The sequence below is a fragment of the Sporosarcina sp. 179-K 3D1 HS genome, assembly GCF_047228905.1.
GTDB lineage: Bacteria > Bacillota > Bacilli > Bacillales_A > Planococcaceae > Sporosarcina.
The window spans coordinates 57,672-115,342 of the sequence record NZ_JBFEGI010000006.1; the positions used below are offsets into that span (position 1 = coordinate 57,672).

Here is a 57,671-nt window from a genome sequence, read left to right on the forward strand (position 1 = left end):
AGGCTTTTGATTTCATTCGTAATATGCGGAATGACTTGGACGGTCGCGCCCATATATTCACCGCTCCGCTCTTTTTTCAATACGGAGGAATAGACTTTACCCATGGTGACGTTCGAGTATTTGTTCAGCTCAATGTCTATGAAGCGCTCATAGTGGCCGAGGTCGAGATCCGTCTCCGCCCCGTCCTGCGTGACAAATACTTCTCCATGTTGGTACGGACTCATCATTCGCGGGTCTACGTTTATATAAGGATCAAATTTTTGCATTGTCACTTCTAAACCTCGACTTTTTAACAGTCTTCCAAGGGATGCTGCATTAATTCCCTTTCCGAGTGATGAAACGACACCGCCAGTTACGAAAATATACTTTGTCATGCCAAACTCCTCCGTTCGCTACATTTATAATGAAAAATTAAAAAACGCTCCGTCTGAATTCCAGAGGAGCGCATATGCATTAGTTCAAGTGTCCTTTTTTTAGGAGCCCTGTAAAATCTTATAGCGTTCTACTTGCGAAGTCAAGAGATTATTCTTCAATCTCCTCATCTTCTTCAAATTCATCTTCTTCCTCTTCGTCCTCAAGGTCCAGATCCTCATCATCCGGTATGATTTCCAAGTCGTCATCCGGTTCTAGGAGATCTTCCTCCAATTCGATGATCTCTTCGTCTTCTTCATCTTCGAGGTCATCGTCGTCTTCTATCTCATCATCTTCTTCGATCAGTTCATCATACTCTTCTTCATCTTCATCGTATAGTTCTTCCTCTTCTTCATCATCCAGCACTTTTTTCTTCTTCTTTTTACGCACTTTGACGACCGGTGCAGTCTCTTCTTCGATCTGCTCAACCGGATACCATTCGCGCAAGCCCCAGCGGTTATCATGGATGGCGATGAATCTGCCGTCAATGTTCAGGTCTGTATAAAACTGTTGCAATTTAGCCTTCATTTCGCTTTCGCTTATTCCCGTAAGTTCGCGGATTTCATCCATCAGCTGTTGGAATGTAAGCGACTCATGTCTTTCTGTCAAAATGGCATAGACGATATCGATCATCGACTCTTCTGCCAGTTGCTCCTTTGTCAGTTCACGGATATTCAACAAACGCACGTCCTTTCTAAATCAATTCCATCTAGGCGGTTTTAATATAAAATGATATAAAGGATATCAACCTCTGTCGTAGATGCTGTTATTCAGGTTACCCAAATAACTCTCATTAAAATTTATGACATCCGCCGATGAAAGCATACTACTCATTATATACAATAATTCCGGAATTTAGCTACAATCTTTTGCTCCTTCTAAAAAGAAGAAATTCTTTAATGCAAATAAAAATCAGATATATGCCCGCAAGGAAGAAAGGGATGGCTCCTAATCCATTGCCATATAACAAGAAGATAAGAATGACTAGGATTGTGATAATCAATAGATGAATAGTAAATTTCAAGCCAACACCCCATTTCCATCGTCCCTCCCATTATACATGGAGGAAGCAACCCAACGCCATGAATTCGAACCAATTTTAGCAATTTTCAAAGTAAAAATCCGTGCCGAACTAAAAGTTCACACGGATTTTCACCCAAGCCGATCGAATTACATATTGCGGCGGTATTGGCCTCCCACTTCGTAAAGGGCATTTGTAATTTGGCCAAGGCTCGCGACTTTGACAGTTTCCATCAGTTGCGCGAAAATATTGCCGCCGGTCACTGCTGTCTCTTTCAGTTTTTGTAATGCTTTCTCAGTTTCTCCTGTATGACGTTTTTGGAATTCACGCAAGTTGATGATTTGCGACTCCTTTTCTTCCTTCGTCGCCCGTGCGATTTCCATATTGTCGATATCTTCCTCGGATGGAGGATTCGGATTCAAATATGTGTTCACCCCGATGATCGGCAGTTCGCCTGAATGTTTCAGATGCTCGTAGTACATGGATTCCTCTTGGATCTTCCCACGTTGATACTGGGTTTCCATTGATCCGAGAACGCCTCCACGGTCGTTCAAGCGGTCGAATTCCGTCAAGACCGCTTCTTCCACAAGGTCTGTCAGTTCTTCAATAATAAAGGATCCTTGCAACGGGTTTTCGTTTTTGGAAAGCCCATGCTCTTTTGTAATGATCATCTGGATCGCCATCGCCCGGCGGACCGATTCTTCCGTCGGTGTCGTGATTGCTTCATCATACGCATTCGTGTGGAGGGAATTACAGTTATCCTGCAATGCCATGAGCGCCTGCAATGTTGTCCGGATATCGTTGAAGTCGATTTCCTGAGCGTGCAAGCTGCGTCCTGACGTCTGCACATGATATTTCAACTTCTGACTGCGTTCATTCGCCCCGTATTTTTCCCGCATGGCAACTGCCCAAATCCGGCGTGCCACTCGGCCGATCACCGTATATTCCGGATCGAGCCCGTTCGAGAAGAAGAAGGATAGGTTCGGTGCAAAGTCATCAATATGCATGCCGCGGCTCAAGTAATACTCGACATACGTAAAGCCGTTGGATAACGTGAACGCCAATTGTGAAATCGGGTTTGCACCCGCTTCAGCGATATGGTAGCCCGAAATGGACACTGAGTAGTAATTGCGCACTTTTTTGTCAATGAAATACTGCTGGATATCCCCCATCATGCGAAGCGCGAATTCTGTCGAGAAGATACACGTATTTTGTCCTTGGTCTTCTTTCAGGATATCAGCTTGCACCGTTCCTCGGACGACTTGCAGCGTAGCGTCGCGCACTTCTGTGAATTCTTCGACAGTCAGTGTGCGTCCCAGTTCCTCTTCTTTCAAGCGGATTTGCTGGTCAACTGCCGTGTTCATGAACATGGCCAAGATAATCGGTGCAGGTCCATTGATTGTCATCGAGACGGATGTCGATGGAGCGCATAAGTCAAAGCCATCATATAATTTTTTCATATCATCCAGCGTACAGACACTCACACCGGACTCACCGACTTTACCGAAAATATCCGGGCGCTCATTCGGGTCTTCTCCGTATAGTGTAACCGAGTCGAAAGCAGTCGATAGACGTTTCGCGTCATCGTCCTTGGACAGGTAGTGGAAGCGGCGGTTCGTCCGCTCCGGCGTACCTTCTCCGGCGAATTGGCGCTTCGGATCTTCCCCTTCCCGTTTGAATGGGAAAACGCCTGCTGTGTAAGGATAGGAACCCGGTACGTTTTCTTTATACACCCAGCGTAAAATCTCGCCATAGTCTTCAAATTTCGGTAGAACGACTTTCGGTATTTTCAAGCCGGCCAAGCTCGTTGTCGTAAGTGCTGTCCGAAGTTCTTTGTCTCGGATTTTCGTAACAAATTCATCACCCGAATACGATTCCTTCAGTGCGTTCCAATTTTGGATGATACGCTTGGATTCGGCGGTCAGTTCATCTTTCACACCGTCCGCAAGCGATTGTAAAGAAGCGACCAGCTTATCATCGGGCGCCTTTTCTTTCACCGCTTCAATGGCGCCTTCCAGTTGGAATAAACGGCGCGCAAATTCCACCTGTTGCGCTGATCGTTTATGGTAATCTCGGACCGTACTCGCAATTTCCCGTAAGTAGTGCTGACGGTCGTTCGGAATGATGACATTCTGTTTCTGTGTCTTGATGAATTGAGCATATGATGTTTCCCAATCCAAGCCACATTTTTCATTCAGCACATTCACGATTGCCGCAAATAGCGAATTCGTCCCTTTGTCGTTGAACTGGCTTGCGATCGTTCCGTAAACCGGCATGGCATCAATCTCTTTATCCCAAAGGCCGCGGCTTCGCTGATATTGTTTCTGGACTTGGCGAAGTGCGTCTTCGGAACCTTTGCGCTCGAATTTATTAATGACAATCAAGTCGGCGAAATCGATCATGTCGATTTTCTCAAGTTGCGTCGGCGCCCCGAATTCACTCGTCATAACATACATTGAGACATCGGACACTTCCGTGATTTCCGCATCGCCTTGGCCGATACCGCTCGTTTCCACGACGATCAGGTCGTAACCTGCTGTTTTGACGACGTCGAGCACGTCTTTGATGGCACCCGACAGTTCGGTGCGGGATCCACGTGTCGCCAAGCTGCGCATGAATACCCGTTTGTTGAAGATCGCATTCATCCGGATCCGGTCGCCGAGCAGCGCACCGCCCGTTTTTTGCTTCGTCGGGTCAATCGAGAGAATGGCCACTTTCTTATCTGGAAGTTCTTGCAGGAAGCGGCGGATGAGTTCATCGGTAAGGGAACTCTTTCCCGCTCCCCCGGTTCCTGTGATACCGAGAATTGGCGTATTTTTGGAGAGCGTTCTTGCTTTTTCGATGAGCTGTTCCGCTTGCTTATCATTTTTCCCATGCTTTTCTTCCACATAAGTGATCAAGTTAGCAAGCGTCTCAGGATGGTCCGGGTTCACTTTTTCCAAGTTGGCCATTTCATTATCCGCTTCAGTCAGGAAGTCGCACTCTTCCAACATGCGGTTGATCATCCCTTGAAGGCCCATTTTACGGCCATCTTCCGGCGAGAAAATCCACGCGATGCCGTAATCATGCAGTTCCTTTATTTCCTTCGGGATAATGACCCCACCGCCACCGCCGTAAATGCGGATATGTGGCGCACCTCTTTCTTGCAGGAGATCGTGCATGTACTTAAAATATTCGACGTGCCCTCCTTGATAGGAAGAGATGGCAATCCCTTGGACGTCTTCCTGGATGGCCGCGTTCACGACTTCCTCCACCGAACGGTTATGTCCAAGATGGATGACTTCCGCTCCACTGGATTGCAAAATGCGGCGCATAATATTGATTGAAGCATCATGGCCATCAAACAGGCTGGACGCTGTCACAAAACGGATGTGATGCTTCGGTTTATAAATCTCGACTGGCGCTGTTACCATTACTAAAACACCCCTTCTGCCCAACTAGGCGTAGTATACTTTTATTATTTGAATCAAGTTTTGAGGAACGCTCATAATTCTGCGCAGGCGATCATAACTCCCGCGAACCAATCTTATTTCCACGCAAGCGCCCATAAATTCCGAGGACCGCTCATATTCCCCACACAAACGCTCATATCTCCACAAACGCGCATATTTCCACAAACGCGCATATTTCCACAGACGCGCTCATTAAGATGAGGGCAAACTGCAATCTCCCTGCAAATCTACCATTCAACTAGTGAAAGCGCTCCCAGTTTTGTTACACGGGATGCCAGGTACTGCCACAATTCGAAAAAGACGCGAATAGTGACAATATCCTGGCACCCTGGAGACAGCGATGTTCAACGGATTTCTTCGCGTTCACGGACGATGCCGTTGAGGAACTGATCCGTTTGGATACGGATATAATCTTCGATGGTCATATCTTTATCAAAAGCCCATCTCCGGAACGCCCACATTTGTCCTTGGACGACGATGTGGTTGGCGGCGATCCGGAGTTCTTCATCGGTGATGCGGAGTTCTCCCGAACGGGCACAGGTTTTGAATAAGTTTTCAAATAGGGCAACCATCTCCATCTCCTTTTGCAGGACATACCCTAAGGCATCCTTCGGCAAGGATTTGGATTCTTGGTACATGACAAGGAACTCATCCGACATATTGTCAATCAAATGGAAGTACTTGGCGATGGCCAGCCGAATGCCTTCCACGGTCCCCTCTTGATCCAACGATCCGTTCAGGCGGTTGAGCACTTTGTTGTAAATATTATCGCAGACGAGGTAGAGTACGTCTTCCTTCGTTCGGATGTATTCATAAAGCGTACCAATGCTGAAGCCGGCCTCTTTCGCAATTTCCCGTGTCGTGGCCCGATGGAAACCTTTCTTTCTAAAAAGCTTGACGGCACCCCGGATCATTTGCTCCCGACGTTTTTCTATCAAATTCTCGTCTTTTACAGACGATTTGACTACTAGTTTTTTCTCCATACGAACCCCCCGTTTATTTTGTCAGCATACGGGAGATAACAAGACGTTGAATTTCTTGCGTCCCTTCGTAAATTTGCGTGATTTTTGCATCGCGCATGAAACGCTCCACCGGGTAATCTTTCGTATAACCGTAACCTCCAAATACTTGGACCGCTTCGGTTGTCACTTTCATCGCTGTATCTCCGGCCATCAATTTCGCCATGGCCGACTCTTTTCCGTATGGCAAGTTATTCGATTCGAGCCAAGCTGCCTGATATGTTAGCAGACGGGAAGCTTCGATCGCTGTCGCCATGTCAGCCAACTTGAAGCCGATGCCTTGGTTCGCCGCAATCGGCTTACCGAATTGGACACGCTCTTTCGCATAGTCGACCGATGCATCCAGCGCACCTTGTGCAATTCCGACTGCTTGCGCGGCAATCCCGTTGCGCCCGCCATCCAATGTCTTCATTGCGATAATGAAACCTTCGCCCTCTTCACCCAAAAGATTCTCTTTCGGTACACGGCAGTTTTCAAACATGATTTCCGTTGTAGGAGAGGAACGGATTCCGAGCTTCTTCTCTTTTTTCCCGACGGAGAAGCCTGCAAAGTCTTTCTCCACGATAAATGCGCTCGTTCCTTTATGTTTCGATTCCGGATCTGTCACCGCAAAGACGATATAGATATCCGCGATACCGCCGTTTGTAATGAAGATTTTGGAACCATTCAGGACATAGTCGTCGCCATCCAGTTTGGCAGTCGTACGCATGCCTCCTGCATCTGAACCGGAACCCGGCTCTGTCAGGCCATACGCACCGATTTTTGTGCCTTCCGCCATCGGACGAAGATATTTTTGCTTTTGCTCTTCTGTACCATATTTGAATACCGGCCATCCTGCAAGAGAAGTATGCGCGGAAAGGGTAACTCCTGTTGATGCACAGACGCGGGATAATTCTTCCACCGCAATGACATACGCGAGGTAGTCACTGCCGATGCCCCCGTACTCTTCCGGCCAAGGAATACCTGTCAAGCCGAGCTCAGCCATCTTTTCAAACAAAGCCATATCGAAACGTTCTTCTTCATCCCGTTCCGCTGCTGTTGGAGCGACTTCATTCTCCGCAAAGTCACGCACCATTTTCCGAATCATTTCATGTTCTTCTGATAATTTGAAATCCATATTGGTCCCCACCTTGTATTTATTCATATATGATTATTTGGTTAATTGTTTGGAAATGACGAGTCGTTGAATTTCGCTCGTTCCTTCATAAATCTGAGTCACTTTCGCATCTCGGAAATAACGTTCGACCGGATAGTCTTCCGTATAGCCATATCCACCGAATACTTGGATCGCTTCGATCGAGCAGTCGACCGCCGTTTGGGATGCGAATAACTTGGCCATGGACGCCTCTTTTCCGCAAGACAGCCCTTCCGCTCGCATCTGCGCTGCCCGATAAACGAGCAATTTAGCGGCTTCCACTGCTGTCGCCATATCTGCCAATTTGAAACCAACGCCTTGTTGAGCGGCAATTGGTTTGCCGAACTGGACGCGCTCTTTCGCGTACTCGGTCGCTGCTTCCAAAGAAGCTTCTGCAATACCGAGCGCTTGTGCCCCGATGCCGATCCGACCGACATCGAGATTCGCCATGGCAATCTTAAATCCTTCGCCTTCTACGCCAAGCACTTTGTCTTCCGGCACTTTCATGTCTTCAAATGTCAATTGCACCGTCCGGGATCCATGAAGCCCCATCTTCTCCTCATCTTTACCGATGATTAATCCAGGGGTATCTTTATCCACGATGAACGCCGTAGTTCCGTACGAACCTTTTGACGGATCCGTTGAGGCGAACACGATGTAGACATCCGCTTCCCCGCCATTCGTAATGAACACTTTGGATCCGTTCAGCACATAATGGCCATCTTTTTTAATAGCCCGCGTTTTCAAGGAACCCGCGTCCGATCCAGCTGAAGGTTCAGTCAGGCAAAATGCACCGAGATATTCACCGCTGGCCATTTTTGGAACGTAGTCTTGCTTTTGTTGTTCATTACCGAAATAGAGGATCGGATTCGTTCCGACCGAAGTATGGACAGATAAGATCACACCGACAACTGCACTCACCTTTGAAAGTTCGTTGATTGCGATGATGTAGGAAATGAAATCCATTCCTGATCCGCCGTATTCTTCCGGAACTGCGATGCCCATAAGCCCGAGTTCGCCCATTTTCGTCAAAATCTCACGCGGGAACTCCCCTGCTTCCATTCGAGGAACAAATGGCTCGATCTCTGTTTTGGCAAAATTCCGCACCATGTCGCGCATCATCAGTTGTTCTTCGGTAAATTGTAAATCCATATCGTTTGCTCTCCTTTATTCGTATACATAGAAGCCACGGCCTGATTTTTTACCGAGCCAGCCCGCTTTTACATATTTGCGGAGCAATGGGCATGGGCGGTATTTCGAGTCCCCGAATCCCTCGTACAGCGTTTCCATAATGTAGAGGCATGTGTCGAGTCCGATAAAGTCTGCCAATTGCAATGGCCCCATCGGATGGTTCATGCCCAATTTCATGACCTCGTCAATCGCTTCTTCTTTTGCGACGCCTTCGTAGAGGGTGTAAATTGCTTCATTGATCATTGGCATAAGGATGCGGTTGGCAACAAATCCAGGGAAGTCATTCACTTCTACCGGTGTCTTATCCAGTTTTAAAGTCATATCCTCGACCGCTTGATATACTTCGTCTGCCGTTGCGAGTCCACGGATGATTTCGACCAGCTTCATGACGGGCACCGGGTTCATGAAGTGCATACCGATCACTTTCTCCGGGCGTTTCGTCACTGCCGCAATTTCAGTAATCGGCAAAGATGAAGTATTTGTCGCAAGAATTGCGTGTGCGGGAGCGATCTGATCCAACTTTTCAAAGATGGATTTTTTAATAACCATGTTTTCAACAGCGGCCTCGATGACCATATCGACGTCGGACGCATCTTGCAGATCCAATGATTTTGTAATCCGTCCAAGTACTTCGTTTTTCCCGTCTTCCGTCATGCGTCCTTTTTCGACATTGCGGGACAAGTTTTTCGAAATGACGGAAAGCCCTCTATCGTAAAACTCTTCTTTGATATCGTTCAACTTCACTTCAAAACCGGCTTGCGCACAAACTTGGGCAATTCCACCGCCCATTTGTCCAGCACCGATAACCATTATTTTTTTGATTTCCATAACGTGATTCCTCCCATTTCCCGATTCCAACTCGATTAGGCTTCGTTTGTATTTTCCACTTCGATCATGATTGCGTCGCCTTGCCCGCCTCCGGAACAGATCGATGCGATGCCAATTCCGCCGCCGCGTCTTTTCAGTTCATGGGCCAGTGTTAGGATAATCCGTGTACCGCTCGCCCCGATCGGGTGACCGAGCGCAACCGCACCGCCGTTGACATTCACTTTCTCAGGGTCTAGTTCCGCAATTTGAGAGCTTGCTAGTGCGACAGCCGCAAACGCCTCATTAATTTCAAATAGATCAATGTCTTCCAGCTTCTTGCCGGTCTTTTTCAACAGTTCATTGATGACGAGACCTGGAGTTTGCGGGAAGTTTTCAGGTTCGATGGCGACTTCAGCATGCCCTATAATTGTAGCCAGCGGCGTTTTCCCTTCTTTTTTAGCCCGTTCTTCATTCATCAACACAAGGGCGCATGCTCCGTCATTCACGCCCGGTGCATTTCCAGCTGTGATCGTACCATCTTTGCCGAAAGCCGGACGCAGTTTTGCGAGCGACTCAAGGGACGTATCCCGACGAGGTGCTTCATCCGTTTCGAATTTCAACGGATCCCCTTTTCGTTGCGGAATTTCGACAGGGATGATTTCCTCAGCAAACAGTCCTTTTTCAATCGCTTCCGTTGCACGTTGGTGACTGCGCAATGACCATTCATCCTGTGTTTCGCGCGTTAGTGTAAACGCTTCCGCTGTTTGGTTGCCGTAGGTTCCCATATGAACCCGCTCCGGCGAGAAGGCGCATGATAGCCCGTCGTAAATCATTCCATCCACCAATTGCGAATCGCCCATTTTCAATCCAAAGCGACCTTTTTGCAAATAATACGGTGCGTTTGACATCGATTCCATGCCGCCTGCCACGATCACTTCTTCGTCTCCCAACCGGATGAGTTGGTCGCCCAAAGTCACACTTCGCATTCCAGAAGCACAAACTTTGTTGATCGTTTCCGTTTTCACCGACCACGGAAGACCTGCTTTCGTCGCAGCTTGTCGGGAAGGGATTTGCCCTTGCCCTGCTTGAAGCACCGTCCCCATGATGACTTCGTCAACCTCATCTTCTTTCACGTCTGCGCGATGCAATGCCTCTTTAATCGCGATTCCACCCAAATCACTTGCCGACATGGCTTGCAAGGCTCCGCCCAATTTTGCAAACGGGGTGCGTGCCCCTCCGATAATAACTGTTCTTGCCATTTTCATCGCCTCCGTTTTGATAGTTAACTCTTCATGGAAATGAATTTAGTTGACTGAACGCTCGCTCAATGACTACTCGAAGAAAAAGGGAGTGTTCCCACTCCCTGCATTAGTTGTGATGTCAAACAGATCGGTGCAATCCGTCCAGTTTCTAAATCAATTACGCCTCGGCGTAATTGCGTCCGGATTTTTTCGAGCTTGCTCGAAAAGCTACCCCTAAAAAATCCGTGACATCCGCCGGAGGCTTAACTTGACTCGACAGAGAGTTTAGAATCCCTCTGAATCTTAATGCCTTCTGCCTCTTATTTAGCCACAAATAAAGTCACTTGAGGCAAGTTAATCCAATTGTACGATAAAACTAATTTTTCTGCAATGACTTATTGGAGAATCGGCTCCTCTTCTTCCGTTGCAGCCATCTCCTTCTGCTCACCGAAAATCGATCGCTCCAGCAATTCTGCGATATCATATGTGCCGACTTTATCTTCCACTTCCACTGCTTTCGTTCCGTCCGATAGCATCGTCAAGCAGTATGGACAACCCGAGGAGATAATTCCAGGACTCACTTCAAGCGCTTGCTCGGTCCGCGCTACGTTGACGCGGTGGCCTGTATCTTCTTCCATCCACATCAGACCTCCGCCGGCGCCACAGCACATGCCGTCCTGGCGGTTCCGTTTCATCTCGACGAGCTTGACGCCTGGGATCGCCTTCAGAATTTCACGCGGTGGATCGTACACGTCATTGTATCTGCCCAAGTAACAAGAATCATGGAATGTGATCGTTTCATTGATCGCATGTTGCGGTTTCAGTTTCCCTTGGACGACGAGTTCATGGAGAAGCTCCGTATGGTGGATGACTTCTGCTTTGAATCCGAAATCCGGATATTCATTCTTAAAGATATTATATGCGTGCGGGTCGATTGTGATTATCTTTGTAACGCCCGCCTTTTCGAATTCTTCGATATTGGATGTCGCCAATTCTTGGAATAAAAATTCATTTCCTAGTCTGCGCGGCGTATCGCCGGAGTTCTTTTCTTTATTCCCCAAAATGGCGAATTTGACGCCCGCTTCGTTCAGCAGATGTGCAAAGGACAACGCAATTTTTTGGGAACGGTTATCAAAAGCACCCATCGAGCCGACCCAGAATAGGTATTCGAAGTCTTCGCCCGCTTTTTTCATTTCTTTGACAGTCGGGATATGGAGATCCGGATTGGCATCGCGCCAGTTCTCCTTTTCTTTCCGGTTCAGCCCCCACGGATTCCCTTGACGTTCGATGTTCGTCATCGCACGTTGTGCATCCGCGTCCATTTTCCCTTCCGTCATGACGAGATAACGACGAAGGTCAATGATTTTATCGACGTGTTCGTTCATGACCGGACATTGGTCTTCACAGTTCCGGCATGTCGTGCACGCCCAGATCTCCTCTTCCGTGATGACATCGCCGATCAGGCTTGGACTATAAATATCGTCAAGGACCGCACCTTCCGCACCAGCAGCAAGCGCGATCTGGTTGCCCTTCGAATTGTTGAATGCGAATGTCGGCACCCACGGCTTTTGCTTCGTGACGAGCGCCCCTGTATTCGTCAAGTTATCACGCAGCTTCGTGATCAAATCCATCGGAGACAACATCTTACCCGTCCCGGCGGCAGGGCACATATTTGTACAACGACCGCATTCCACGCAAGCGTAGAAGTCGATCATTTGCAGCTGTGTGAAATCGGTTACTTTTCCAACGCCAAGCGCTGGCATTTCATCTTCTTCTTCCGCATTCTCAAGCGCTTCGAAATCAATTGGCGCAAGTTTGCTCCGGCGGTCGAACCGCATGAAATACGTATTGACCGGCCCAGCGATCAAGTGCGCGTGTTTCGACTGCGGCACGTACACGAGGAACGTCAATAAAGTCAGTAAGTGAACCCACCATGCGACAAAAAAGACAGCCGCAGCGGCGGTCGGTGACATGAAGCTAAGAACGGAGGCAATAGCGGACGCCATCGGCTCGGTCCAAGTCGGCTCATGTCCTTGCCAGATCATATTCGCCCCATTTGAAACAAGAGTCGATAACATGAGCGTTCCAATGAAAATCAAGACAAGACCCGATTTCCAACCCCTTTTCAAACGCACAAGTTTCTCAACATAACGGCGATGAAACGCCCAAATAACGGCGATAAGAATGACAGCGACAACAATCTCCTGGAAAAATGTAAAGCCAGGATAAATCGGTCCAAACGGTAAATGAGAACCCGGCTTAAGCCCTTTCCAAATTAAGTCAATAGCACCTAACTGGACTAGTAAAAATCCATAGAAGAACATGACGTGAATCGATCCGCTCTTCTTATCCTTCAATAATTTCTTTTGTCCGAAGACGTTTACCCAGACACTTTGAAGCCTTCTGGATACATTGCTGTCAAACTCTTCTTTCCGGCCGAGTTTAATGAATTGGTATCGTGTTTTTAATAAATATGTGAACAATGCAAGCGCATAGGCTGTTACAGCTAAAAACAACACCCAATTCGCAATTAGTAATGGCCCCATTCATTCCCTCCCCTTTCGTTTAACACACACATGATGAATTACTCTTAATTTACAGTTTAGTTATGAATGAGCATTCAGTCAACAGAAATTTTTATTCAATGCGGAATATTTTTCTCTGTACAATAATTTGGCTGGATTTTCATTATGATTTGATTATACTATATTTTCCGTCTTTTTCAATACATTAAATAAAATATTACTATATACGCAATTTATAATTCCCGTAAACGCAACAGAGTAACTAAAATATGTTTTATTTACAAATTAAAAACCCGCGAAAACCGCGGGCTTTTCCTTACTCTTTTTTATCTTTGCCAGGTTTATCCGTCCGGAACACTTTCGCACTGCGGACATATTCATTATCAGGCACATTCAATCTCGCATTCGTAATACGGGCAGCAACGAAGAGATAATCGGAGAGGCGATTCAAGTATCGTTGGACGACAGCAGGCACGTCTTCTTCCGATTTCATGAGCGTGACCGTCAATCGCTCGGCACGTCTTGCCACCGTTCTTGCGATATGCAATGTGGCCGCAGCAGGTGAACCGCCCGGCAAGATGAACCGCTCGAGTTCCGGCGCTTCTTCCATCAAGTCGTCAATCCGTTGTTCCAGCACGGCGATCGGTTCTTCCGATAGTTTGTAATGGCGCTCCTTCATCACGTTTGCCAGGTCACCGCCCCCGTCGAATAATTCATTCTGGATGGCTTCCAAATCTTTCAGCAGATCCGCGAAAATAGCCGGATCCAGCTCCGTCATCGCCTTTCCGATGAATGAATTCAGCTCGTCCATCGAGCCGTAAGCTTCCACGCGTAAACTGTCTTTGTCGACACGCCCCCCGATCAGGCTCGTCTGTCCTTTATCCCCTGTCCGTGTGTAAATTTTCATAATCCCTCTCCCCTTCTCTTCAAAGTTTGTGCCAGTCCGTACCAAATCCGGGTCACTTCATCTGCTTCCGCCAGCAGCCGCTGGTACAAACGGCCACATCGATCGCGCAGGTCCCGCAACGCCGGGTCCATCGGCACGATGCCCCGGCCAATATCCGTCAAGATAACGATGGTTTCTTGCCCTCGGAGGCTCTCCATTACTTGGCGGATGGCTTCCTCTTCGGATAACTCCGTCCGGGCCATCCAATCTTCAAGCCCTGCGACCACTACCGTGCTATCAACCCTCTCCGGAAGTGTTCCTTCGTACCAGGCCGCTTCCCGACCCGCAAGCAGTTCCCTCACATAATCCCGTTTTCCGTTTGCAGCTCCGCCGATATAGACATGCATGGCTTTCCCTCCTTGAACGCTTGTTCACTGTCCCAGTCCAACTGGTATACGACGCCATGCGGAATATTCCATGACCAGAACTCCTGCGGGATTGGGGAAAATTTCGTCAAGATGACCCGCATCGGTCCGCCGTGCGTGACGACTACCGCTTCATCGGGAAGCTCTGCCAATGCTTCCAGGACCCTCTTTTGTACATCTCTCAAACTTTCACCATCCTCTGGAGCCATTAAAAATGGATTGTCGATCCAGTCACGGTATTCCTGTACCTTTTCCAGTTCCGCATACGTTTTCCCTTCAAATACTCCAAAATTGCATTCCCGCCATCGCGCATCCGCTTCGTACGCCGCTTCCGGGAAATAAAGTTCAGCCGTTTGCTTCGCACGCAGCAAGTCACTACCATACACAACAGACGGATTCAGGGGTTCTGTAATCCTTCCTTCATTCACGACAACTGGCTCATCGGTCCAACCGATGTATTGACGAGCTTGATTGCCTGCAGTCGGCAAGTGACGGATCAAATGAATACGATAACGACGAACCATAACAGCACCTCCGCCCCTTCGATAAATGCACCGCATAAGTCACCCGAAACGCCTCCGAAGTTTTTTATTGTCCATTTCCGAAAAAGGAGCAGTGCGCCCGAAAGTACAGCAGCAAGGGAAGCTGCCATTCCAATCTGGTTTGTCATGAATCCAATGATAGCCAGTAATAGCAGACTCGCCACAATGGAAACTCCGATGATTCCCTTGCCCGCCATCTTCTCCTTGAAAAAGTGCGCGATCCCTTTGTCTTTCGCAAGCGGCACCGCTACGAAGAATATATTCATTCCCGCTCTTGCCAAGAAGGGGATGAGGAGAAAATACAAATAGGACCAGCCGGCGTCGGATGACAAGAATTCGTGGAGCAATGCCACTTTGACTAGGACGAGCAGGACGAGTGCCATCGTGCCAAATGCGCCGAGTCGCGGATCATCCATAATTTCATGGCGCTTCGCCTGATCCCGGTACGAAAAATACGCGTCCCCGGTGTCTGCCCATCCATCCAAATGCAGGCCGCCTGTCAAGACAATGCCTGTCGTGACGACGGCCACTGCCGTGAGCAGTGTGCCTAGCCCCATCCCTTCGGAAAAAAGTTCAGCAACCGCAAACATCCCGAAGCCGATTGCCGCCCCTACGAACGGTAGCGCGATGTACATGGATGTCACTTCTTTCCGCCCAAGCGGAAACTCCTTTTGTAAAGGGATTGCCGTAAAAAACTGGATGGCGAGTAAGATGCCGTTCACGCAGAGGCCCCTCCCACCGAAGAAATAATGCTCTTAATCAAAGGCCAATCGAGATGCCCTTTAATATGATCCGCCCATGCTTCGTACACATCCACGTCCGCTGGAGCCAGGCTGATCGGCCGTTCCATGTCTTCCTCTTGGATTCCGTGATCAGCTTTAAATGGGATGATTCCCGCAACCGGAATTCCCGTATAGGATTCAATAAAATCGACCCCTTCTTGAAACAAGGCAGGATCTCCATGGAATTTATTGATGATGATCGCTTTCACGCGGGCCCGGTGCTCAGGCGCGAGAAGCTGCAAGGTGCCTACGATGGAGGCGATGGCTCCGCCGCGATCGATATCCGCCACGAGTACGACCGGGACGTCTGCAATGTCCGCCACCCGCATATTGACGATTTCTCGATCGTTCAAATTCACTTCTGCCGGGCTCCCCGCCCCTTCGATAATGACGGTTTCATAGGTTTTTGCCAGTTGATCGAGGGACGTCCGGATCGCTTCGACCGCTTGCTGGAAAAACTGCTCCCGATACGTCATTCCCGTAACAGGGCCAAACTTCTCCCCGAAAAAAAGCACCTCGGACTTCATCGAAGCGACCGGTTTCAATAAAATTGGATTCATATAAACCGTGGGTGTCGTCCGGGCAGCCTCCGCCTGCAAAAATTGGGCACGGCTCATTTCTTCGCCCCGTTCTGTTTTCGCCGAAAATCTCGACATGTTCTGTGATTTGAACGGCGCCACCCGTACTCCTTCATTGGCGAGGATGCGGCAGAGTGCTGTGCAAATCATCGTCTTCCCCGAATCGGATGCCGTCCCTACGACCATTAGTCCATTCATCGTTTCTCCCCCTTTTCCAGTACATCGCCACGCCATAATCCATTTCAATCGCTTCATCCGCTCTTCGGACCAACTCTCGATGGACACGCCCGAGCCATTTCATATAGATTTTCGTTTCGGGATCACTCATCGGTATATCATCCAGCACTTCATTGGAAACGATGATGAGATGGGCGGCTTTTTGCCGTAAGGCCTCTACCGTTTCATAGAGCCGTTCTTCTTTCGCTTCCATACAGCCCGGTTGGTGAATGCAGGGCGTTCCTTCATCCCATCCTTCATACAATTCATTCGCCAGCCAAGTCGTTGCGCAATCCCAAAGGACCAAATCACCCAAACGGATAGATGGCAATACCTCTTCCATCCGAACGGATTGTTCCAGCGTAGTCCAATTTATATGTGCACGATCTAATCGATGCTGATCAATCCTGGCCTGCATTTCTGCATCGGTCGCTGTTCCCGATGCGATATAGACAAGACGCCCGCCAGTCCGCTGCGCTTTTTTCACTAAATAATCTTCAGCAAATGCGCTTTTCCCACTTCGGCTGCCGCCGAGAATTACGGTCAACAATCCCTTATTATGTATTCGCAAATATGAACACCCCGATCACCGTCATCCATAGCCAAAACACGAAGGATGCGATATGCATCTGTCTGACAGCGGATTGTATATGCTTGGCTGTCAGCGGCATGATTCCCGGCCCAATTTCCGGACGCGCCGAAACGACGCCGCGATAGGTACTTTTCCCACCTAACCGGATACCCAGTTGCCAAGCCGTCGCAGCTTCCGGAAACCCGCTGTTCGGGCTTGGATGGCGCCGCGAATCCCTACCGAATCCGACAACTCGCTGCCCGAATGGCAACTTCCCTTCATTTGCCGTATGGAAGAGGATGAGAAGTCCAGTAATCCGGGCGGGTATATAATTTAGCAGATCGTCCGCCTTTGCGGAAAACTTCCCAAACTGGGCAAACCGATCGTCCTTATAGCCGACCATCGAATCGAGCGTATTGACCGCTTTGTATAGCCAAAGACCCGGAGCCCCGAGTAAAAAAGCCCAAAATAAAGGCGAAGTCACGCCATCAGCCGTATTTTCGGAAACCGTCTCAATTGTCGCCCTCGAAATCTCGCTTTCATCCAGCTTCTCGGTATCCCGGCCGACAATCCAGGATAATTTTTCCCGAGCTTCTTTAAAGTCCCCATTTTCCAGCGGTCTCTTCACAGCTAGCGCGGCGTCCCGCAAACTTTTCTGTGCTAGCCCGATCGCTATTAGGACAGCTTCGATGGCAATCCCGACGAAAGTATGAATCTCATAAGCTAGCCAGACGATGATCGCTGCAGTTACTGTGACGATTCCCACCGTTGCGAAGAACAGCACCGCCCCTTTCCAGACGCGATGGCGTCCTTTATTCAAAAGCAACGTCATCTTGGAAATGAAAGATCCGATCCACCGGACAGGATGTGGCCAATTGGGCGGATCCCCGATGAGCCGGTCTAAAAGAAAACCGATGGCAATGGCGATGAAATGCGACGGGATCACGTAGTCCACCCTTTCGCTTTCTTGTACGCCCGAAGTGCTCGCACCGTACAATCGTAGACGCCATGGCCGACCAATTTTCCAAGAGGGGTCACCGTTCCGGCATATGGCAGATACTCTCCTTGCTGCGTGGCCGCAATGAGAACGCTGTCAGTCGATGTCCCGGTCGCAATAGTGCCAGTCAGCGGATCTTGGATCGCTTCATCATGAAGGGCTTTCACTTTCGCTTCGGTCGCCGTAATCATTGTTTGGACGAACGCCTCATCCGACAACTGACCATTGACGATGATCCATGTATTGATCGTGCCGATTTTCTGTTCCTCTTCTCTTGTCAGCGCTTGCGAGACGTCCACCGCATTCCCGACCCCTGCTGTCACGGCGATGAGGACGGAACCGAAATCGCCATCATATTGGCCGATTTCCACATGTTCGGTCGAGACGGCAGTCATCATTCCAACCGTCTCTTCTGCTCGAAACCCTTGCTGCTCAAGGTAAGCCGCCATTTCCCCTTTGGCATCGTCGCAATGATAATTCATATCCACATGGCGATTCACGAAGGCGCGGAACCACCCTATGCCGGCATTGTGGACAGCGGAAGATAGTGTCTTCAACGGTTGTTCTGCCCGGAAACTCACATAGTTGGACGACACGGAAAACCCTTCTAGTGTTGCAATGAACTGCATATTCCCCCACGCCTTTCTACTGTTTAAATTGAAAAAATCCCCCGTACAAATACGGAGGATGTGCAAGTAAAAATCCAAGCGCCCTTAAAGCGGTCCGATTTCCACCGACCTTTTCCTCGCAGGTCACGGGTGATCCGTAAAGGCAGGTCTCCTGGCTCGTGATCATCGCTTGCCGCGTCTTCCCGGAATGGTTTCCAGTGACTTCTCACGACTTGCTCACACTTACAGTGGCGGGACCGCGCCGGACTTCAACCGGCTTCCCTTTTAACCCCGCCAGACACGCAGGGCACCTTTACTCCGTTTCATTATACTATAGAAAAAGGGCGTGTCGAGGACTTCTCTGAAGAAGGGCCTGCTGCTATCCGTCACTTTTGATGACTTATCCGTCACTTTCCGGGCTTTATCCGTCCCTTCCGGAAACATATTCGTCAAGTTCACAAGTTTATCCGTCACTTTCCATCTTTTATTGTCAAGTCAAGACCTTCTACCCATAAATAAAACCGCCACACCGAAGCGTAGCGGTCTAATTTTTTCTTACATCCGTTCTGGTGCTGCAACACCCACCAGTTTCAGAGCGTTTGCGATGGTAGCGCGAGTGGCAGTGATAAGAGCGAGCCGCGCTTCGGAAAGCTCCCGATTTTCCGGGTCCAACACTTTTTCCGCATTGTAGAAGCTGTGGAATGAAGCGGCCAACTCCTGAATATAGGTAGTCACCCGGTGCGGTGAGCGGAGTCGTGCCGCATCGGCCACCACTTTCGGGAAGTCTCCGATTTTCTTCATCAATTCTTGTTCTTTTTCCGCTTGCAATAAAGAGACATTCTCCACGGACCCGGCCAGATCTGTGTCTGCGGCTTGGCGCAAGATCGAAGAAATCCGCGCGTGCGCGTACTGTGCATAGTAGACCGGGTTTTCATTCGACTGGGAAATCGCGAGGTCCAGATCGAAATCCATTTGCGAGTCGCCGGAACGCATTGCGAAGAAGTAGCGGACCGCATCCAAACCTACGTCTTCCACGAGTTCCCGCAACGTGACCGCCTTGCCCGTCCGTTTGCTCATCTTGAATTTTTCACCGTCTTTGAACAGTTGGACCATTTGCGCGACTTCGACTTCCAATGTGTCGCGGTCATAGCCAAGTGCCTCGATGGCCGCTTTCATCCGCGGGATATAGCCGTGATGATCGGCTCCCCAAATGTTAATAAGTTTATCGAAGCCGCGATGTAGTTTGTCCTCATGATAAGCAATATCCGGCGTCAAATACGTATACGTGCCGTCATTTTTAATGAGCACCCGGTCCTTGTCATCCCCGAACGTCGTCGAGCGGAACCAAGTCGCGCCGTCTTCCTCATAGACATGGCCGTTCGCCCTCAACTTATCAAGCGCCACGTCGATCTTTCCGTTTTCATATAAAGACGTTTCCGAAAACCAATTGTCAAATGAAACCCGGAAATCTGCCAAGTCCTTTTTCAACTTCGCCAATTCAAATTGCAGACCGTATTCACGGAAAAATGAATAGCGTTCCTCTTCTGAAACGTTGACATACTGATCTCCAAACTCTTCTGCCAACTGTTTGCCGATGTCAATGATATCTTGACCCTGGTAGCCGTCCTCCGGCATATCCTTCTCCAAACCAAGCGCTTGGAAATAGCGGGCTTCCACCGATTTCGCGAGATTATGCACTTGATTGCCGGCATCATTGATATAGTATTCGCGGTAGACATCATATCCGGCAAAGTCCAGGACATTGCATAAAGAATCGCCAAGGGATGCGCCACGGGCATGGCCAAGATGCAAGTCCCCGGTCGGGTTGGCGGAAACGAATTCAACCTGGACTTTTTCATTCGCTCCAGCGTTGGAACGACCGTAGTTTTCCCCTTGATCCAATACGGTTTTCACGACATCCCCGAGGTAATCGGTTTTCAGACGGATGTTCATGAAACCTGGGCCCGCCACTTCAATCGTGTCGATCGCCGTTCCCGCCGTATCCAATTTTCCGAGTATCGCGTCCGCAATGGCACGCGGTGGTTGTTTGGCAAGCTTGGTCAACTGCATCGCAATATTCGTTGCATAGTCGCCGTTCTCTTTGTTCTTCGGTGTTTCCAACATGATTTCCGGAATATCCGCCGAATTGACAAGCCCGGCCGCAATCACCGCTTGGTGCAATGCCTCTTTCACTTCATTTTGAATCTTTTCTACCGCGTTCATGATTTTCCCTCCGTATATGTAATAGTCAAATGGTATGTGCCGAGTAAGGACTTGCCATCCAACAGCCGATACTGGACATGGAACTCGCCGCCCTGACCTTCCTGTTCCTTGGTAAACTGCAAATGATCTGTTTGGACGTGAAGATCGAAGGTAGCCGGCCCGCTGCCGTATGAACCCATCCGTCTGCTTTCCATACTGAAAGGCAGTCGCATCTGTACGGCTCCTTTGCGCATGATAAGCGCGTCTTTCGGATCCAGTTTGACGATTGTCTCGATGGTGCCGTCCTGTTTTTCTACGTATTGCAAGTACGAGGTTCCCCTTTTTTCAATGAGCCTTCCCGTCAATTGGAACTCGTGCGTTTCCTTGACTTGTCCCGGATGCCGGATTGACGAATGGAGCCGGATATCCACTTGTTTCCCTTGATGTTGCCGTTCCATACGGTCACCTCCACATATCTTTTTATTATACCGTTCTCCCGCCCTACATTTCAATCTATCCGGAAAGGAAGTAATGTTTTTCATTCACCCCCGTTTAATCTCTTTCCTAGGTTCGCATACTGAACGTAATGACAAGGACAGGGTGGGATCCTATGCGACGGACGGTATATGTAAAAAAGAGGAAGCGGCAAGTGACGATTAGGCGGGTGCTGTTGCTGACAGTTATGACGTTGACCGCAGCATTGACCGTCTTTCTATCACTTCGAATCTATGCCCAGATTACGGGGGCCCCTTCATTAAGTGTGCCAAAAGCTACCATTTTCCTAGATAAAAACGGCAATCAGATTGGCGACCGCTTTTCCCTCGAGAGACGGTACTGGGTCAGTCTTGATGAAATTTCACCTTTGTTGGTCGATGCGGTCATTGCGACTGAGGATAAAAATTTTTACAAGCATAGTGGGTTTGATTACCGACGGATCGCGGGTGCCGTATTGAAAGATATTAAATCGATGCGTAAAGCCGAGGGAGCCAGTACGATCACCCAGCAATATGCACGAAATCTCTTTCTGACGCATGAAAAGAGCTGGAAGCGCAAAATCAGTGAAGCGCTCTATGCGTACCGGATGGAGCGCTTTTACGATAAAGATGTCATCTTGGAAGGCTATTTGAATACGGTCTATTTCGGACACGGCATGTATGGCGTCGAGGCGGCAAGCCGGTTTTATTTCGGAAAGCCGGCCAAAGATTTGACGCTGGAGGAATCCGCCGTCATCACGGCCATCGCAAAAGGTCCGTCGGTCTACTCCCCTCTGGATAACCCGGAGAGATCGAAGGAACGCCAGCAATTGGTCTTGTCGCTGATGGAATCTCAAGGATTCATTACCGAGCATCAGGAGGAACGGGCAAAAAAGGTGCCGATTCATTTAATGACAGAGGAGTGGGCCGACACGAAGCGGGTCGCCCCGTATTTCTTGGATGAAGTATGGAGGGAAGCGGAACGATTGCTGGCGGAAAAAGGGCGGCGTCCAGCAGAAGGCGGCTGGACCATCCGGACGACGCTGGACCCCCATCACCAGCAAACGGCGGAGGAAGCAATCGCCAAATGGATGCCCGACAGTGGCCTGCAAATCGGGTTCATCTCGATGGAGCCGGACACCGGTGCGATCACCTCACTTGTAGGTGGCGTTGATTATGCCAAAAGCCCGTTTAATCGAGCGACCCAAGCAAAACGGCAACCCGGTTCAGCGATGAAACCGATTTTATATGCAGCTGCACTGGAGGATGGATATAGCCCGCTCACCTTCCTGTCGACCGAAAAGACGGTCTTTACGTACGATGAAGGGCGATCCACCTACGTGCCAAACAATGTGAACGGAAAATTTGCCAATCAACCGATCTCACTCGCCCAGGCCATCGCCATTTCGGATAACATCTACGCCGTAAAGACACTGGAAGATATCGGTTACAAAAAGTTTTCCAAAATGGCAGAGCGGCTCGGCATTGATACTAAGTTTCCTGAGTCTCCGGCCGTCGCGCTAGGAACAACAGAGGTCACCTTATCCGATATGACAAAAGCGTACAACCGCATTGCTTCCGAAGGGGTGGCTGTGGAACCGATGACCATTTACGCTATCACGGACGCGGAAGGGAAAACTGTGTACGAACATGAGACCCCGAAGAGCAAGCACGTTATGACCGAACAGGATGCGTTCATTCTCACCCATTTGATGACAGGCATGTTCGATCCGGTGTTCAATGACTATTTGACGGCGACCGGAATCTCCATGCGGCAACACCAGACACGCCCCTATGCCGCCAAATCAGGCACGACCTTGTCGGATCAATATTTAATCGGCTTTTCGCCTTCATTGACGGCAGGCATCTGGACAGGCTTCGATAAAGGATTGCAGTTGAGCGATCCGATCGACAAGGCTGCTTCGAAAAAAATCTGGATGGATTTTATGGAGGAAGCGCATAACGGAAAGACGCCAGAGCCCTTCTTGCCTCCACCCGGCGTTACTAGCGTGATCGTCGATGTGGAAACAGGAGGCATCGCCGTCAGTGACTGCGACCGTCAACGAGTTGTCTATGTTAAGGAAAAAGACATGCCGCAAAAACTATGCACCGATCGCACCCTGCGCGAACACCGTTCTTCTGGAAAAGGCGACGACAAAAAATTCGACCTCTTCCCGTTTTCATTTTTTGAGTGATGGTGTTGGGGAAATTAGTGGGTTATGGGCGGTGGAGCGGGAGATATGGGCGGACCGTGAAGGATATCAGCGGTTCTCCCGAAATATGAGCGCTGAACCAAGGTTATGGGCGTTCCGCGGAGAATATGAGCGGCGCCCCCGAATTATGGGCGCGGAACCGAAAATATGGGCGGGCCGTGGAGGATATCAGCGGTGCCACCGACTTATGAGCGCGGAACCGAAGTTATGTGCGGGCCGCGGAGGATACGGGCGGTGCCCACTGACTTATTCCAAATCAAAAAAGCTTTCCTCTCTAAACGGGGGAAAGCTTTTTTACCGGGCAAGGCGTCCTGCCGTGTCGTATCGTGCTTGGGTTTGTTTGATACGGCATACGTCAGAAATGCACTATTCCGGCTGTCCTAGCTTACAATGGCAAGCTGTAGTTTTAGTGTACTTCCTTTCCCGGCGACATTCAACCTCGGAACGGGAAGTATGCGGAATTTGTCACATATCGTTCATAATCCAGGCGAATCTACGCCCAAGTCAACATGCAGCTTTGGCTCACTCCGCTCCCACATCTCTTTATTATGAGTGGCTAAAAAGTCGGCCAGTACTTTTTTGGAGTCATCGTCCATATGATCGACGATAATATGCCGCTTCATGGATTTGTCCATTTTATTCACATGATCGGCCAATATTTTAAAGCCGCGGCGCTTCTCGCGGTTGACGATCATTTCACACGCCGTCATCCCGGCATAATACGGCCCGTCCTCTTTAAAGTCAATAGTGACCCAAACGAGCCAATACGGTTTGCCACCTTCAGAATCCGCCCGATCCGTCGTAAATTTGATGCCCCGCTCCAGATCGCTTCGTGCGTGCATGGCGCCGATTTCGATGCTGGCGGTCCCTTCTTCTACGTCGATTATGACGGGCGACACATTTTCCAAGGATAACGCACCGACTCCGAATCCTCGATGGCCATCGATTGGATCATCTTTTATAATGGTGAACCCTATTTTCTGCTTCGGCTTTTCTTCGTTTGCCATGTATTCGTCCCCTCCAAATCTGATAGTATATACACTATACCGGATTTCCGGGGAAAGGGGGAAGTCGAATGCCATACGTAACTGTGAAAATGCTCGAAGGCCGCTCAGAAGAACAAAAACGGGCGCTATGCGAAAAAGTGACGGAAGTGGTCGTCGAAACAACGGGTGCACCTGCGGAAGCCGTTGTCGTCTTTATTGAAGAAATGCCAAAAAGCCATTATGCCGTCGCTGGAAATCGCTTGAGCGATCAGTAAAAAAATGAGAGACCGACTTACCCGGGATACTCCCCGGAAGCCGGTCTCTCTTAATTTACCGTGGATTGCTGCAGTTCGGCAATAAAATCAAATGCGTTGGTCATTTCCTCATCTGAGAAATTCAGCTTGTTTTTAACGATATGGACTTTGGCCACTTGCTCTTCCCGGTCCAGATGGTCAAAATAGAGTAATGTAGATACCAGTTCCAGAAAGCGGGAACTTTTTTCATTCAGCCGTTCAATACAGGCACCGAGCAACTCAGGCGGCTCCCCAGCCGTCTCCAGAAAGCGCCCCCCCTCTTCTGTCACATGATAGCTGTAGCGGACGTACGATCCCTTGTCCGTGCATTGTTCCGCCAAGAACCCCATTTCGCAAAGCTCCTCCACGCGAAGCGTCAATTCTTCCGAGTACGGACCGTACATATGTAATTCGTATTTTTCCGCGAATGGAAAATTCATCTTTTTTGCGATATAAACCATCTTTTGCAACTTTTTCCGTCCATTCACTTCATTTGCGATTGAAATGAATTGCGCAATTTTGGCATGTTCCTGTAACAAGGTCATACCCCTCCCTCATTTTTTCAACATATGTAATATCCGCTCATAGATAGGATTCTCATTTTTCCCTTTTAGCAAGACATCTTCCGGAAAATAGAGTTTATGGTCTGTCCGACGTTTCCCCGAAATGGAATCCACAATATCGGAGGAACGGGATAGTTCCCGTAATTCCCCATTCCGCATTTGCAAATAGATTGGCAGACGTTCATTTTCCTCGCCCGGCCGGTAAAAGTCGTAGGGCAGATCCGAGGAAGAGTCGGCAATCAAATAATAATCGGGGTCGATAGCAGCTTCTCTGAATAACTGTTCCAACTCTCCAATCTTCCGATACTCTGTCGCCGGGTCAAACTCGACATATTGGAATAGTCTCCGGTTAATAAAACGATAGCAGAGATCCGATAAAATCGGATCGTCCTCTTTCGTCCAGATTTGGAAATAAGTCAATAACACGCTCTCATCCAGCGAAATATAATCCTCCAAATTAAACGTCCGATCGAAGAAAGAACGGAAGTGAACCGGCTCTTGCTTGAACATATACCCTTTTCCATGAAGTTGTTTCGCCCGATGCAATATTTTCATTAAAATCACTTCAGCACTGCGGGACACTGGGTGGAAATACACTTGCCAGTACATTTGATAGCGGCTCATGATATAGTCCTCCACCGCGTGCATGCCGCTATATTTGACAACGGCCTGCTCCTCGGTCGGACGCATGACACGCAAAATGCGCTCCATGTCAAAATGGCCGTACGACACCCCTGTATAATAGGCATCCCGCTGCAAATAATCCATTCGGTCCGCGTCAATTTGGCTCGAAATGAGACTGACGACCAGCTTATCCGGATACGTCTTGCCAATGACATCCGCCACTTTTTGCGGAAAATCATCGCCTACTCTGCGGAGCACTTCATTCACCTCAGTGTCTCCCAATAAAATACCTTGTGTAAATTGTTCATGATCCAAGTGGAACACTTTTTCAAATGCGTGCGAAAACGGACCGTGACCCAGATCGTGCAGCAGAGCGGCGCATAACGTCACAAGGCGCTCTTCCTGGTTCCATTCCGGACGATGGACAAAACCATCATCCAAAATTCGCCGAACGATTTCATACACACCGAGAGAATGCTGGAAGCGGCTATGCTCAGCGCCGTGGAATACGAGATACGTCGTACCGAGTTGCCGGATTCGTCGCAACCGCTGGAATTCCCGGGTCCCGATGACATCCCAGATCACTTTGTCCCGTACGTGAATATAGCGATGTACCGGATCTTTAAACACTTTTTCTTCCAACAACTTTTCATGTTCATATGCCATCGCCGCTCGCCCCTCCGTCAAAGTCATTCCCTCTAGTATAGACAAAATGAGCGAAGGGAGGAAGATGGAAAAAGAATCATTCCGGAATCTCATTTAAAAAATTTAATAGACTGACGGAGACTGTATGAATAAAACACGTGAACTCTGTCCAAACTGACGATAGAAAAAGACTATGAACATGGCAGGAGGCACGGAAATGGTGAAAGTTAGACAGGATGCTTGGGTAGAAGAAAATGATGTTTTATTGGCAGAGACGGTGTTGCGGCATGTCCGCGAAGGTAGTACGCAATTGAGCGCATTCGAAGAGGTCGGGGACGCTCTGAACCGGACGGCGGCAGCTTGCGGTTTCCGATGGAACGCGGTAGTCCGACGCGATTATGAGAAGGAACTGGCTGAAGCGAAAAAAGAGCGGAAACAGGCGATGCGCGTTCTCGGTAAAGACTTCAAGCGGCGCGGCCAGCAATTGTATAATCCTTCGCAAGGCGGAGAGGATGAGCAAAAAACGTCGGTTCCGCTGTCAGCCCTATCCCTGGATACCGTCATTGCCTATCTCGTCAGAATGCATCATTCAGGTGCAGGCGATAACGAATCATTGCGTTGGAAACAAACTGCGAAAATCGCAACAGAAAAAATGGAAGAACTCGAAAAAGAGATTGAGAAACTTCGTCATGAAAACAAAACCTTGCGAGATGACTACGATCAGTTCGTCCAGATCATGAATCGCGCACGGCGCCTCGTTACACTCGAAGACGATGCCGAACGGACCGCCCCCGTTTTCAAAATGGAGCCCAACGGCAATTTAATCACAAAAGAACCACCGACTAACCATTGATCGGTGGTTTTTTTCGTTTAAATCGGGATGGGTGTTGGTGGCTGGGGTATAGTGTTGGGAAATTTTTGGAAATCGTTGTGTAGTTCAACGATGATGTTGTGAGGTTTTATTAAAACGTTTGCAAGCTGGAATGAAACATTGTGAGGTTCACTAAACGTTGTGAGGATGGACTCGAACGTTGAGGAGTTCCGTCGAGACATTATGAAGTTTGATGGATACGTTGTGAGGTTTTCAGAGATCACAAAGCACTTAGCACCTTTACTATGCAAAAACACAGCCCCCTATCACAAAGGGAGCTGTATTTGATTTAAACCAACATCTTCTGATTCCGTTCGACGACGCGGTTGAGGTAAGACGCGTATAGTTCCATTTCGTCCGCTTGGAAGCCGCTGAATGTGACGCGATCGGTCAATCCATTCAGGACAGTTTGCACACGGATCATGACGTCAGCCACGGTCAGCGGAATGCCGAGTAATTCCTCCAATGATGCCATTACTTCCGGCTGAATGGACGGGTAACGGAACTTGGTCGATTCCCCTTGCAATCCGATGTCATAGACGTCCCTGATGATTTCCGCACGGGCCGACCCGCTGCCCTCGACGCAAAGATAAACTTGGACGGCGATGCCTGAGCGGAGCCGGCGCTGGGAAATACCCGCAAATTTCCGGCCGCCGATGCTGAGGTCGTAGGAGCCGGGGCAATAGGAACCGACGATTTCATAGGCCTCGATCCGATTCCCCACTTCCGGGAATAGAAGACGGACAAATTCCAGCATCGTTTCGTAGCCGGCAGGGATATCGATGGCCCCTTCGCGCTCCGATAAGACGATGGAAATATTTAATACGCCACCATCCAGTACGACCGCCAAACCGCCGGAATTTCGTACGATGACCCGGTAACCTCTCTCTTCCAGCATTCGGATGGCGTCTCCCACATGGGGGAGACGGTGATCCTGAATACCTAAAACAATCGTGTTTTCGTGAACCCACGTCCTGACCGCCGGTACGCTCAATTGCTGGCCAACGAGATGGCAAAGGGTGTCATCTGCCGCGAAAGATTCCAAGGCGGAACGATTCCGGGCCGACATCGATTCATCGAAGAACCGCCATTGTGGTATGTGTAATAACGACTGTGCCATTTCAAACTTCTCCTGATTTCAAATTAAGACCATACAAGTTAAGATGATACACTTTGTGCTGCCGTCAACAAGGATACTTTGTACACATCGTCCGCCGAACAACCGCGCGACAGATCATTGACCGGTGCATTCAGGCCTTGCAAAACCGGGCCGATTGCTTCATAACCACCTAAGCGTTCAGTCAATTTATAGCCAATGTTCCCCGCTTCGAGCGTCGGGAACACAAAGACATTGGCATCCCCTTGAATGATTGAATCCGGCGCTTTTTTAGAAGCGACTTCGGGAATATACGCAGCATCAAACTGAAATTCCCCATCGAGTGGCAAATCGGGTTCCAGCATCTGGGCGATTTGTACGGCTTTCGCCACTTTTTTCGTTTCCACTGTTACCGCGGAGCCTTTGGTGGAGAAGGATAGCATAGCGACACGCGGCTCCACTCCGAACGACTTCGCTGTTTTTGCACTCTCAATCGCTATTTGGGCGAGTTCCTCTGCGGTTGGTGACACCGTAATTGCACAATCCGCAAACACGAGCCGCTCCGTCCCTTTCATCATGATGAAAGCACCGCTCGTCCGTGAAACCCCGGGCCGCGTTTTGATAATTTGGAGCGCCGGACGCACAGTGTCCGCCGTTGAATGGGCCGCACCGCTGACGAGGCCATCCGCCCGGTTTGTATAGACGAGCATGGTGCCGAAATAATTGACGTCTTTCAATAATTCTCGGGCCTCTTCCGCGGATGAGCGCCCTCCTCTTCTATCCACAAACTGTTCCACGAGGTCGTCCAAATAAGGGGCTTTCTCCGGGTCGACAATCGAAATGCCCGTGATGTCCACTCCTGCTTGGGAAGCCGCCGACTTCACTTCCTCCTCTTTGCCGAGCAATAGTGGAGTTACATAACCTTCCGCTTGGAGCCTGGCTGCAGCCGTCACAATCCGGACATCCCATCCTTCCGGCAGAACGATCGTCTTCTTAGCCCCGGTCAATTTTTTCCGTATTGCGTCAAATAGATCCATTGTCAACACCTCTTTACGAAAATTCAATATCCTAAGCATACACGAAGCGGGCAGGTGATAAAAGCGATACATCCATGGCAAATTCATGACAACGGCGCTATGGAAAGACCTTCCCGCGCAGTTTATGCTACACTTGATTTAGAAGTAAATATATCGTGAAGGAGACTGAATAGTTTTGAACGAAGCAGCTATCACACTCGATGGATGGTATGTATTACACGACTTGCGCTCCATGGACTGGGCCTCTTGGAAATCTATTTCAAAAGAGGAACGCCAAGCAGCGGTCGATGAGTTCCTCGCCTACTTGGACAAACTGCAACAAGCGGACGATAATAAAACCGGAAGCCATGCCTTCTATACAGTTGTCGGTCAAAAAGCGGATTTTATGCTGATGACATTGCGTCCGACAATGGACGAATTACAAGAGCTCGAGGCTGAGTTCAATAAACTGACAATTGCTGATTACACGATTCCGACCTATTCTTACGTGTCCGTTGTCGAATTATCGAACTACCTTGCGGGCGAATCCGACGAAGATCCATATCAGAACCCGTACATCCGCGGGCGTCTCTATCCGGAATTGCCGCGCAATCAGTACATCTGCTTCTATCCGATGGATAAAAAGCGGGAAGGCGATGACAACTGGTATATGCTCGATATGGAGAAACGGAAAGAATTGATGCGCAGCCATGGCTTGATCGGCCGCAGCTATGCAGGGAAAGTGAAACAGATTATTTCCGGCTCTGTCGGTTTTGATGACTATGAGTGGGGTGTCACACTCTTCTCGGATGACGTCCTCCAATTCAAGAAGCTTATCTATGAAATGCGCTTCGACGAAGTAAGTGCTCGTTACGGTGTATTCGGTTCCTTCTTTGTCGGCACCATTTTAGATGGCGATAAAAAAGCGGAATTCTTCAAAATCTGATGAAGTGTTGCCACATGCAGAGTGACTGCATGTGGTTTTTTTAATTTCAATTTTCAATTGCATGTTTAAGGGATGACGGACATAAGGTAATGGCAAGGGAATTTTGCCGTGGCAGCATACGGGCTGAACAAGATTGCCCAAATGTGTAATTTCATTCAACCGGAAGTTCCGCAAGCGGATGGTTCATGCAAAGGGCATCGAATTGCCGTGGCAAAATTGATTACCCAACAGAAAGGATGATGAATTGGTTCAATATTACTGGAACCCCGCCTACCAAAATCAACATATCGTGCCACCGCAAGTGACGATTCCGAGCGGGAGGCCGCCTACCCCCCTAGGAGGACGTGAGGAATCGTATATCGAAAATATTTTGCGTTTGAATCGTGGGAAAATCGGCACTTTCCACTTTTCATTCGAACATGCGGTGGAAGCAGGGAAAAATACGAAGGCGATCCGCGGCATGGTGGAAGCAGCTGGACGCGACCATGTCATTTTAAGCGAATCGGGAACCGGACATCGCTTTCTCATGCCCATGATTTATTTCGATTATGCAGAGTTCGATGAAGAGATGCGCTATTTCAATCAACAACCATAAAAAACTTCCGTACCCCGGATCGGGCGTACGGAAGTTTTTTTAATTTCCCATTTTTCCTTCTAGAGCGCGGATGAAACGTTCCGGTTCATCCACCCGAATCGCCGCACTTGTATATTGTTTTTCAATCCCCATAAACAGCGTTGCCTGGAGTGGCCGGTTGAAATGCAGGACGAATTGGGGTTTCGACTCTTCAAAATCCTTTGCAACGAATTGTATTAGCCCTTTTTCTTCCAATTTGTATGAATTGGCGGACTCCCCCGATATGATATCGGCTATCGCCTTATACGGAATTTCCATCCGCTTGCCCAGTCCGAGGGAAACCCGCATTTTATCCTCCCCCAATTCGATCGGATTGAGGCGGATCGCTTGTATTTCGGCAATGAAATACAGGACCGTGTAGACATTTAAAAGGATTAGCACAATAGAGAGGATGACCGATTTATCGTGGAAGAACCAATGCAGCCCTACCGTCTCGATGACAATGGCATGGATCAACATGATGTAAAAAGCAATCAGGCTCGTTTTACGATGAAGATAGAACTTCGACTCCTCCAAGGGTGGGGCTTGTTTCCAAGAAGCGATGGCATAATAGAACATCAACGATTCGGCAATAATAATGGAGATTAATGGGTGGCTGGAAACTTTTTCTTTTACCATTGCCGGGAACGCGAACAAGCCGCTGACCGAACCGGTTTTGATTTCCCGCAGGATGGTCGGCATATGTTTTGCCAGCAGGACAATTAGCCCGATTTCCGCGAGCAGGATGACGCCTTCCAAACCGATGGCGGCATAGGGGACAAATTGGAATGGTTCAAAGTACGATGCAGGAATAATAAATCGGGCGACCACCAAACCGACGACCATGAAGGTGATGAACCGCTTCACGGTAAACCCTTTCTTACGGGTCATTGCCAAGATAAGCAGCGGCGCGATAATTGCCAGATCAAGAAGTGAGCCGAATACGACGCCCCGTGAGTAAGCAGGTGCCGGTATGACAGCAGGTAATCGATAGATGAGGAAATTACTGGCTAAGGTAAAAGCGAGCAAAGTGCCGAAAATCCATTGCTTGTAGCGTGTGAGCGTCAGAACCATGGGAACGCCTCCTTCTCTCTTTAGTGTATACAAAGTGGGAGAAAAACGGCATCCAGACATTTTACAATTTAGTGGATAAAAAAGACAAGGGAGTGGGAACCCCCTTGTCTTATCTTCCAAATTTGACTGCCGTGATTATGAGCATGATCCAGCCGAGGATAAAGGCGACGCCGCCAATCGGAGTGATGGCGCCGAGTACACCGATTCCCGATAAACTGAGAGCATACAAGCTTCCCGAGAAAATGATAATTCCAGCCAAAATGAGATACCCAGCCCATGACAGCGAAGTCGATGGCCCAAATAATGAAGTGCTCATTAAAATTCCAATGACCAACAGCCCGATGGCATGGAACATCTGGTATTGGACCGCCGTTTCCCAAATGGCCAAATACCTTTCCGACAACCGCTCTTTCAACGCGTGCGCACCAAATGCACCGAGTGCAACAGCAAGCGCGGCATTGACCGCACCTGCGATAATGAAAAATGGCATAGCATTTCCTTCTTTCTTCAAGTGGTACTTTCTATTTTATCTGATTTTTATACAGGGAAAGTTGACGATTTCATGATATTCGTCAATTTGGTCTGGATATTCGTCACTTTGCTATGAATATTTTAAACATCCGTTATGCGACCGAACAGCGAAGGACTGATCCGATTCGGGCGATTAAACATCCGTTATGCGACCGAACAGCGAAGGACTGATCCGATTCGGGCAATTAGACATCCGTTATGCGACCGAACAGCGAGGGATTGTTCCGATTCGGGCGATTAAACATCCGTTATGCGACCGAACAGCCGTCAAGTTCATACATTTATGCTCAAACTAGATGTTGTGACCGTTAGAAATCAAAAATAGAGCCTCCATTAGCATCGTCTTCCTCCAACAGTTTCCCTTCAACTGAAGCAACCGGCATAACCGGGGAACTCACTTTTTCCTCGCGACTTCCTTCTCCGCCTAGCACGACCTCACAAAGGGAACGGATGGCGGCTAACGATTCCCGGACAGTCCGCTCATCGCCCGCCCGTTTCGCCATCTGCAGTTGTCGTTCCATCTCGGTTAAAATTTGTTTTTGTGAAATCATCGTCTTCCCTCCACCTTTTTCGGTTCGAATTTCATACACTCCATGCCAGAGGATCGCTTGACGACGACGGACGGCAGCTCCCTCGTTTTGAATCCATATGCCTTGCATCCCCTCGGGTGTTTCGGCTCCCATGTCACGAAGAAGTATTGGCATCGAAAGCAATTTACAGCCATTCGCATCCCCTCTTTTCAAATCTACTATAGCTTTCCATCCCTTGTTTTTGCAAGACACGTCTATTATATAATCAACCGGAGAGGCGATTGGAATATATGGGGGAAAGGGCGAGGTTATGGGCGTTGGCATGGAGTTATGAGCGACCGCGCGTAGTATAAGCGCCCGTGCAGAGTTATGAGCGAATGCGCGGAATTATGAGCGCTTGCGTGGAGTTATAAGCGCCTACGCAGAGTTATGGGCGCCCGTGCGGAATTATGAGCGACTGCGCCAAGTTATGAGCGCCCATGCCGAATTATAAGCGCCTGCGCGGAGTTATGAGCTTGCACAAAACTATGGGCGAAGCGAGCTTTCGAGTGCCATTCCCCTTTTATTCAACGCTATTAACTTGGCACCAGTCGATCGGTTCCTTACTCCAAGACTCCAAGATCTGGTTTGTTCCGGAGTAAGGACGGCTGCCGAAGAATCCGCGGCTGGCGCTGAGCGGACTCGGGTGCACCGATTCAATGACGGCGTTCCGGGTGGTGTCGATCAGTTTTTTCTTTTGTTGCGCCGGACGTCCCCAGAGAATGAATACAACCGGCTCTTCCCGCACGGACAATTGACGGATCACTTCGTCCGTAAACTGTTCCCAGCCTTGTCCCCGATGGGAGTGGGCCTTCCCTTCCCGCACGGTCAGCACCGTGTTAAGCAGGAGGACGCCTTGTCGTGCCCATCCCGTCAATGTGCCGGTTTCCGGAATCTCACAACCGATATCCGTTGAAAGTTCTTTGAACATGTTCCGCAAACTCGGCGGCACCGGAACGCCCGGTTGGACGGAGAAACTCAACCCATGCGCCTGCCCCGGGCCATGGTATGGATCTTGTCCTAAAATAACGACTTTCACCTTTTCAAATGGGGTTAATTTAAACGCCGTCCACATATCATCCATGGCTGGATATACGGTTTCCTTACTATATTCCACTTTCAAAAATTCCCTGAGTTCCTGGTAATACGGTTTCTGGAATTCATGTTCCAACACGTCATCCCAGTCATTGCCGAATATTTTCTTCTCCATCACGCGATCACTCCTTGAACTCAATTGTCACATCGTAGCCGGTGAATGAAAACATGTCCTTCAACGTTTGTTCCGCTTGTCGCTGCGCTGTCTGCAAGATGCCTTGCCCGCTGGCCTCCTCGACAATCAGCTTCTTCGCCTCCGCCGCAAGCTCGTACGCTTCTCTGATATCCGGTTTTTCCCGGAAGACTCCCTCGTAGGAATACACTTCGACCTGATCGAAAAAGAGTTCCGCGCCGCCTAGGAATGTGGCGGGTGGGATCGCGAGTGTAATTGTCTTCTTCTCTTCATTTACCACTATATCTTTCTCCGTCAAACCCGATAGATCCACTCCCGCTTTAACGGCCCCCGGAATAATGACTAATAATTGACGCTTTGTCCCCGGTACATTCAAGCCGATGCTTTGACCGAATAGCTGATTGTCTTGCCGCTCAATGATTACCTTCGTATATACTTCAGCCGTAGTGAGCTGTTGAAGTTCTTGGATCCTTTCCAGGAAGACGCCTTTTTCCTCAGTAGCCGTCGACCCTTGTTGCAGGAAGTAAAACGTGATAAATGGCAATGCCAAAAGCAGGAGCAGGATGAGGAGTCCTATCGTAATAAAGGATTTTCGCCACACGGAAAAGAATAGTTTTCCGACTTTCCAAAAAGGGATTCGTTTTCGATAACCTGTTTCCTCTACTGTAACGGCCGATTCTTTCTGTGAGGCTCGGACTTCCTGCAATAGTTTTTCAATCTCATTCAATTTTTTATCTTCCGCCATATCATCCCTCCTACTCTCGTATTTCGACACTATCTTCTACGATTTAGACTAGCGGAAAGTTTCCTACCCTACAACTATTAGACAAAGTCCGACAATTGTAATTTGCCTATAAATTGATTAAGATTAGGGGGAATTCATTACAAGCAGAAGGGGTTATCCAACATGAAGCTGAAAAAGACATTGACCATCGCGGGTTCTGATACATCGGGCGGCGCAGGGATCCAGGCCGATTTAAAAACATTCCAAGAGCACGGAACATATGGCATGACGGCATTGACCGTCGTCGTGACGATGGATCCGGACAATAACTGGAGCCATAATGTGTACTCCCTACCCGTCGACATATTGAAGGCGCAAATTAAAACCGCCCTGTCGACCGGGATCGACGCCATCAAAACGGGGATGTTGAGCACGGAGGAAGTCATCCAAACGGCGGGCGAAGCGATCGCGGAATCGGGACTAGACCACGTCGTCATCGATCCGGTCATGGTGTGCAAAGGGGAAGACGAGGTGCTGAACCCTGGCACAGTCGATGCCATGGTGACCTACTTGCTGCCGAAAGCGGAAATCATCACGCCCAACTTGTTCGAAGCCGGACAACTAGCGGGAATGAAAACCCCTTCGACAATCGAGCAAATGAAAACAGTCGCGGAAAAACTTCATTCCCTTGGACCACGCAACGTCGTCATCAAAGGCGGCAAACAGCTGCAGCATGACAAAGCGGCCGACTTGTTCTACGACGGAAAGACCTTCACATTGCTGGAAGCCGAAAAAACGGACACGCACTACAATCACGGAGCGGGTTGCACATTCGCCGCTTCCATCACGGCCAACCTGGCAAATGGCATGGACGTGAAAGAAGCGGTAGTGGAAGCGAAAGAATTCGTCACAGCCGCCATCGCCCATGGTTGGAGATTAAATGAATACGTCGGGCCGGTCATGCACGGTGCCAAAACTAAATTTGGCGCACCGGAAATTACAATCACCGAAGTATAAGGCAGATGCCAGGAGAGACGAGGATTCTCTCCTGGTTTTTTATTAGGAAGAGGAGGATTTGAGTTGGATCTGAATCGACAAGCCATTGCGTTGCTGGAGGAAAATCGATATGAGGAGGCCCTGGATTTATTCCAAGAAGCGGTCCGCCGGTCGCGGGATGTCCAATCGTTAACGAATCTGGCATGGATTTATTGTCATGAGGAAGATGTATTTGAGAAAGCGCTCGAGCTTGCCGAAGAAGCGGTGGCACTGAAGCCGGCTTCGCATTTCCCCTATTATTTACGTGGCGAATTGTATAACCGGCTCGGTAGATGGACAGAGGCGGAGAGCGCTTGGAAGCAGGCTTTGACCATCCATGAATCCAAAGTGGCATGGCATAATTTAGCATCCGCTTCCTATGAGCTCGGCAAAACTGCCGAAGCTTCCGATCATTTCAAGCGCGCGGCTGGAAAGTCGGACGCGGCGCTCTATAGCCATGCAAAATGCCTGGTAGATCTCGGCGAGCGGGACTCAGCGAAGCAGGTACTCGCCACCTTCACGGAAGTCGATGATGATTTCGTCGGCGAGGTGGAAGTAGCGGATCTTTACGTAGACATCGAGTGTTTCGAAGAGGCGGTCCGTTGGTTTGCGAAGGGTTGGGAGGCCTATTGGAAACAGCCGAATTGGGTCGGCCGCTATGTCTTTGCTTTACGAAAACTCGGTCAATTGCAACAAGCGGAGGACGTCTTAAATGAAGCGCGGCGACTGAAGCTAGAAGAATGGCAAGAATCCGCGGAAGAAGAATGCGATGAAGACTGGACGGAACGCGATAAAGAGGAAATTCTGGAGCGATTGCAAGATGACATGAAACTCTATGAACAAATTTCCGCCGGCTATGTTCCTGCTTTGGAGTTCGAAACCCACTACGAGACCGCCTGCTACCTTTTTGGCTGCTCCCGACATGGGCATCCGGAATATCAGGAGTGATGGAGCTGATCTAATCGGAAGTTCCGGAGGGATGGGCGGAATTCTCCAACAGTTGGTCGCAATCCTCGGGCCATTGGGCGGAATCTACTGCTTTGGGAGGAATCCTCCCCGCGATGAGCGGAATTCTATGCTGCTTAAGCGGGATTCTCCAACAGTTGGTCGCAATCCTCGGGCCATTGGGCGGAATCTACTGCTTTGGGAGGAATCCTCCCCGCGATGGGCGGAATTCTACGCTGCTTATGCGGGATTCCCCAACAGTTGGTCGCAATCCTCGGTCGATTGGGCGGAATCTACTGCTATTGGCGGAATCTGCCACGGCTTTTGCGAACAACACTTCCCTGGAAAGCACAGATATCGCTTTCAACTCTTTTTTTCTATATACTGGAGGGAAGCAATTCTGTAGGAAGAAGGAGGATTTGCCATGGAGCAAGTAAAACCTGAGCATTTGCAGGAGTTGATCGATTCCTTTGCAAATAAAGATATCTATATCCATTTGGAAACAACAAATGGTTCATATGCCTCGCATTTTAATGAGGGCTTTTTTAACGCAGGGGCATTTATCCGGAATGTTGTCGTGAAATATGAACTGGGGAAAGTTGCGGGGGATTCACCTCACCGGATCGGCTTGAAGCTTCCATCTGGATGGATTTACGCACAAGGAATCACCCATTATACCGTGGATGAGCATGACCGACTGCTGATGGCCGGGCTCGATGCGGAAGGAAAGTTGGCGGTCGCTCTTGAGATCAGCGAGACCCCATTCACTTATTAAGGAGGTTATTTGATGATACAGAAAGAACGCCACGTACTGGTCATCTTCCCGCACCCTGACGACGAGGCATTCGGGGTGTCCGGCACGATTTCTACATACCGGGAGATGGGTGTTCCTGTCACCTATGCCTGTCTGACTCTGGGAGAAATGGGACGGAACTTGGGCAATCCGCCATTTGCAAACCGGGAGACATTGCCACAAATCCGGAAGGAAGAGCTCTTGAAAGCATGCGAATCGATGGGCGTGGACGATTTGCGCATGATGGGCCTGCGGGATAAAACGATTGAATTTGAAAACGACGACAAAATGGTCCAGCTAGTCACAGATTTGATTGACGAAACGAATCCGTCGCTCGTCATCACGTTCTACCCGGGACTGTCCGTCCACCCGGACCATGACGCAACCGCACGGGCAGTCGTGCGGGCGATTCGCAAGCTACCGGAAGCGGAACGGCCAAAACTATACACGATCGCATTTGCCAATAATACGATTGATGTCCTTGGAGAACCGGATATCATTCACGATGTGTCCACCGTAACTGAGAAAAAAATTGCCACACTAAAATCCCACGCCTCCCAAACCATTTGGATGCTCCAAGAAATGGAGAAAAAGTGGGAAGCACAAGATCCGGAGGCCATCCAATGGTTGACCCAGGAAAGATTCTATACGTACCGCTGGGATATGGATTTTGAATAAACAATCGAACCGGCGCAGGATTTGATTTACCTTAGCGCCTATTCCATAATATAAGCCACATATCCATCGAACAGCACAAGGTTCGATGGATATGTGGCTTTTTTTAATTTAACTGAAGAATATAACTTCACGATATCCTCTTTACATTCAGCATAAAAACCATTAATGTATATTTATTCACGACCTTGCATCAAATACAATTAAGGAGTTGGAATTGTGAAGAAGTTCAGTTTATCCACTTGGCTGTTATTCCTCGTACCTTCCATTCTCGGGGTCATCCTATTCATGATTCCGTTAAAGTTCGAGACTGGTTGGAAAGTTCCAATCGCCAAGTTTGCAGATATATTATCAGGTATCCTAGAGCCTGCCATGCCAATGGCCGCCATGGTCATTATCATAATCGCTGCGCTCGGTTCGCTGCTGTTCCTCTTTAAACCGAGCGACGGGGTAAAGCCCTCATTTATAACGGGTCTATTTAAAGTTTCGCCTTTTTGGACAGTCACCCGCATATTAGGTGCCATTTTCGCTATCATGGTTACTTTTCAGATCGGACCGGAAGCCGTTTGGAATGAAAATACAGGTGGCCTGCTGTTAGCGTCTGACGGACTTGTTTCATTTTTATTCACGATTTTCCTGTTTGCCGGCTTGCTATTGCCATTGCTTCTGAATTTCGGGTTGCTTGAATTTTTCGGAACGATGATGGTGAAAATCATGCGTCCTTTATTCAAACTGCCGGGCCGTTCTTCGATTGATGCGCTCGCATCCTGGATCGGTGACGGCACAATCGGCGTCCTATTAACGAGCAAGCAATATGAGGACGGTCATTATACGAAAAAGGAAGCCGCGGTTATCGCCACTACTTTCTCTGTCGTGTCCATCACATTTTCGCTTGTCATCATTGATACGGTCGGTTTGGACGATTACTTCTTGCCGTTTTACGGAACGGTCGTGCTGACGGGCTTTATCCTTGCTTTGATCATGCCGCGGATTTATCCTCTTTCCGGCAAAGGGTCCGAGTATATTGACGGCCGTCCTTTCACTGGCAATGAAGAAAAACTGCCTGAAGGCTATAACGTTATTAGTCACGGGTTGGAAAACGCCTTGACGACGGCGAGTAAGAATCGTTCCTTCTTGCAAGTTGTTGGGGATGGATTCCGGAATGTGCTGGATATGTGGTTCGGCGTTGCTCCGGTCGTCATGGCTTTCGGTACGGTTGCCTTGATCGTAGCCGAGTATACGAGCGTTTTCACGATTCTCGGGAAACCGTTTGAACCGATCCTGACTTTGCTCGGCCTGCCACAAGCAGTAGAAGCGGCGCCTATGATGGTTGTAGGGATCACGGATATGTTCCTGCCCGCCATTTTGGCAGCCGGAACAATCACCGAACCGATGACACTCTTTGTCATTGCGACCGTTTCCGTCGTGCAATTGATCTATATGTCTGAAGTCGGTGGTCTGATTCTCGGAACAAAAATTCCGCTGAACATTTTGGATCTAGTTATCATTTTCCTTCTTCGTACACTGATCGCCTTGCCGATTGTTGCAGGAATTGCTCATCTATTATTCTAATCAATCACGCCTCGGCGTGATTGCGTCTTCTGCTGAACTAAGATTAACATCAAACGACCCACACGGAACGATACCGTGCGGGTCGTTTTTATTCCTCCTGTAACAACAAGGCCGCCTTCTCATTAAATACTTCCTCCCGGATCGCGGAGTCCATTTGCTGAATCATATTGTTCCGCGCTTGGGCGAATGCCTGCATATAGCCGGTAGCGTCCATTATTTTTTCACGGTAAGCCTCCCGGATGGTGCTGATCCGCTCTTCAGCTTCCGCATCCTCAGCACACATATGCACCAAATCCAGCAATTCATCCTCCGGGCGTTCCGGATCATAGGCATGGGGTTGTGTCGCATCGAATAGGCACACTGACAACTCCGGAAATTGAACGAGATCGACGCCCGATGGATCGAGGCCGCACCAACCATAAAGGACATCGAATCCCCGCCTTTCCCCTTCCGCACCGAGTGCTCGCATCAAGGTCGATTTCCCCGTCCCCGGCAGTCCTTTGATCAGGAGCCGGCGTTCCGACCATTTCGTAATGGACGGAATATAATCATGGGCTCCGCCACTAAACGTCAAGGAGCCAATCATTCGATGGGAGACTGCCGATTTTTTATTCAGCCGGATTGTTCCAAACAATTCTTCTTTCAATGAAGCAATCATTTGCTCATGGAGATTCCACATCATCCGATCAATATTGACCGTTTCCCATTCATCATGAATTTTTTTCGCTTGCGCCAAGGCGTGTAGTGCCTTCTCGAGCGCAATGTCCGCCTCACTCCGATTTGCAGCGACGGCTTTGTTCATTTCCCGTAGTTTTTCTTCCTCATACATATGATAGAAGCTGATGACCCGGTGCCGACCACCGAGGTCTGTCGGTTCGAGGGCAACTGGATGCGAGGCCTGGAGAAATAAAAGATTCGGCCCTTTAATAAAGATAGCATCCGTTTTATCCGACTCGATTGGATCCATGAAACGATCGACATCAAACCCTCTTTTGACAAAATGCATGGCGGTTTCATTCAATGCATTTGAAATAGCGTTCGTCGGAGGGCATTTTAGGAAAACCGTCTCCGCGGCTGTCGCGATCAGTTTATCATATTTATGCGAAATCCCCTGACCTGTATAGGAAGTTCCCATGTATTGTGTTATCGTCCCGTATATGCCGACCATCCTTTCTGTACGTTCGCTTATCTTATGCATGGAAAAAGAAAAAAAGCACGGCTTGTCTGCCTGTGCTTTGCTTATTTCAATAAAACTTGTTCGTCTTCTTCCTTGAGGATTTTCAATAATAGGTTCTGGCATTGTGGTAAAGCGATCTGAATAATTTGCCCGCAGAGCAGCGCAATCAAGACAGTTCCAACTCCGACAGGACCACCGAGCAGCCAGCCGATAAAGGCAACGGACATCTCGATGCCCGTCCGGACTGCCTTAATGCTGAAACCCCATTTTTTCACCAGGATGAGCATCAGGCTATCCCGCGGTCCCGCCCCCATATTCGGGGAAACATAAATACCGACCCCATAAGATAGGACGAGCACCCCGATCACGTAAATGATCACCTGTCCCATAAGAGTGCTAAAGTCCGGAAGTAGCCAGTTGAACAAATCAATAAATAGCCCCATTAAAACCATATTGATCCATGTCCCGATTTTCGGCCATTTTCTCATAACTGCCGATGTGGACAGAATAATGATAAATCCTGTTATAATGCTCCATGAGCCAATTGTCAGTCCAAGATTTTGATATAAACCGACATGTAGCACGTCCCAAGGGGCGATGCCGAGCCGATGCCCTTTAATCGTCATAGAAACGCCTAGCGACATGACCATCAATCCCGTGAGGAAAAAAATCCATCTCCATAGTAAGCTCTTTCTCTTGTTCTCTTCCATTCTGATTCTTCTTTCTTCGACAAAATGTGCCCTTTCCTACAATTGTAGCATTAGGTCTTTACCAGGTCTTCAAAAACCGCTTCCGCCACGCGGGCCAAATCTAGGGGTGTGAGTTTCATTTGCAGGCCTGGCTTCCCCGCGCTGACTACCATCTGACTGAGGTTTTCAGCAGATTGGTCAATGAAGGTTGGGTACTTCTTTTTCATGCCGACAGCCGAACAGCCTCCTCGTACGTAGCCAGTCTCTTTCGTCAGGTCTTTCAGAGGCAGCATCTCCAATTTCTTCACCCCGGCAGCCCGCGCCGCTTTTTTCAAATCCAGTTCCGCTACGACAGGGATGAGGAACACGAACAGTTCCCGTGGAGGGCCTGCAATCGTTACTAGGGTCTTGTACACCTTTTCCGTGTCCTGCCCCGTTTTCTCGGCGACCGATACCCCATCGAGCAGGCCGTCGTCCACTGCGTACTCCATCAATTCATAATTGACTTGCTCGCCTTCGAGGATCCGGACCGCATTCGTCTTCACATTTTTCTTTTTCGCCATGGAATCCCTTCCTTTGGATGAACTACAGTCAACTTCGGGCTACACTGCTGGCCCATTGTCTTTCTAATGTAGCATGTAGACAAGGGAGAATAATAGCGGTTTGATTTGGAAGCTAGCGGAGTGCCTTCTTTTTTCCATAATAAAAGGCCGCCACCGAGGGCGACCTTGCTGTTATTATGCAGTTCGTGAAAAGCTTGGCCCTTCCATGGCGTAGCCGTTTTGCCGGGCGTCTGCTTGTACAGTGTAAGCGGAGATTGCCTGTTGGAAACGTTTTTGCATTAGGTACAATTCGCGCTCTTCGGCAGAAGGAAGCTCCGTTGTCGGAATGTTAGTCGCGACCGTTTCTTGCTGCGCAGCGTTTTGTTCCATGTCAGAACGGATACGATTCTGAATGGCGATTTGCGCTTCGGTTTGTCGTATTTTGGCAGAGGCTGTGGCCGCCAATTGATACTCCGCTGTGGTCGGCTCCGGTTCCGTCAACGCATCCGCTCGGACGTCACGCCATAGGTCTATCGTTTCCTCCAGCGTTTTTCCGAGTGGTAGCGCAACCTGCTTCATCTGACCCGCATCGAGTTGCCTCACTTCCGGTTTGACTTCAGAGTCGCTCGCAGGCTCCTTTTTTCCGACCAATAATGCTTCCAACTCTTCAATCGTTTTTTGATTGCGTCCGTTGTATTGGACGTTCCGATCATAAGCAGTTTCGGCATTGCGCCGACGGATCGCATCATATCGCTGGATCTGTTCGCCTGCAGATTGTGCCAAGACGGCATTCATGAAACTTCACCTCCGACAGGTTATTTTCGCAAAATACAAGTAATTTAATTATACCTGGATTTTTTTCAGAATAAACCCTCCAAAAGCTCCAAAAAGATATGTGCCACCCAGACCTATCCGACCCTTGGATTTCCTCTAACCCAAAACTTTCGTCCGAGCAACCCCACTCACTTATCGAATAATTTCTTCAACGCATCCGCCATTGCAGTGTTGACCGGTTCTTCTTGTTTCTTCATGTACTTTTGCACATCACGTTTGTCAGCTTTTTTCCCTCCGGAGTTGGCCCGGCGTTTTTCAAAGGCGGATAGCTTCTCGCGGTGACCGCATTTGCAGACAAAAATCCGGCCATCGCCCTCCCCGCGTAATTCCAATTTCTTTTTACATATCGGGCATCTTGCGTTCGTCAACGTGGAGACATTGCGGCGATGGCCACATTCCCGGTCCTGACAAACAAGCATTTTGCCGCGCTTTCCGTTGACCTCCAGCAACAGCTTGCCGCAATCCGGGCAAGTCTTCCCGGTCACGTTATCATGCCTGAATTTCTTATCATCGGTTTTGATTTCGCTGACGGTCTTTTTTGAGAAGTCGATCATGTCTTTCATGAACGTCTCTTTTTTCATTTGACCTTTGGCGATTTTCGTCAGGCCTTGCTCCCATTCTGCCGTCAGAGCCGGTGATTTTAAATCTTCCGGAACCAATTCAAGCAGTTGGCGGCCTTTGGATGTCGTGTAAATATCATTTCCTTTTTTCTCAATGACGAATGTGCTGAATAGCCGTTCGATGACATCCGCCCGGGTCGCCACGGTACCAAGTCCACCGGTTTCCCCAATCGTTTTGATGAGGTCTTTGGATTCACCCGCCATGAATTGCACCGGGTTTTCCATCGCTGCCAGTAATGTCCCTTCATTGAACCGGGCAGGCGGCTTCGTTTGTCCATCCGTCATGACGATGGCCCGTATTTTCACTTCGTCCCCTTTTCGGAAAGGAGGAAGCGCATCCGAGTCCGCCTCTTCTTCCTCAGTCGAATAAACCTTTTTCCAACCTTCGTCTGTAATTGTGCGGCCTTTTGCTTTGAATAGTTCCTCGCCCGCTTCGAGTTCCGCCGTCACTTGATCGTAGCGGAACGCACCGAAAAAGACGGCCAGGAACCGTTTGACGATTAAATCATATAGACGCTGCTCCTTGTCGGACAAGTCTTGAAGGATTGGTGTTTCCTCAGTCGGAATGATGGCGTGGTGGTCGGACACCCGCTTATCATCAATGACGCCTTTTTGCGGCTTGATGGCGTTGGAACGGAGAAGCGCATTGACCGATTTGCGATACGGCCCGATATCTACCGCTTTGATGCGCTCTTTCAACGTTCCTTCCATGTCGGAGGTCAAATGCTTCGAGTCGGTCCGTGGATAGGTGACTGCTTTATGGCGTTCATATAGATTTTGAAGCGTGGACAGCGTCTCTTTTGCAGACCAGCTCCAGCGGCGGTGCGCCTCTTTTTGCAATTCCGTCAAATCGAACAAAGATGGTGCGGGCTGTGATTTAGGGGTTGATTTCACCTCAAGCACCTTGCCGGAATGAACCCCATCCAGCTTCTGAAGTACCTCTTCGACCGCTTCTTTATCAAATGACTGGGTTTGTCCCGCTTTCGTATGCCAAGTGAATCTCGCCGTTTCCGTTAAGGCCTGCAAACCGTAATAGGATTTGGGCTGGAACTCGCGAATTTGCTTTTCCCGCTCCGCAATCATGGCCAGAGTCGGTGTCTGGACACGGCCCGTCGACAGTTGGGCGTTATATTTTACCGTCAGTGCCCGGGTCGCATTAATGCCTACAACCCAATCCGCTTCTGCACGGGCAACGGCAGCTTCATATAAATTATCGTATTGACGACCATCCTTCAATTGGTTAAAACCGTCTTTGATCGCCTTGTCTGTGACGGAGGAAATCCAGAGCCGTTTGATTGGCTTCCTGATTTTCGCCATCTCCAAAATCCAGCGAGCGACGAGTTCCCCTTCACGCCCTGCATCCGTTGCGATGATCACTTCTTTGACGTCATTCCGCCTGAGCAAGGCTTTCACCGCATTGTATTGTTTGGACGTCTGACGAATCGGTACGAGTTTGAAAGGCTCCGGAATGATTGGTAGATGTTCCAGTTTCCATTCCTTATATTCATTTCCGTACCCTTCCGGATCGGCATGCGTCACCAGATGGCCGAGCGCCCAAGTGACGATATATTGGTTTCCCTCGAGAAAACCGTTCCCCTTTTTATGGCAACCGAGCACACGCGCAATATCGCGAGCGACCGACGGCTTCTCAGCTAACACTACAGATTTGGACATCATTAGTTCCCCTCTCTCTTTCTGGTGCCAGGCACCCAAACAAACGTGAATGTTTAAACATTCATATTCGCTTCTACAACTTGATCTATTTATAAGTTAGCAACTGTAACATTGCAGATACTTCATTATATCATTTGTGTTAAGTGTCCTTCATTCCCTGCGGATGGGATTCTAGATTTCCCTCCTTTTCCTCTTCACAAAACAAACAGTATGCCTGACGATTCTGTTTGGTGGCTTCACTCAAGAATGAAGGCAGCAACTCCAAGTCGAGGTAAGGATAGGGAGATTCCTTCTCATTCTTATATAAATAAAATGAGCTGTCCAGGTAATCTTCCATCTTCTTCACCATGGGAATCTTTGTATTAATCGGGTTGCGGTGAATATAGCGGCTCACTAGCAATAACGAGCGAGGGCTGGACGCCATTTCAGAAAAATATCGGCTTTCATAAAGGTGGCCGGAATAGTTATATTTTTTCTTGTACGCATCACTATAGCGCCGATTCAAATAGCCCATCACTTGTCCAAGCGGGACTTCCGGCGATCGGATTAAAAGATGATAATGATTTGTCATAATACAATACGCAAGTATGGTGAAGGGATATTTTGAATAAGTATAGTGCATGGCGCGAAAAAACGATGATATATCTCCCCTATCATGAAATATATCCTGCCGATTATTCCCGCGCATGACAACATGGTCAAACCGTTCCGGATTCCACCTTCTCCGTTTCCTCGCCATTCCCCTCATCCTCTCCACTTTTCAAATCACAGTAAGAGATGGGGAGAATTGTGTCAATTACACATACAATGCGATAACTGAACTTTGCCGCTTTATTTCGATCATACAACCGGCCAATTTTTAATTTTGCAGCCAAAAGCAGCTCCAAATGTTTATTTTGAAGTTCCTTGAATGGCGTTCACAAAAATCGTGTCTAAATTGTGTCGGTGCCTGGCACCATTAAAGACACCATTAAAGAGTAAAACCCGCATGGCACAAATAGCCAGGCGGGTTTCCCTTATTGGTCATCCAATGCTTTTTTCGGGAGCACTTTGCTCATTTCCGCATATTGGACAAACACTCTTGCCAGTTCGCGTAACCGGTTGTGAACGTCCTCATCGATGATTTTATTGGATTCATCGAAATGACTGGTATGAGTATAGACGTAATTCGGTGTGACTAGGCAACGGAAGTAATCCAAAATCGGCTTCAGCTGATTTTCGACGACCAGATAGTGCTGATACGTGCCGCCATTCGCCACGATGGATACCGGTTTGTAACGCATCGCATGCGGATGGAGCAGATCAAACGCGTTTTTCAACACACCCGGAATCGAACCCTGGAAAATGGGCGTCGCTAAAATATAGCCATCCGCCTCTTCAAGCTTCTTCACCAGTTTCTGCATGTCTTCATTATATGCATTCGCAGGGCGTCCATCGACGAATTGATGGTCGTAATCTGCCAGTTTGAGCAATTCCAAGTCATAGCCACAGCCGGTCTTTTCGATATATTGCCGGACGGTTTCCAGCACCACACCTGTTTTGCTGCCGATAATGGTCCCGTCCACAAACAAAACTTTCAAATCAAACCCTCCTCTTTCCTAATCCTTCCCTATCGTAACAGAAAATCCGGTTACCGACTCGGAATGGAGCTCCCTACCGGGTGGAGAGTGGCGCATCCCCCGGGATGTTCGGTTTTCCTGGCTTTTTCTCTTCCGTAAAGAATTCCTCGATCTCCTCCACCGGAACCGTACTTTTCCCGTTTTCCTCTTCCAGCCGGCCTTTGATACGCTCGATTGACTTGGATGGAGATGTCAAAGCGATAACCGCGTCCCCTGCAAATGCCTGCAATTCAATATCTGGCGAATAAAACCCGATCGATCCGTCCGCCCGATGGATATATAAAAGGATCGAAGTATCATCCCGCTCTCGTAAATATTGTGTGTAACTATACTGCTTTGTAATCAACGTCTTGCGGATGACATGCCCCGAGTCCATCCGTTCCTCCAAGTCATAAATGGAAATGGCCGGCGTGAAGAGTGTCTGCCCACCCGTGATATGAAACGATTCCACGTCTTTTCCCACATGGAATGCCGTCTGGAATAAATGCTCCCGTCCCAAATCCGGTGCAAAATCTGTACAAATATGCGCATTATACGTATCCACTTTCGTCATCGCCAGCATATACCGATATGGGGTCAAGTCCAAATGGTATTCAATCTGCTCCGATAAAATATCCCCGACATGGCTGGCAAGCCCCCGCTTCCGCGCATGAGACAGACCCGCCCATGATTGATCGACTAGCATGACAGCATTCCCCGTTTCCTTGATGGAAACCGCCAATTCGGTCGCGAATCGGGTCCCACTCACCAAAAGAACTCCGGATTCATCCGTTGTAGTCAAGTTTAATCGCTTCGCTAAGAAGCCAATCGAAAAACCGTGAAGTACGACCGTAGAGAACACGAGCGCAAACGTCAGGGCCGTCAGCAATTCTGCATCCTGGTAGCCGCTCTCCAATAAAATAGTGGCAAAATAACCAGACACCGTCAAAGCGACAATTCCCCTAGGCGCAATCCAACCGATTAAATGCTTTTCCCGATTATTCAAATCGGTACCGATAGTGGAAATCCAGATCGACAACGGCCGGACGATGAAAAGCATCGCGAGTACATATAGTATAATATTCGGATTGAAGATTTCGATGAGCACACGAGGATCCAAGGATGCCGTCAACATAACGAAAATTCCCGATATCAGCAAAACGGAAATGTTCTCCTTGAAGTGGCGCACATCATGAAGCGTCGTCAGCCGCATATTGGCCATCGTCATCCCCATCGCCGTCACCGTCAGCAATCCGGTACCGTGCATGATTTCATCCGACAAGACAAACGTGAAAATGACGACAACGAACAGGATCGGCGCTTTTAAAAACTCCGGGATACTGCCTCGTTCGAAGGCATTGCCGATGACACGGGCGCCCCCCCATCCAAGAAGCACGGCGAATAGAGAGGCGGCGAAAAACAGGAGCAGCGCCTTCAGCGTCACTTCGCTATTCAAGAACTTGATACATTCAAATGCAAATACGGCCAGAAGCGCCCCGAACGGATCCACCACGATCCCTTCCCATTTCAAGATCGCTGCCGGACGCGGCTTTAACTTTGCCTGCCGCAATAAAGGCAAAATGACGGTCGGACCCGTCACGATGAAAAGCCCTCCGATAATAAAGGCGACTGCCCAAGAAAGCCCAGCCAAATAATGGGCGGCGAGCGAACCAGCAATCCACGCGATGAACGCCCCCACCGTCACAATCCGGGCGACCGGTTTACTGAACTCTCTAATTTCCCGAAAATCCAAATTCAAACTGCCCTCAAATAAAATAATCGCAACCGCAAATGAAATGATCGGCCCGAACAACGAGCCCATGCTCTCCTGCGGATCGATCAACCCCAAAATAGGCCCCACCAGCAAACCGGCAACCGACATGATGACAATGGCCGGCATCCGATATTTCCAAGCGATCCATTGCGATAACATCCCAAGCAAAATAATAAGCATCAGATCGAACAATATTGAATTAAACAATGGAATCCCCCCAAAATCAATTGCCTTTTTTGAATCTATCCAACCCTCTGTTCAAACGGGCAATTTGCGCTTGCCACTCCGCATTGGTGCGAAATATTTCGCCGAGTCAATTGAAATAATGACAGTTTACCATACTCCCCTTCCCGTTCACCAACAATTCAATGAAAGCCCGTCATGAAGCGGATTTGACAGTATGAGTTCGCCTTGCCATACATTTCAGCCAAGATAAATGACCCCGCCGTGACCGTCGGACAGAACTGACTTTCCGGTAAGGAGCATAGATGTCTATTTCTTCACATATCGTGAAGGGATGAGTACTTAAGATTCCATGAAAGGGTGATTCCAATAAGCGGACAAGAAAAGAAACGTATCGCCTTCTATATTGCGCGTTCGGAAGGGAAAGGATCGTATCCCGAACGCAGAGCCTCGATGCTTGCACATGAACTCCGACAAGAAACGGAAATCGTCTTCCTCTGCGGGAAAAATTCTCCCCCGGCACCGGACGGGTTTAGAAGCATATCTATTATTGGCCAAGCCGCTCTTCCAAAGACTTTAGCTGTATTGAAACCCGATCTCCTTATCCGCGATAGCGGATCGACGACCCAAGAGGATGTGGAAACGATTACGAAACTCGTTCCTTCCATCATCCATTTCGATGATTTCGGCGACGGTGGAAATTTGGCAGATCTCGTCTTTCAAACATTGTATATGGATTCCAATGAAGAGGTGCCGGATCACTTTGTCATCGGCACAACGAGTTTCTTTCCGGATGAAGAGGTCGAATCATTCAGAGAGATCGGACTGCGCCAGAAACCTGCAGGGCCACTACCTCATCTTGTCATTTCATTCGGAGACGAGGATGAAGGGAATTTGACGTACCGGGCTTTGCGCCATATGCTGCAACTTCAAATACCTCTCAAAATAACGATCCTTGTAGGAGAGCATTATGCACACGATATTAGCACACTACGGATTATGGCCTTGAGCCGGCGCAATACGAAGATCATCTCGCCTCCCTATAGTTTTGCAGAAGTTTGCTCAACAGCTGACGTCGTGCTCTGTTCATCCGGCTATATGCCATATGAAGTGGCGGTGATGGGGATTCCTTGCGTTGTCTTGGCACAAAATGACTTCGAGCTTGGTCTCGCCTTTCCGAAAGAGAAGCATGGCTTCATTCACCTCGGCCTCGGCCGTAAAGTGAAGCAATCCGGTTTGTTGAACGCGGTGATGGAGCCGCTCCTGCACGAGTCGCTCCGCCAAAAAGCGGTGGCCAAACAACTTTCGCTTGGGCTCGGAGACGGCAAGGACGCGGTCTGCGAAGCGATCCGCTACTATTTGGAGTATCCGAAACGGAAACTTGGCGGTTCGACCGGCAAGGAAACCTCTCGTATGCTACACTAATAGAAAAACGAGGGGGCCTACGCTTATGAATAAAAGCCAATTGGAATCCGCGATCGCTGAACTGAAAATGGACTATGTGAATCTCCAAGGTGATATCGAGAAACTCGAATCGACCGGACACAACCAGTCCGTTGAGAAAGCAGAAGCCCGTCTGGCGACCATGGAAGAAAAACTGGCCGAGTTAAACAAACAACTCTCCCGATTTTCTTGATTGCCATGAAGTGGAGTCGGCTTTCTCCAGTTCCATAAGAGGAGTCGAGTAAAATTTCTGATCAGCAATCAAATTGAAATGAGGCCATCCCTTTCGGACAGCCTCTTTTCAATAAGTCGTCAACTTTAACCAGCTTTGTATTGTATAAATGCCCCTTTGCAGAAAAGTGAATTCGCTTTGATATGTTTCAAAATCCACAGTGTACAAGGCATCTTCGTTCTCCCATAATCTTTGAAAATAGGCGTCTAGCTCTTTAGCCAATTCACTGTCATTCGGAGCGATCACCCGCAAATTCGCTTCCAAGTTATAATTGTCCAGCGTCCGTTCCGTCAGATTTGCGGACCCGTTTGTAATATACGTATCCTCAGCCGTTTGGATGACGACCAATTTCGTATGATATTGACCGATCACTGTATTGTACCAACGGATATTCATCTTTCCATCTGTGTCTTCCATCATTTCCTGTACGACCGGACGATTGGGTAAGCCTGACTTTTCATTTCCAAAAGAGTTTTCATTCGGATCCAAAATCATTTCCACTTTGACTCCACGATTTGCCGCGTCAACGAGTGCATTGACCAGGTGCCGTTCCGCAATGAAGAACATTCCCATCCGGATTGTATCCCCAGGTTGCGTTCTATGAATATCGCTTAACAAGGCATCGAAAATCTTTTTTTCGGTTACATATTGCACCGCATAATCTCCGTCTGCCGGCACCTCCATTTCGACCCGCGGCAACGTTCCTCCGTTCGTATAAGCGAGGACAGCCTCCTCTGCCTCTAAAATATCGTTCAGCACGCGCCCCTTCACTTTCAGCGCGACATTTCCATGGAAACCGCTCGCATTATGCGGGTTGCCGGAAGTCACTAAAGCCGCCTTGTCCGTGACGAGAGTTTTCCGATGATTCGCTTTGACATTCAGCAATTTCATATAGGAAGCCAGCGTCATATTCGGCGCCTCGCTTGCCATGGCATTCGGGATCCAACCCTTCTTTTCAAAATCCCCCCAACGGAAAAGGGTTCTGTACAGCCCCGAATAGATGGGGGTAGAATCGCGTAGCGGATCCAGATCTGTATAAATGACCTCGATTCCTGCTTCCTCCATCTGATTGAACCATTTCGATTCATACGATCCATAGCCCGTATTGACCGGATCGGTAATGAACACGATACGGACTTCCGGCTGTTCCTTCTTTTTATTGACGAGATGACTTGTCAGCGTTTCGGCTAGTTTTGGAAAGTCCACATCCTCGTCGTAATAATGATCGAGAAGGAAAAAGTCCAGGACGATAAATTCCTCCGCCTCATCCACCATGTCATAGACTTCCTCAAAGATGGACAATTCGTGCACCATCCCATCGCCGGCTTCATTCTGGGCGTACGTCAAGTCCGTAAACATTTCTACATCATCTGTAAAATGCATCTCCCCTGCATACGAAATCCCATTCGGCAAAGGTTTATATGTATGCCATATGATAACTCCGGCATAGAGCAGCCCATAAAGTAACAGCAGGCCAATCATGATCGGCTTTGCGACATTTTTACGATTTATCTGCTTGTTCCTCGTCATACTATCCATCCCCGTTCTCTTACAACTTGTCATTCATAGATTCCCTGAGTCGGAGAGTGGCAAACAAAAAAACACAGCCGCAAATGGGCTGTGCTTACGCGATGACATAGTCACGCACGGTATTGTCTTCCATGAGGATTTCTTTCAAATATTTTTTGGCCCGGAACAGCCTGGATTTCACCGTTCCGATGGACACTTTCATCTCTTCTGCAATTTCCATCAATGAATATTGGTATACATAGAAGTATTCTATCGTTTTTTTATAAATATGGTCCAACTCACCAATTTTCTCTTGCACCCGGACTTGAATATCATTTCGCTCAAGCCATTCGGAAGGTGTCGGTCCATCGCTTTCCACTAAGTCGAGCAATGGCACATCAAGTGACTCGGGTTGATGCATCACATGCTTGCTTCTTCTGACATCTTTCCGATAGCGATCGCGGAAGGTGTTCATGCAGATCGTCGTCAGCCATGCTTTCATATGATCGACATCAGCCATTCGCCCACTGTAGCGGACGACCTTCACCCAGACATCCTGCATCAGATCTTCCGCTTCCTCTTTGTTCCGTGTCAATTTCAAACATAGGTGGTATATGTAACGTCCGTATTCTTCATATAAGTCGTTTAGGTTTTGGTTCATATCGTAGCGCCCCCGTATTCTTACTGTTAATATCATTATCGACAATACGGAGATTACAAACCATCGGATTCTCTTTCAGTTGGCTTACAAACTTGTAAGCATATTGAAGAATACGTGAACAAATCAACCGGTCAACCCGTTGTTCATGTGGCCGGCGTCTCACTTTCCTCTTCCTTGATTGTAATTTTCATTCGTAAAATCCGGCTCCGGTCCATCTCTTCTATTTCAAAGCGAAGGTTTTCATATGTGAAACGTTCTCCCGGCTCCGGAAGATGGCCCAGCTCTTGCAGGACAAACCCACCTAAGGTTTCATTATCAGTCGGCAGTTCAATATCCATCAGTTCCATTGCATCGACAATTTCCAGCCGTCCGTGGCAGACTAGCATATTGTCTGTTTTCTCATAAACGAGCTCTTCTTCTTCTTGGTCGGTTTCGTCTTCGATATCTTGTCCGATCATTTCCTCGATAATATCCTCTTGCGTCACAATTCCAAGCGTCCCGCCATACTCGTCCAACACGATGGCCATATGCTTTTTCTTGGAAAGCATCAGCTTAAAGACACGCTCCACGCTGGAAGATTGGACGACATAGAGTGGATCGCGGTCAATCAGGTCCCCCAACTTCCGATCCGGTTCCAACGACCAACTGATGATCATCTTGGAATAAAAGACCCCTACAATCGCATCCATGCTCTCCTCGTAAACAGGATAGCGTGTATACGAATGTTCCAATATAGTGTCCCGCACTACCTCGTAAGTAGAGTCGATCGACAACCCGACGATATCCGTCCGATGCGTCTCCAATACGTCCGACACATCCTTTTCGGGAAAGTCGAGCACCCCTTTTAAGCGTAGGGATTCATCCTGCTCAAATGTTCCTTCAATTGATGCGATGTCCACTAACGAGCGAAGATCTTCTTTCGTCAACGTCGCTTCCGTTACGGTTCCCTTTGAGATAATCCGGATGAAAATATTGGTGAACAAAGCGAGCAAAGCAGTGAGCGGGGTCAAAAGTTTGACGAGGAGGGAAATGCTTGGCGCGACCACATACGCAACACGGTCCGCAAAGGTTGCGGCAATCGTCTTGGGTAAAACTTCACCGAAGACAATCAAAATAACAGTCAGCACCCCTGTCCAAATCCCGACGTTGGCCCCTTTATCGATTGCAATCATTGTGACGATGGTCGGCATCATAATGTTCGCGATATTATTGCCAATTAAAATTGCGGTAATCATGCGATCCGGTTTTGAAATGAGCCGTTGCAGACGGATGGCCTGCTTCTCCCCCTGATCAGCCCGGAACTGGACTTTCATCCGGTTCGCGGCGGTTAGCGCTGTTTCACTACCCGACAGGAAAAACGACATGAATAAAAAGAATCCAAGCGCGATAAACAAAGGCAGTCCCTCCAGGAATTAATTCGAATTGAAGTCGTACAATTTAGTAACTTTCGAATATCATACCATACTAGTTCCGTCCAAGTCTGTACTCTCCACTTACCTTCTTTCCTTCTGCTATACTGTTCCCAAACATGAAAAAATATGAAACGAGGGATTTAGGTGGAGTATATTATGTTAGACGAGTATTTTAAGGACAACCGTGATGCGCATCTTGATCAATTGAAGGAATTCCTTCGTATACCTAGTATCAGCGCGCTTTCGGAACATAAAGCGGATATGCGCAAGGCGGCAGAGTGGCTAGTGGATTCATTCAAACAGGCGGGGCTTGAAAATTTGTCCATCGACGAAACGGAAGGGCATCCCGTCGTCTATGGCGATTGGCTGCATGCGGAAGGAAAACCGACCATCCTGGTGTACGGACATTATGACGTGCAACCCGTCGATCCGTTGAATTTGTGGGACAGCCAGCCATTCGAGCCAGAAGTCCGGGACAATAAAATCTATGCACGGGGCGCCAGCGATGATAAGGGGCAAGTATTCATGCATGTGAAGGCCGTCGAGGCGTTGATGCAGAAGAACGGTACATTGCCGGTCAATGTCAAGTTCATTATCGAAGGGGAAGAAGAAATAGGCAGTCCCAATCTTGAAGCTTATATCGAGGCGAACAAGGAAAAATTGGCTGCTGACGTCATCGTCATTTCGGACACCGGCATGGTGGGACCTGGACAACCAGCCGTTTGCTATGGACTGCGCGGATTGGCCGGTGTGCAGATTGATATTCGAGGCGCTAAGGGAGATCTACATTCCGGGCTGTATGGAGGGGGTATTCAAAACCCGATTCATGCACTTGCTGAAATCATCGCCTCGTTCCATGACCAGGAAGGCACGATCACGGTGGATGGATTTTATGACAACGTCCGACCGCTGACAGATGAGGAGCGGGCTGCGTACGAGGCATTGGATTTTGATGAAGAGGCGTTGAAGGACGAAATCGGTGTGGCCGAGTTGTTCGGGGAAAAAGGATTCAGCCATCTGGAAAGAACATGGGCACGTCCGACACTCGAAGCGAACGGCATCTTCGGAGGTTTTTCAGGAGAAGGTATCAAAACCGTCCTGCCTGCGGAAGCTGGAGCTAAAATAACTTGCCGCCTCGTCCCTGACCAAGACCCGGACGAAATTGTGGGCAAGCTGAAAGCCCATATTGAAAAACATAAACCGGCTGGCGTCACGGTGACGGTCAGTGAATTTGACAAAGGAAAACCATTTATCACGCCATTCGATCACCCTGCCATCCAAGCGGCAGGCCGATCTTATGAAAAGGTATACCACGTTCCAACCGCCTACACGCGTGGCGGTGGCTCAATTCCGATCGTTGCGGCATTTGATGAAATATTACAAGTCCCCGTCGTCCTCATGGGATTCGGTTTGGACACGGAAAACTTCCACGCTCCGAACGAACATTTCCACTTGGAGAACTTCGACAAAGGACTGCGCGTCATCGGGGATTATTATTATGAAATTGCTGGATTGACGAGCGAGGAATTGAAGAAATAAGCAAGGTTGGAAGAGGTTATTAACGCTTGTGGGGAGTTAACAGCGGTTCGCGGAAGTTATCAGCGATCCACGGAAGTTATCAGCGATCCACGGGAGTTATGAGCGACCCTCGGAAGTTATCAGCGATCCACGGAAGTTATCAGCGCTCCACTGGAGTTATGAGCGGCCCTCGGAAGTTATCAGCGATCCCCGGGAGTTATGAGCGGTCCACAGTATGTATGAGCGCGGACGGAAGAATATGAGCGAACGGGGAAAATAATTAGCGATGCAATAAGCCCGACCTGAATTTACAGGTCGGGCTTCATTTCATTCTTCTTCGCTATTGCTTCCATAGTAAGTAACAATTTCTTCAAGCGGTTTGCGCGGGCGGGCTTTCGGGATTTCATCATAATAGCCGAATTGTAGCATGCTAATGATCCGCTCCCCCGGCTGGACTCCCAGGTCTTCTCGGAATTTCGGATTATCCAGGAAAGCCGGTGTTTTCCAGCAAGTCCCGATTCCCTTGTCCCAGGCCAAAAGCTGAATGTTCTGGATGCAGGTACTAGCGGCCGCGAAATCTTCGAGACGTTCTTTTTGCCGTGCATCTTCTGGTACGATGACCATAGCTACGGCTCCGGCATTAGTGAATTTTTTCATCTGCTTTTCCAAATCCTCAGCGGATAACTCGTTCCATTTCGGAACGCCGTATTCACGCAGTACATCAAGAAATTCCGAATATTGTTTTCCGGCCGCCACGATAAAGCGCCATGGATTGCGGTTTCCGTGATTCGGCGCCCACACCGCATCCTCCAGAATCTCTTCAATATTCTCTTGATCCACCGGCTGTCCATTGAAGTTTTTAATCGAACGTCTTGTTCGGATGGCTTCTCTTACAGACAATGCTTGTTCATTCATTCCTGATTTCCCCTTTTCTCATACTCCCTATAGTATACCTTATTCTGTCCGGCCACACACCTTCTACAGACTTTTGCGTCCGTCTCGCAATCTTCCGAACACCCTGATTACTTTTCATGGTATAGTAAAATGGAAGCAAAATTGATAAAAAAGGATGATTTAATTTATGACGAAAAAACCGCTTGCCTGGATAGTGGACAGCACCGCCTATGTTCCCGAGCATCTTCGGCAGCATCCTGATTTCTTTTCGGTTCCGCTCACAATACATTTCGGTGAAAAGCAATATATCGACGGCATTGACTTAACACCTGAACAACTTTATGCGAAAATCAAGGACGCTGAGGAATTTCCAAAAACATCGCAACCGTCCGCCGGGGAATTCGCGGAGCGTTACCGAAAGATTGCAGAAGACTATGAACAAGCGATTGCGGTGCATGTGTCCAGCAAACTAAGCGGTACGCTTGCCTCTTCCACGGCCGGAGCCGAACTGTCAGGATTTCCGATTACGTTCATTGATTCCCTATCCCTGTCCTATGGCATTACAGGTTTGATTGAAAAAGGAATGGATATGTACGAAAATGGCGCCACCGTTCCGGAAATCAAAAACCAACTCGATAAAATGGCGAGCACCCTTCAGAACTTCATCCTGATCGGCCAGCTGGACCAACTGTACAAAGGCGGCCGGATGAGCGGCGTCCAGTTTTTTCTCGGTAGTTTACTGAAAGTGAAACCGATTGTCCAAATTTCCAGTGAGGGTGAGCTGGTAGCGATTGACAAGGTACGTTCCGAGAAAAAA

58 protein-coding genes and 1 riboswitch (2 of these 59 cut by a window edge) are annotated in these 57,671 nt (G+C 48.8%); of the genes, 15 read left to right on the plus strand and 43 right to left on the minus strand.

Features of this window, described 5'->3' with window-relative positions; all coding sequences use genetic code 11:
• The 20 genes from AB1K83_RS09730 to AB1K83_RS09825 form a co-directional block, all read right to left on the minus strand.
• A protein-coding gene (locus AB1K83_RS09730; protein WP_413057997.1) for a CTP synthase crosses the window boundary here: on the minus strand, window positions 1–374 show its 5' end (the start). It extends 1,231 nt beyond the left edge of the window; only the first 374 of its 1,605 coding nucleotides appear in the window; it begins with the start codon at window positions 372–374; its stop codon lies beyond the left edge, outside the window.
• Window positions 375–522: 148 nt separating this feature from the next.
• The gene (gene rpoE, locus AB1K83_RS09735) at window positions 523–1,098 is read right to left on the minus strand and encodes a DNA-directed RNA polymerase subunit delta (protein ID WP_413057998.1); all 576 of its coding nucleotides are present in this window, start codon (window positions 1,096–1,098) and stop codon (window positions 523–525) included.
• A 483-nt stretch (window positions 1,099–1,581) separates the two neighbouring features.
• Entirely contained in the window at window positions 1,582–4,845 is a 3,264-nt protein-coding gene (icmF, locus tag AB1K83_RS09740; protein WP_413057999.1) for a fused isobutyryl-CoA mutase/GTPase IcmF, read from the minus strand.
• Window positions 4,846–5,228: 383 nt separating this feature from the next.
• Window positions 5,229–5,867: a TetR/AcrR family transcriptional regulator gene (locus AB1K83_RS09745; RefSeq protein ID WP_413058000.1), complete on the minus strand. Its 639-nt coding sequence runs from the start codon at window positions 5,865–5,867 to the stop codon at window positions 5,229–5,231.
• A 13-nt stretch (window positions 5,868–5,880) separates the two neighbouring features.
• Complete coding sequence (locus AB1K83_RS09750) at window positions 5,881–7,020, minus strand: acyl-CoA dehydrogenase (RefSeq protein WP_413058001.1); 1,140 nt, start codon at window positions 7,018–7,020, stop codon at window positions 5,881–5,883.
• A gap of 33 nt (window positions 7,021–7,053) precedes the next feature.
• Window positions 7,054–8,190 carry an acyl-CoA dehydrogenase gene (locus tag AB1K83_RS09755; RefSeq protein ID WP_413058002.1) on the minus strand — a complete coding sequence of 379 codons (1,137 nt, stop codon included), beginning with the start codon at window positions 8,188–8,190 and terminating at the stop codon, window positions 7,054–7,056.
• Between the two features lie 15 nt (window positions 8,191–8,205).
• Window positions 8,206–9,057: a 3-hydroxybutyryl-CoA dehydrogenase gene (locus tag AB1K83_RS09760; protein WP_413058003.1), complete on the minus strand. Its 852-nt coding sequence runs from the start codon at window positions 9,055–9,057 to the stop codon at window positions 8,206–8,208.
• A 35-nt stretch (window positions 9,058–9,092) separates the two neighbouring features.
• Window positions 9,093–10,295: an acetyl-CoA C-acetyltransferase gene (locus AB1K83_RS09765; protein ID WP_413058004.1), complete on the minus strand. Its 1,203-nt coding sequence runs from the start codon at window positions 10,293–10,295 to the stop codon at window positions 9,093–9,095.
• A 377-nt stretch (window positions 10,296–10,672) separates the two neighbouring features.
• The gene (locus tag AB1K83_RS09770) at window positions 10,673–12,823 is read right to left on the minus strand and encodes a (Fe-S)-binding protein (RefSeq protein WP_413058005.1); all 2,151 of its coding nucleotides are present in this window, start codon (window positions 12,821–12,823) and stop codon (window positions 10,673–10,675) included.
• 295 nt (window positions 12,824–13,118) lie between these two features.
• Window positions 13,119–13,709 carry a cob(I)yrinic acid a,c-diamide adenosyltransferase gene (locus AB1K83_RS09775; protein ID WP_413058006.1) on the minus strand — a complete coding sequence of 197 codons (591 nt, stop codon included), beginning with the start codon at window positions 13,707–13,709 and terminating at the stop codon, window positions 13,119–13,121.
• Complete coding sequence (locus AB1K83_RS09780; protein WP_413058007.1) at window positions 13,706–14,095, minus strand: bifunctional adenosylcobinamide kinase/adenosylcobinamide-phosphate guanylyltransferase; 390 nt, start codon at window positions 14,093–14,095, stop codon at window positions 13,706–13,708. Before AB1K83_RS09780 ends, AB1K83_RS09775 begins: the two co-directional genes overlap by 4 nt.
• Complete coding sequence (locus AB1K83_RS09785; protein ID WP_413058008.1) at window positions 14,047–14,637, minus strand: histidine phosphatase family protein; 591 nt, start codon at window positions 14,635–14,637, stop codon at window positions 14,047–14,049. Before AB1K83_RS09785 ends, AB1K83_RS09780 begins: the two co-directional genes overlap by 49 nt.
• Window positions 14,610–15,377: an adenosylcobinamide-GDP ribazoletransferase gene (cobS, locus tag AB1K83_RS09790; protein ID WP_413058009.1), complete on the minus strand. Its 768-nt coding sequence runs from the start codon at window positions 15,375–15,377 to the stop codon at window positions 14,610–14,612. The genes AB1K83_RS09785 and cobS overlap by 28 nt, the downstream gene beginning before the upstream one ends.
• Complete coding sequence (locus AB1K83_RS09795; RefSeq protein ID WP_413058010.1) at window positions 15,374–16,213, minus strand: cobyric acid synthase; 840 nt, start codon at window positions 16,211–16,213, stop codon at window positions 15,374–15,376. Before AB1K83_RS09795 ends, cobS begins: the two co-directional genes overlap by 4 nt.
• Window positions 16,128–16,802 (minus strand): bifunctional adenosylcobinamide kinase/adenosylcobinamide-phosphate guanylyltransferase, encoded by a 675-nt coding sequence (locus tag AB1K83_RS09800; RefSeq protein WP_413058011.1) that lies wholly within the window; start codon window positions 16,800–16,802, stop codon window positions 16,128–16,130. Before AB1K83_RS09800 ends, AB1K83_RS09795 begins: the two co-directional genes overlap by 86 nt.
• Complete coding sequence (gene cbiB, locus AB1K83_RS09805) at window positions 16,789–17,748, minus strand: adenosylcobinamide-phosphate synthase CbiB (protein ID WP_413058128.1); 960 nt, start codon at window positions 17,746–17,748, stop codon at window positions 16,789–16,791. Before cbiB ends, AB1K83_RS09800 begins: the two co-directional genes overlap by 14 nt.
• Entirely contained in the window at window positions 17,745–18,428 is a 684-nt protein-coding gene (locus AB1K83_RS09810; protein ID WP_413058012.1) for an adenosylcobinamide amidohydrolase, read from the minus strand. The genes cbiB and AB1K83_RS09810 overlap by 4 nt, the downstream gene beginning before the upstream one ends.
• Before the next feature lie 123 nt (window positions 18,429–18,551).
• Window positions 18,552–18,737, minus strand: a riboswitch (cobalamin riboswitch).
• A complete protein-coding gene (locus AB1K83_RS09815; protein WP_413058013.1) occupies window positions 18,693–18,881 on the minus strand; it encodes a hypothetical protein in 189 nt (62 codons plus the stop codon). Its footprint overlaps the riboswitch before it by 45 nt.
• 81 nt (window positions 18,882–18,962) lie before the next feature.
• Entirely contained in the window at window positions 18,963–20,630 is a 1,668-nt protein-coding gene (argS, locus tag AB1K83_RS09820) for an arginine--tRNA ligase (RefSeq protein ID WP_413058014.1), read from the minus strand.
• Window positions 20,627–21,067 (minus strand): DUF1934 domain-containing protein, encoded by a 441-nt coding sequence (locus tag AB1K83_RS09825; RefSeq protein WP_413058015.1) that lies wholly within the window; start codon window positions 21,065–21,067, stop codon window positions 20,627–20,629. Before AB1K83_RS09825 ends, argS begins: the two co-directional genes overlap by 4 nt.
• A 152-nt stretch (window positions 21,068–21,219) precedes the next feature.
• On the opposite strand from AB1K83_RS09825, the gene AB1K83_RS09830 reads away from it, so the two are divergent.
• On the plus strand, window positions 21,220–23,277 hold the full coding sequence (locus AB1K83_RS09830) for a transglycosylase domain-containing protein (RefSeq protein WP_413058016.1): 2,058 nt from the start codon (window positions 21,220–21,222) through the stop codon (window positions 23,275–23,277).
• A gap of 494 nt (window positions 23,278–23,771) precedes the next feature.
• On the opposite strand, the gene AB1K83_RS09835 is transcribed toward AB1K83_RS09830, so the two are convergent.
• Window positions 23,772–24,302: a YwhD family protein gene (locus tag AB1K83_RS09835; RefSeq protein ID WP_413058017.1), complete on the minus strand. Its 531-nt coding sequence runs from the start codon at window positions 24,300–24,302 to the stop codon at window positions 23,772–23,774.
• A gap of 68 nt (window positions 24,303–24,370) precedes the next feature.
• On the opposite strand from AB1K83_RS09835, the gene AB1K83_RS09840 reads away from it, so the two are divergent.
• On the plus strand, window positions 24,371–24,556 hold the full coding sequence (locus AB1K83_RS09840) for a 2-hydroxymuconate tautomerase (protein WP_413058018.1): 186 nt from the start codon (window positions 24,371–24,373) through the stop codon (window positions 24,554–24,556).
• Between the two features lie 50 nt (window positions 24,557–24,606).
• Here AB1K83_RS09840 and AB1K83_RS09845 read toward each other — a convergent pair whose 3' ends face one another.
• Both AB1K83_RS09845 and AB1K83_RS09850 read right to left on the minus strand, forming a co-directional pair.
• Window positions 24,607–25,113, minus strand: coding sequence for a YwgA family protein (locus AB1K83_RS09845; RefSeq protein ID WP_413058019.1), 507 nt, complete (start codon window positions 25,111–25,113; stop codon window positions 24,607–24,609).
• A 15-nt stretch (window positions 25,114–25,128) separates the two neighbouring features.
• Window positions 25,129–26,427: an HD domain-containing protein gene (locus tag AB1K83_RS09850; RefSeq protein ID WP_413058020.1), complete on the minus strand. Its 1,299-nt coding sequence runs from the start codon at window positions 26,425–26,427 to the stop codon at window positions 25,129–25,131.
• A 196-nt stretch (window positions 26,428–26,623) separates the two neighbouring features.
• Here AB1K83_RS09850 and AB1K83_RS09855 point away from each other — a divergent pair, with 196 nt between their 5' ends.
• On the plus strand, window positions 26,624–27,259 hold the full coding sequence (locus tag AB1K83_RS09855; protein WP_413058021.1) for an RsfA family transcriptional regulator: 636 nt from the start codon (window positions 26,624–26,626) through the stop codon (window positions 27,257–27,259).
• A 307-nt stretch (window positions 27,260–27,566) separates the two neighbouring features.
• Here the strand turns inward: AB1K83_RS09855 and AB1K83_RS09860 are convergent, their stop codons facing one another.
• Together AB1K83_RS09860 and pta are read right to left on the minus strand one after the other, a co-directional pair.
• Window positions 27,567–28,397 (minus strand): biotin/lipoate A/B protein ligase family protein, encoded by an 831-nt coding sequence (locus AB1K83_RS09860; protein WP_413058022.1) that lies wholly within the window; start codon window positions 28,395–28,397, stop codon window positions 27,567–27,569.
• 38 nt (window positions 28,398–28,435) lie between these two features.
• Window positions 28,436–29,416, minus strand: a complete 981-nt coding sequence (gene pta / locus AB1K83_RS09865; protein ID WP_413058129.1) for a phosphate acetyltransferase — start codon at window positions 29,414–29,416, stop codon at window positions 28,436–28,438.
• A 169-nt stretch (window positions 29,417–29,585) separates the two neighbouring features.
• On the opposite strand from pta, the gene hemQ reads away from it, so the two are divergent.
• The 3 genes from hemQ to gerQ all read left to right on the plus strand — a co-directional run bounded on the left by hemQ (window position 29,586) and on the right by gerQ (window position 30,930).
• Complete coding sequence (hemQ, locus tag AB1K83_RS09870) at window positions 29,586–30,335, plus strand: hydrogen peroxide-dependent heme synthase (RefSeq protein WP_413058023.1); 750 nt, start codon at window positions 29,586–29,588, stop codon at window positions 30,333–30,335.
• Window positions 30,336–30,443: 108 nt separating this feature from the next.
• On the plus strand, window positions 30,444–30,575 hold the full coding sequence (locus AB1K83_RS09875; protein ID WP_413058024.1) for a hypothetical protein: 132 nt from the start codon (window positions 30,444–30,446) through the stop codon (window positions 30,573–30,575).
• Window positions 30,576–30,579: 4 nt separating this feature from the next.
• Window positions 30,580–30,930: a spore coat protein GerQ gene (gene gerQ / locus AB1K83_RS09880; RefSeq protein ID WP_413058025.1), complete on the plus strand. Its 351-nt coding sequence runs from the start codon at window positions 30,580–30,582 to the stop codon at window positions 30,928–30,930.
• Between the two features lie 39 nt (window positions 30,931–30,969).
• On the opposite strand, the gene AB1K83_RS09885 is transcribed toward gerQ, so the two are convergent.
• The 6 genes from AB1K83_RS09885 to AB1K83_RS09910 all read right to left on the minus strand — a co-directional run bounded on the left by AB1K83_RS09885 (window position 30,970) and on the right by AB1K83_RS09910 (window position 35,095).
• A complete protein-coding gene (locus tag AB1K83_RS09885; protein ID WP_413058026.1) occupies window positions 30,970–32,022 on the minus strand; it encodes a beta-carotene 15,15'-monooxygenase in 1,053 nt (350 codons plus the stop codon).
• 109 nt (window positions 32,023–32,131) lie between these two features.
• Window positions 32,132–32,512, minus strand: coding sequence for a DUF423 domain-containing protein (locus AB1K83_RS09890; RefSeq protein WP_413058027.1), 381 nt, complete (start codon window positions 32,510–32,512; stop codon window positions 32,132–32,134).
• Between the two features lie 349 nt (window positions 32,513–32,861).
• The gene (locus tag AB1K83_RS09895) at window positions 32,862–33,104 is read right to left on the minus strand and encodes a YwdI family protein (protein ID WP_413058028.1); all 243 of its coding nucleotides are present in this window, start codon (window positions 33,102–33,104) and stop codon (window positions 32,862–32,864) included.
• Window positions 33,101–33,277, minus strand: coding sequence for a uracil-DNA glycosylase (locus tag AB1K83_RS09900; protein ID WP_413058029.1), 177 nt, complete (start codon window positions 33,275–33,277; stop codon window positions 33,101–33,103). The genes AB1K83_RS09895 and AB1K83_RS09900 overlap by 4 nt, the downstream gene beginning before the upstream one ends.
• 368 nt (window positions 33,278–33,645) lie before the next feature.
• A complete protein-coding gene (locus AB1K83_RS09905) occupies window positions 33,646–34,332 on the minus strand; it encodes a uracil-DNA glycosylase (protein WP_413058030.1) in 687 nt (228 codons plus the stop codon).
• A 7-nt stretch (window positions 34,333–34,339) separates the two neighbouring features.
• Entirely contained in the window at window positions 34,340–35,095 is a 756-nt protein-coding gene (locus AB1K83_RS09910) for a DUF4230 domain-containing protein (protein WP_413058031.1), read from the minus strand.
• A gap of 162 nt (window positions 35,096–35,257) precedes the next feature.
• Between AB1K83_RS09910 and thiD the strand changes: the two genes are divergently transcribed.
• From thiD to AB1K83_RS09935, 5 genes are all read left to right on the plus strand, one after another.
• Window positions 35,258–36,091 (plus strand): bifunctional hydroxymethylpyrimidine kinase/phosphomethylpyrimidine kinase, encoded by an 834-nt coding sequence (thiD, locus tag AB1K83_RS09915; RefSeq protein WP_413058032.1) that lies wholly within the window; start codon window positions 35,258–35,260, stop codon window positions 36,089–36,091.
• A gap of 63 nt (window positions 36,092–36,154) precedes the next feature.
• Window positions 36,155–37,057: a tetratricopeptide repeat protein gene (locus tag AB1K83_RS09920; RefSeq protein ID WP_413058033.1), complete on the plus strand. Its 903-nt coding sequence runs from the start codon at window positions 36,155–36,157 to the stop codon at window positions 37,055–37,057.
• A 421-nt stretch (window positions 37,058–37,478) separates the two neighbouring features.
• Window positions 37,479–37,829 (plus strand): YojF family protein, encoded by a 351-nt coding sequence (locus tag AB1K83_RS09925; protein ID WP_413058034.1) that lies wholly within the window; start codon window positions 37,479–37,481, stop codon window positions 37,827–37,829.
• A gap of 12 nt (window positions 37,830–37,841) precedes the next feature.
• A complete protein-coding gene (gene bshB2, locus AB1K83_RS09930) occupies window positions 37,842–38,525 on the plus strand; it encodes a bacillithiol biosynthesis deacetylase BshB2 (RefSeq protein WP_413058035.1) in 684 nt (227 codons plus the stop codon).
• Window positions 38,526–38,741: 216 nt separating this feature from the next.
• On the plus strand, window positions 38,742–40,094 hold the full coding sequence (locus AB1K83_RS09935) for a YjiH family protein (RefSeq protein WP_413058036.1): 1,353 nt from the start codon (window positions 38,742–38,744) through the stop codon (window positions 40,092–40,094).
• 88 nt (window positions 40,095–40,182) lie between these two features.
• Here the strand turns inward: AB1K83_RS09935 and AB1K83_RS09940 are convergent, their stop codons facing one another.
• The 8 genes from AB1K83_RS09940 to AB1K83_RS09975 all read right to left on the minus strand — a co-directional run bounded on the left by AB1K83_RS09940 (window position 40,183) and on the right by AB1K83_RS09975 (window position 49,209).
• Window positions 40,183–41,229, minus strand: coding sequence for a hypothetical protein (locus AB1K83_RS09940; protein ID WP_413058037.1), 1,047 nt, complete (start codon window positions 41,227–41,229; stop codon window positions 40,183–40,185).
• Window positions 41,230–41,333: 104 nt separating this feature from the next.
• The gene (locus AB1K83_RS09945) at window positions 41,334–41,981 is read right to left on the minus strand and encodes a YczE/YyaS/YitT family protein (RefSeq protein WP_413058038.1); all 648 of its coding nucleotides are present in this window, start codon (window positions 41,979–41,981) and stop codon (window positions 41,334–41,336) included.
• A gap of 50 nt (window positions 41,982–42,031) precedes the next feature.
• Window positions 42,032–42,523 carry a Cys-tRNA(Pro) deacylase gene (gene ybaK / locus AB1K83_RS09950; protein WP_413058039.1) on the minus strand — a complete coding sequence of 164 codons (492 nt, stop codon included), beginning with the start codon at window positions 42,521–42,523 and terminating at the stop codon, window positions 42,032–42,034.
• 174 nt (window positions 42,524–42,697) lie between these two features.
• Window positions 42,698–43,297: a hypothetical protein gene (locus AB1K83_RS09955; RefSeq protein ID WP_413058040.1), complete on the minus strand. Its 600-nt coding sequence runs from the start codon at window positions 43,295–43,297 to the stop codon at window positions 42,698–42,700.
• 167 nt (window positions 43,298–43,464) lie between these two features.
• Entirely contained in the window at window positions 43,465–45,630 is a 2,166-nt protein-coding gene (locus tag AB1K83_RS09960; protein ID WP_413058130.1) for a DNA topoisomerase III, read from the minus strand.
• Window positions 45,631–45,769: 139 nt separating this feature from the next.
• On the minus strand, window positions 45,770–46,369 hold the full coding sequence (locus AB1K83_RS09965; RefSeq protein ID WP_413058041.1) for a transposase: 600 nt from the start codon (window positions 46,367–46,369) through the stop codon (window positions 45,770–45,772).
• Between the two features lie 277 nt (window positions 46,370–46,646).
• Window positions 46,647–47,210, minus strand: coding sequence for an NADPH-dependent FMN reductase (locus AB1K83_RS09970; RefSeq protein ID WP_413058042.1), 564 nt, complete (start codon window positions 47,208–47,210; stop codon window positions 46,647–46,649).
• 73 nt (window positions 47,211–47,283) lie between these two features.
• Window positions 47,284–49,209: a cation:proton antiporter gene (locus AB1K83_RS09975; protein WP_413058043.1), complete on the minus strand. Its 1,926-nt coding sequence runs from the start codon at window positions 49,207–49,209 to the stop codon at window positions 47,284–47,286.
• Window positions 49,210–49,545: 336 nt separating this feature from the next.
• Between AB1K83_RS09975 and AB1K83_RS09980 the strand changes: the two genes are divergently transcribed.
• The gene (locus AB1K83_RS09980; RefSeq protein WP_413058044.1) at window positions 49,546–50,610 is read left to right on the plus strand and encodes a CMP-N-acetylneuraminic acid synthetase; all 1,065 of its coding nucleotides are present in this window, start codon (window positions 49,546–49,548) and stop codon (window positions 50,608–50,610) included.
• Between the two features lie 25 nt (window positions 50,611–50,635).
• Window positions 50,636–50,821, plus strand: coding sequence for an SE1832 family protein (locus AB1K83_RS09985; protein ID WP_413058045.1), 186 nt, complete (start codon window positions 50,636–50,638; stop codon window positions 50,819–50,821).
• 108 nt (window positions 50,822–50,929) lie between these two features.
• Here AB1K83_RS09985 and AB1K83_RS09990 read toward each other — a convergent pair whose 3' ends face one another.
• The 3 genes from AB1K83_RS09990 to AB1K83_RS10000 all read right to left on the minus strand — a co-directional run bounded on the left by AB1K83_RS09990 (window position 50,930) and on the right by AB1K83_RS10000 (window position 54,424).
• Window positions 50,930–52,390: a phospholipase D family protein gene (locus AB1K83_RS09990; RefSeq protein ID WP_413058046.1), complete on the minus strand. Its 1,461-nt coding sequence runs from the start codon at window positions 52,388–52,390 to the stop codon at window positions 50,930–50,932.
• Between the two features lie 94 nt (window positions 52,391–52,484).
• The gene (locus AB1K83_RS09995) at window positions 52,485–53,030 is read right to left on the minus strand and encodes an RNA polymerase sigma factor (RefSeq protein ID WP_413058047.1); all 546 of its coding nucleotides are present in this window, start codon (window positions 53,028–53,030) and stop codon (window positions 52,485–52,487) included.
• 143 nt (window positions 53,031–53,173) lie between these two features.
• Window positions 53,174–54,424, minus strand: a complete 1,251-nt coding sequence (locus AB1K83_RS10000) for a hemolysin family protein (RefSeq protein WP_413058048.1) — start codon at window positions 54,422–54,424, stop codon at window positions 53,174–53,176.
• 174 nt (window positions 54,425–54,598) lie between these two features.
• Here AB1K83_RS10000 and AB1K83_RS10005 point away from each other — a divergent pair, with 174 nt between their 5' ends.
• Window positions 54,599–55,981 carry a dipeptidase gene (locus AB1K83_RS10005; RefSeq protein ID WP_413058049.1) on the plus strand — a complete coding sequence of 461 codons (1,383 nt, stop codon included), beginning with the start codon at window positions 54,599–54,601 and terminating at the stop codon, window positions 55,979–55,981.
• 306 nt (window positions 55,982–56,287) lie between these two features.
• Here the strand turns inward: AB1K83_RS10005 and AB1K83_RS10010 are convergent, their stop codons facing one another.
• Window positions 56,288–56,875 carry a nitroreductase gene (locus AB1K83_RS10010; RefSeq protein WP_413058050.1) on the minus strand — a complete coding sequence of 196 codons (588 nt, stop codon included), beginning with the start codon at window positions 56,873–56,875 and terminating at the stop codon, window positions 56,288–56,290.
• 166 nt (window positions 56,876–57,041) lie between these two features.
• Here AB1K83_RS10010 and AB1K83_RS10015 point away from each other — a divergent pair, with 166 nt between their 5' ends.
• Window positions 57,042–57,671, plus strand: the 5' portion of a protein-coding gene (locus tag AB1K83_RS10015; protein WP_413058051.1) for a DegV family protein. It continues 216 nt past the right edge of the window; only the first 630 of its 846 coding nucleotides appear in the window; it begins with the start codon at window positions 57,042–57,044; its stop codon lies off the right edge, out of view.

What these genes read in the sequence shown, in the direction of transcription:
- AB1K83_RS09795 (WP_413058010.1), bottom strand. Translation starts at nt 16,213, where the DNA reads ATGAATGGACTAATGGTCGTAGGGACGGCATCCGATTCGGGGAAGACG.
- AB1K83_RS09995 (WP_413058047.1), bottom strand. Translation starts at nt 53,030, where the DNA reads ATGAACCAAAACCTAAACGACTTATATGAAGAATACGGACGTTACATA.
- AB1K83_RS09985 (WP_413058045.1), top strand. Translation starts at nt 50,636, where the DNA reads ATGAATAAAAGCCAATTGGAATCCGCGATCGCTGAACTGAAAATGGAC.
- AB1K83_RS09960 (WP_413058130.1), bottom strand. Translation starts at nt 45,630, where the DNA reads ATGTCCAAATCTGTAGTGTTAGCTGAGAAGCCGTCGGTCGCTCGCGAT.
- AB1K83_RS09940 (WP_413058037.1), bottom strand. Translation starts at nt 41,229, where the DNA reads ATGGGAACTTCCTATACAGGTCAGGGGATTTCGCATAAATATGATAAA.
- AB1K83_RS09955 (WP_413058040.1), bottom strand. Translation starts at nt 43,297, where the DNA reads ATGAATGCCGTCTTGGCACAATCTGCAGGCGAACAGATCCAGCGATAT.
- AB1K83_RS09925 (WP_413058034.1), top strand. Translation starts at nt 37,479, where the DNA reads ATGGAGCAAGTAAAACCTGAGCATTTGCAGGAGTTGATCGATTCCTTT.
- AB1K83_RS09965 (WP_413058041.1), bottom strand. Translation starts at nt 46,369, where the DNA reads ATGGCGAGGAAACGGAGAAGGTGGAATCCGGAACGGTTTGACCATGTT.
- AB1K83_RS09990 (WP_413058046.1), bottom strand. Translation starts at nt 52,390, where the DNA reads ATGACGAGGAACAAGCAGATAAATCGTAAAAATGTCGCAAAGCCGATC.
- argS (WP_413058014.1), bottom strand. Translation starts at nt 20,630, where the DNA reads ATGAACGCGGTAGAAAAGATTCAAAATGAAGTGAAAGAGGCATTGCAC.
- AB1K83_RS09895 (WP_413058028.1), bottom strand. Translation starts at nt 33,104, where the DNA reads ATGATTTCACAAAAACAAATTTTAACCGAGATGGAACGACAACTGCAG.
- AB1K83_RS09775 (WP_413058006.1), bottom strand. Translation starts at nt 13,709, where the DNA reads ATGAAAATTTACACACGGACAGGGGATAAAGGACAGACGAGCCTGATC.
- AB1K83_RS09770 (WP_413058005.1), bottom strand. Translation starts at nt 12,823, where the DNA reads ATGGGGCCATTACTAATTGCGAATTGGGTGTTGTTTTTAGCTGTAACA.
- thiD (WP_413058032.1), top strand. Translation starts at nt 35,258, where the DNA reads ATGAAGCTGAAAAAGACATTGACCATCGCGGGTTCTGATACATCGGGC.
- AB1K83_RS09760 (WP_413058003.1), bottom strand. Translation starts at nt 9,057, where the DNA reads ATGGAAATCAAAAAAATAATGGTTATCGGTGCTGGACAAATGGGCGGT.
- AB1K83_RS09850 (WP_413058020.1), bottom strand. Translation starts at nt 26,427, where the DNA reads ATGGCATATGAACATGAAAAGTTGTTGGAAGAAAAAGTGTTTAAAGAT.
- AB1K83_RS09765 (WP_413058004.1), bottom strand. Translation starts at nt 10,295, where the DNA reads ATGGCAAGAACAGTTATTATCGGAGGGGCACGCACCCCGTTTGCAAAA.
- AB1K83_RS09910 (WP_413058031.1), bottom strand. Translation starts at nt 35,095, where the DNA reads ATGGCGGAAGATAAAAAATTGAATGAGATTGAAAAACTATTGCAGGAA.
- ybaK (WP_413058039.1), bottom strand. Translation starts at nt 42,523, where the DNA reads ATGGCGAAAAAGAAAAATGTGAAGACGAATGCGGTCCGGATCCTCGAA.
- AB1K83_RS09745 (WP_413058000.1), bottom strand. Translation starts at nt 5,867, where the DNA reads ATGGAGAAAAAACTAGTAGTCAAATCGTCTGTAAAAGACGAGAATTTG.
- AB1K83_RS10005 (WP_413058049.1), top strand. Translation starts at nt 54,599, where the DNA reads ATGTTAGACGAGTATTTTAAGGACAACCGTGATGCGCATCTTGATCAA.
- AB1K83_RS09835 (WP_413058017.1), bottom strand. Translation starts at nt 24,302, where the DNA reads ATGGCAAACGAAGAAAAGCCGAAGCAGAAAATAGGGTTCACCATTATA.
- AB1K83_RS09785 (WP_413058008.1), bottom strand. Translation starts at nt 14,637, where the DNA reads ATGGTTCGTCGTTATCGTATTCATTTGATCCGTCACTTGCCGACTGCA.
- AB1K83_RS09885 (WP_413058026.1), bottom strand. Translation starts at nt 32,022, where the DNA reads ATGGTTCTGACGCTCACACGCTACAAGCAATGGATTTTCGGCACTTTG.
- AB1K83_RS09830 (WP_413058016.1), top strand. Translation starts at nt 21,220, where the DNA reads ATGCGACGGACGGTATATGTAAAAAAGAGGAAGCGGCAAGTGACGATT.
- AB1K83_RS09945 (WP_413058038.1), bottom strand. Translation starts at nt 41,981, where the DNA reads ATGGAAGAGAACAAGAGAAAGAGCTTACTATGGAGATGGATTTTTTTC.
- AB1K83_RS09810 (WP_413058012.1), bottom strand. Translation starts at nt 18,428, where the DNA reads ATGCAGTTCATTGCAACACTAGAAGGGTTTTCCGTGTCGTCCAACTAT.
- bshB2 (WP_413058035.1), top strand. Translation starts at nt 37,842, where the DNA reads ATGATACAGAAAGAACGCCACGTACTGGTCATCTTCCCGCACCCTGAC.
- AB1K83_RS09825 (WP_413058015.1), bottom strand. Translation starts at nt 21,067, where the DNA reads ATGGAACGGCAACATCAAGGGAAACAAGTGGATATCCGGCTCCATTCG.
- AB1K83_RS09755 (WP_413058002.1), bottom strand. Translation starts at nt 8,190, where the DNA reads ATGGATTTACAATTTACCGAAGAACAACTGATGATGCGCGACATGGTG.
- AB1K83_RS09855 (WP_413058021.1), top strand. Translation starts at nt 26,624, where the DNA reads ATGGTGAAAGTTAGACAGGATGCTTGGGTAGAAGAAAATGATGTTTTA.
- AB1K83_RS09840 (WP_413058018.1), top strand. Translation starts at nt 24,371, where the DNA reads ATGCCATACGTAACTGTGAAAATGCTCGAAGGCCGCTCAGAAGAACAA.
- AB1K83_RS09860 (WP_413058022.1), bottom strand. Translation starts at nt 28,397, where the DNA reads ATGGCACAGTCGTTATTACACATACCACAATGGCGGTTCTTCGATGAA.
- icmF (WP_413057999.1), bottom strand. Translation starts at nt 4,845, where the DNA reads ATGGTAACAGCGCCAGTCGAGATTTATAAACCGAAGCATCACATCCGT.
- AB1K83_RS10010 (WP_413058050.1), bottom strand. Translation starts at nt 56,875, where the DNA reads ATGAATGAACAAGCATTGTCTGTAAGAGAAGCCATCCGAACAAGACGT.
- AB1K83_RS09890 (WP_413058027.1), bottom strand. Translation starts at nt 32,512, where the DNA reads ATGCCATTTTTCATTATCGCAGGTGCGGTCAATGCCGCGCTTGCTGTT.
- AB1K83_RS09750 (WP_413058001.1), bottom strand. Translation starts at nt 7,020, where the DNA reads ATGGATTTCAAATTATCAGAAGAACATGAAATGATTCGGAAAATGGTG.
- AB1K83_RS09905 (WP_413058030.1), bottom strand. Translation starts at nt 34,332, where the DNA reads ATGGAGAAGAAAATATTCGGCAATGACTGGGATGACGTGTTGGAACAT.
- AB1K83_RS09780 (WP_413058007.1), bottom strand. Translation starts at nt 14,095, where the DNA reads ATGCATGTCTATATCGGCGGAGCTGCAAACGGAAAACGGGATTATGTG.
- AB1K83_RS09900 (WP_413058029.1), bottom strand. Translation starts at nt 33,277, where the DNA reads ATGGCTGTAAATTGCTTTCGATGCCAATACTTCTTCGTGACATGGGAG.